59 protein-coding genes (2 of these 59 cut by a window edge) are annotated in these 56,394 nt (G+C 62.7%); 20 read left to right on the top strand and 39 right to left on the bottom strand.

The window, feature by feature from the left end:
* The 23 genes from JMJ54_RS01290 to JMJ54_RS01400 all read right to left on the bottom strand — a co-directional run.
* Positions 1 to 1,066 carry the 5' portion of an HDOD domain-containing protein gene (locus tag JMJ54_RS01290; RefSeq protein ID WP_203536140.1) on the bottom strand. 245 nt of this gene lie to the left of the window's left edge, so only the first 1,066 of its 1,311 coding nucleotides appear in the window; it begins with the start codon at positions 1,064 to 1,066; the stop codon falls past the left edge of the window.
* Positions 1,063 to 1,812: a class I SAM-dependent methyltransferase gene (locus tag JMJ54_RS01295; protein WP_203536141.1), complete on the bottom strand. Its 750-nt coding sequence runs from the start codon at positions 1,810 to 1,812 to the stop codon at positions 1,063 to 1,065. The genes JMJ54_RS01290 and JMJ54_RS01295 overlap by 4 nt, the downstream gene beginning before the upstream one ends.
* Positions 1,809 to 2,696: a flagellar motor protein MotB gene (gene motB / locus JMJ54_RS01300; RefSeq protein WP_203536142.1), complete on the bottom strand. Its 888-nt coding sequence runs from the start codon at positions 2,694 to 2,696 to the stop codon at positions 1,809 to 1,811. The genes JMJ54_RS01295 and motB overlap by 4 nt, the downstream gene beginning before the upstream one ends.
* Before the next feature lie 16 nt (positions 2,697 to 2,712).
* A complete protein-coding gene (motA, locus tag JMJ54_RS01305; RefSeq protein ID WP_203536143.1) occupies positions 2,713 to 3,573 on the bottom strand; it encodes a flagellar motor stator protein MotA in 861 nt (286 codons plus the stop codon).
* Positions 3,574 to 3,681: 108 nt separating this feature from the next.
* Complete coding sequence (rnhB, locus tag JMJ54_RS01310; RefSeq protein WP_203536144.1) at positions 3,682 to 4,263, bottom strand: ribonuclease HII; 582 nt, start codon at positions 4,261 to 4,263, stop codon at positions 3,682 to 3,684.
* Complete coding sequence (lpxB, locus tag JMJ54_RS01315) at positions 4,254 to 5,438, bottom strand: lipid-A-disaccharide synthase (protein WP_203536145.1); 1,185 nt, start codon at positions 5,436 to 5,438, stop codon at positions 4,254 to 4,256. The genes rnhB and lpxB overlap by 10 nt, the downstream gene beginning before the upstream one ends.
* 18 nt (positions 5,439 to 5,456) lie before the next feature.
* Entirely contained in the window at positions 5,457 to 6,233 is a 777-nt protein-coding gene (gene lpxA / locus JMJ54_RS01320) for an acyl-ACP--UDP-N-acetylglucosamine O-acyltransferase (RefSeq protein ID WP_203536146.1), read from the bottom strand.
* 20 nt (positions 6,234 to 6,253) lie between these two features.
* Positions 6,254 to 6,703 carry a 3-hydroxyacyl-ACP dehydratase FabZ gene (fabZ, locus tag JMJ54_RS01325; RefSeq protein ID WP_203536147.1) on the bottom strand — a complete coding sequence of 150 codons (450 nt, stop codon included), beginning with the start codon at positions 6,701 to 6,703 and terminating at the stop codon, positions 6,254 to 6,256.
* Positions 6,700 to 7,806, bottom strand: a complete 1,107-nt coding sequence (gene lpxD, locus JMJ54_RS01330) for a UDP-3-O-(3-hydroxymyristoyl)glucosamine N-acyltransferase (protein WP_238999827.1) — start codon at positions 7,804 to 7,806, stop codon at positions 6,700 to 6,702. Before lpxD ends, fabZ begins: the two co-directional genes overlap by 4 nt.
* Entirely contained in the window at positions 7,746 to 8,234 is a 489-nt protein-coding gene (locus JMJ54_RS01335) for an OmpH/Skp family outer membrane protein (protein ID WP_238999828.1), read from the bottom strand. Before JMJ54_RS01335 ends, lpxD begins: the two co-directional genes overlap by 61 nt.
* 16 nt (positions 8,235 to 8,250) lie before the next feature.
* The gene (gene bamA / locus JMJ54_RS01340; RefSeq protein WP_373310127.1) at positions 8,251 to 10,530 is read right to left on the bottom strand and encodes an outer membrane protein assembly factor BamA; all 2,280 of its coding nucleotides are present in this window, start codon (positions 10,528 to 10,530) and stop codon (positions 8,251 to 8,253) included.
* 28 nt (positions 10,531 to 10,558) lie between these two features.
* Positions 10,559 to 11,902, bottom strand: coding sequence for an RIP metalloprotease RseP (gene rseP / locus JMJ54_RS01345; RefSeq protein ID WP_203536149.1), 1,344 nt, complete (start codon positions 11,900 to 11,902; stop codon positions 10,559 to 10,561).
* Between the two features lie 2 nt (positions 11,903 to 11,904).
* Positions 11,905 to 13,107 (bottom strand): 1-deoxy-D-xylulose-5-phosphate reductoisomerase, encoded by a 1,203-nt coding sequence (ispC, locus tag JMJ54_RS01350; RefSeq protein WP_203536150.1) that lies wholly within the window; start codon positions 13,105 to 13,107, stop codon positions 11,905 to 11,907.
* Between the two features lie 18 nt (positions 13,108 to 13,125).
* Entirely contained in the window at positions 13,126 to 13,971 is an 846-nt protein-coding gene (locus JMJ54_RS01355) for a phosphatidate cytidylyltransferase (protein ID WP_203536151.1), read from the bottom strand.
* Positions 13,965 to 14,729: a polyprenyl diphosphate synthase gene (gene uppS, locus JMJ54_RS01360; protein WP_308437953.1), complete on the bottom strand. Its 765-nt coding sequence runs from the start codon at positions 14,727 to 14,729 to the stop codon at positions 13,965 to 13,967. The genes JMJ54_RS01355 and uppS overlap by 7 nt, the downstream gene beginning before the upstream one ends.
* Before the next feature lie 10 nt (positions 14,730 to 14,739).
* Complete coding sequence (gene frr, locus JMJ54_RS01365; protein WP_203536153.1) at positions 14,740 to 15,297, bottom strand: ribosome recycling factor; 558 nt, start codon at positions 15,295 to 15,297, stop codon at positions 14,740 to 14,742.
* A 95-nt stretch (positions 15,298 to 15,392) separates the two neighbouring features.
* On the bottom strand, positions 15,393 to 16,112 hold the full coding sequence (pyrH, locus tag JMJ54_RS01370; protein WP_203536154.1) for a UMP kinase: 720 nt from the start codon (positions 16,110 to 16,112) through the stop codon (positions 15,393 to 15,395).
* Positions 16,113 to 16,233: 121 nt separating this feature from the next.
* Positions 16,234 to 17,112: a translation elongation factor Ts gene (tsf, locus tag JMJ54_RS01375; RefSeq protein WP_203536155.1), complete on the bottom strand. Its 879-nt coding sequence runs from the start codon at positions 17,110 to 17,112 to the stop codon at positions 16,234 to 16,236.
* A gap of 108 nt (positions 17,113 to 17,220) precedes the next feature.
* A complete protein-coding gene (rpsB, locus tag JMJ54_RS01380) occupies positions 17,221 to 17,940 on the bottom strand; it encodes a 30S ribosomal protein S2 (protein WP_203536156.1) in 720 nt (239 codons plus the stop codon).
* A 172-nt stretch (positions 17,941 to 18,112) separates the two neighbouring features.
* Entirely contained in the window at positions 18,113 to 18,928 is an 816-nt protein-coding gene (locus JMJ54_RS01385) for a tetratricopeptide repeat protein (protein ID WP_203536157.1), read from the bottom strand.
* Positions 18,925 to 19,893, bottom strand: a complete 969-nt coding sequence (locus tag JMJ54_RS01390) for an MlaD family protein (RefSeq protein WP_203536158.1) — start codon at positions 19,891 to 19,893, stop codon at positions 18,925 to 18,927. The genes JMJ54_RS01385 and JMJ54_RS01390 overlap by 4 nt, the downstream gene beginning before the upstream one ends.
* Positions 19,874 to 20,434, bottom strand: a complete 561-nt coding sequence (locus JMJ54_RS01395; RefSeq protein ID WP_203536159.1) for a hypothetical protein — start codon at positions 20,432 to 20,434, stop codon at positions 19,874 to 19,876. Before JMJ54_RS01395 ends, JMJ54_RS01390 begins: the two co-directional genes overlap by 20 nt.
* The gene (locus tag JMJ54_RS01400; RefSeq protein ID WP_203536160.1) at positions 20,431 to 21,123 is read right to left on the bottom strand and encodes an ABC transporter permease; all 693 of its coding nucleotides are present in this window, start codon (positions 21,121 to 21,123) and stop codon (positions 20,431 to 20,433) included. Before JMJ54_RS01400 ends, JMJ54_RS01395 begins: the two co-directional genes overlap by 4 nt.
* Before the next feature lie 74 nt (positions 21,124 to 21,197).
* Here JMJ54_RS01400 and crcB point away from each other — a divergent pair, with 74 nt between their 5' ends.
* The 3 genes from crcB (at position 21,198) to trxB (ending at position 22,941) form a co-directional block, all read left to right on the top strand.
* Positions 21,198 to 21,587, top strand: a complete 390-nt coding sequence (crcB, locus tag JMJ54_RS01405; protein WP_203536161.1) for a fluoride efflux transporter CrcB — start codon at positions 21,198 to 21,200, stop codon at positions 21,585 to 21,587.
* Positions 21,587 to 21,913: a DUF190 domain-containing protein gene (locus tag JMJ54_RS01410; protein WP_203536162.1), complete on the top strand. Its 327-nt coding sequence runs from the start codon at positions 21,587 to 21,589 to the stop codon at positions 21,911 to 21,913. Before crcB ends, JMJ54_RS01410 begins: the two co-directional genes overlap by 1 nt.
* 74 nt (positions 21,914 to 21,987) lie before the next feature.
* Positions 21,988 to 22,941 (top strand): thioredoxin-disulfide reductase, encoded by a 954-nt coding sequence (gene trxB, locus JMJ54_RS01415; protein ID WP_203536163.1) that lies wholly within the window; start codon positions 21,988 to 21,990, stop codon positions 22,939 to 22,941.
* Between the two features lie 56 nt (positions 22,942 to 22,997).
* On the opposite strand, the gene JMJ54_RS01420 is transcribed toward trxB, so the two are convergent.
* The 3 genes from JMJ54_RS01420 to dcd all read right to left on the bottom strand — a co-directional run bounded on the left by JMJ54_RS01420 (position 22,998) and on the right by dcd (position 26,283).
* Positions 22,998 to 23,387 carry a hypothetical protein gene (locus JMJ54_RS01420; RefSeq protein ID WP_203536164.1) on the bottom strand — a complete coding sequence of 130 codons (390 nt, stop codon included), beginning with the start codon at positions 23,385 to 23,387 and terminating at the stop codon, positions 22,998 to 23,000.
* 77 nt (positions 23,388 to 23,464) lie between these two features.
* A complete protein-coding gene (locus tag JMJ54_RS01425; protein WP_203536165.1) occupies positions 23,465 to 25,579 on the bottom strand; it encodes an HDOD domain-containing protein in 2,115 nt (704 codons plus the stop codon).
* Between the two features lie 128 nt (positions 25,580 to 25,707).
* On the bottom strand, positions 25,708 to 26,283 hold the full coding sequence (dcd, locus tag JMJ54_RS01430) for a dCTP deaminase (RefSeq protein WP_189459331.1): 576 nt from the start codon (positions 26,281 to 26,283) through the stop codon (positions 25,708 to 25,710).
* 161 nt (positions 26,284 to 26,444) lie between these two features.
* Between dcd and JMJ54_RS01435 the strand changes: the two genes are divergently transcribed.
* The 4 genes from JMJ54_RS01435 (at position 26,445) to JMJ54_RS01450 (ending at position 29,993) form a co-directional block, all read left to right on the top strand.
* Positions 26,445 to 26,903 carry a peroxiredoxin gene (locus tag JMJ54_RS01435; protein ID WP_203536166.1) on the top strand — a complete coding sequence of 153 codons (459 nt, stop codon included), beginning with the start codon at positions 26,445 to 26,447 and terminating at the stop codon, positions 26,901 to 26,903.
* A 75-nt stretch (positions 26,904 to 26,978) separates the two neighbouring features.
* Complete coding sequence (locus JMJ54_RS01440; protein ID WP_203536167.1) at positions 26,979 to 28,388, top strand: PhoH family protein; 1,410 nt, start codon at positions 26,979 to 26,981, stop codon at positions 28,386 to 28,388.
* A gap of 188 nt (positions 28,389 to 28,576) precedes the next feature.
* The gene (locus JMJ54_RS01445) at positions 28,577 to 29,116 is read left to right on the top strand and encodes a GNAT family N-acetyltransferase (protein ID WP_203536168.1); all 540 of its coding nucleotides are present in this window, start codon (positions 28,577 to 28,579) and stop codon (positions 29,114 to 29,116) included.
* Between the two features lie 115 nt (positions 29,117 to 29,231).
* Positions 29,232 to 29,993, top strand: coding sequence for a ParA family protein (locus tag JMJ54_RS01450; protein WP_203536169.1), 762 nt, complete (start codon positions 29,232 to 29,234; stop codon positions 29,991 to 29,993).
* Positions 29,994 to 30,033: 40 nt separating this feature from the next.
* On the opposite strand, the gene JMJ54_RS01455 is transcribed toward JMJ54_RS01450, so the two are convergent.
* On the bottom strand, positions 30,034 to 30,459 hold the full coding sequence (locus JMJ54_RS01455) for a cupin domain-containing protein (RefSeq protein ID WP_238999829.1): 426 nt from the start codon (positions 30,457 to 30,459) through the stop codon (positions 30,034 to 30,036).
* A 398-nt stretch (positions 30,460 to 30,857) separates the two neighbouring features.
* Here JMJ54_RS01455 and JMJ54_RS01460 point away from each other — a divergent pair, with 398 nt between their 5' ends.
* The 4 genes from JMJ54_RS01460 to JMJ54_RS01475 all read left to right on the top strand — a co-directional run bounded on the left by JMJ54_RS01460 (position 30,858) and on the right by JMJ54_RS01475 (position 35,193).
* The gene (locus JMJ54_RS01460) at positions 30,858 to 31,925 is read left to right on the top strand and encodes a type II asparaginase (protein ID WP_203536170.1); all 1,068 of its coding nucleotides are present in this window, start codon (positions 30,858 to 30,860) and stop codon (positions 31,923 to 31,925) included.
* 251 nt (positions 31,926 to 32,176) lie between these two features.
* Entirely contained in the window at positions 32,177 to 32,839 is a 663-nt protein-coding gene (locus JMJ54_RS01465) for a hypothetical protein (RefSeq protein ID WP_203536171.1), read from the top strand.
* Positions 32,839 to 33,543, top strand: a complete 705-nt coding sequence (locus JMJ54_RS01470; RefSeq protein WP_203536172.1) for a hypothetical protein — start codon at positions 32,839 to 32,841, stop codon at positions 33,541 to 33,543. The genes JMJ54_RS01465 and JMJ54_RS01470 overlap by 1 nt, the downstream gene beginning before the upstream one ends.
* 18 nt (positions 33,544 to 33,561) lie before the next feature.
* Positions 33,562 to 35,193: a Dyp-type peroxidase gene (locus tag JMJ54_RS01475; RefSeq protein WP_203536173.1), complete on the top strand. Its 1,632-nt coding sequence runs from the start codon at positions 33,562 to 33,564 to the stop codon at positions 35,191 to 35,193.
* 108 nt (positions 35,194 to 35,301) lie between these two features.
* On the opposite strand, the gene JMJ54_RS19335 is transcribed toward JMJ54_RS01475, so the two are convergent.
* On the bottom strand, positions 35,302 to 35,688 hold the full coding sequence (locus tag JMJ54_RS19335; protein WP_203536174.1) for a winged helix-turn-helix transcriptional regulator: 387 nt from the start codon (positions 35,686 to 35,688) through the stop codon (positions 35,302 to 35,304).
* Positions 35,689 to 35,873: 185 nt separating this feature from the next.
* Between JMJ54_RS19335 and JMJ54_RS01485 the strand changes: the two genes are divergently transcribed.
* The 3 genes from JMJ54_RS01485 (at position 35,874) to JMJ54_RS01495 (ending at position 37,931) form a co-directional block, all read left to right on the top strand.
* Positions 35,874 to 36,926: a quinone oxidoreductase family protein gene (locus tag JMJ54_RS01485; protein ID WP_203536175.1), complete on the top strand. Its 1,053-nt coding sequence runs from the start codon at positions 35,874 to 35,876 to the stop codon at positions 36,924 to 36,926.
* A complete protein-coding gene (locus JMJ54_RS01490) occupies positions 36,919 to 37,419 on the top strand; it encodes a RidA family protein (RefSeq protein WP_203536176.1) in 501 nt (166 codons plus the stop codon). The genes JMJ54_RS01485 and JMJ54_RS01490 overlap by 8 nt, the downstream gene beginning before the upstream one ends.
* 122 nt (positions 37,420 to 37,541) lie before the next feature.
* Entirely contained in the window at positions 37,542 to 37,931 is a 390-nt protein-coding gene (locus tag JMJ54_RS01495; protein WP_203536177.1) for a YdgH/BhsA/McbA family protein, read from the top strand.
* Here the strand turns inward: JMJ54_RS01495 and cobA are convergent.
* From cobA to JMJ54_RS01530, 7 genes are all read right to left on the bottom strand, one after another.
* Positions 37,928 to 38,662: a uroporphyrinogen-III C-methyltransferase gene (gene cobA / locus JMJ54_RS01500; protein ID WP_238999830.1), complete on the bottom strand. Its 735-nt coding sequence runs from the start codon at positions 38,660 to 38,662 to the stop codon at positions 37,928 to 37,930. The genes JMJ54_RS01495 and cobA overlap by 4 nt on opposite strands.
* Positions 38,663 to 38,684: 22 nt before the next feature.
* A complete protein-coding gene (locus tag JMJ54_RS01505) occupies positions 38,685 to 41,396 on the bottom strand; it encodes a nitrate reductase (protein WP_238999831.1) in 2,712 nt (903 codons plus the stop codon).
* Between the two features lie 17 nt (positions 41,397 to 41,413).
* On the bottom strand, positions 41,414 to 41,743 hold the full coding sequence (gene nirD / locus JMJ54_RS01510) for a nitrite reductase small subunit NirD (protein ID WP_203536179.1): 330 nt from the start codon (positions 41,741 to 41,743) through the stop codon (positions 41,414 to 41,416).
* The gene (gene nirB, locus JMJ54_RS01515) at positions 41,740 to 44,187 is read right to left on the bottom strand and encodes a nitrite reductase large subunit NirB (protein WP_203536180.1); all 2,448 of its coding nucleotides are present in this window, start codon (positions 44,185 to 44,187) and stop codon (positions 41,740 to 41,742) included. Before nirB ends, nirD begins: the two co-directional genes overlap by 4 nt.
* Positions 44,188 to 44,199: 12 nt before the next feature.
* Entirely contained in the window at positions 44,200 to 45,402 is a 1,203-nt protein-coding gene (locus JMJ54_RS01520; RefSeq protein ID WP_203536181.1) for a nitrate/nitrite transporter, read from the bottom strand.
* 299 nt (positions 45,403 to 45,701) lie between these two features.
* The gene (locus tag JMJ54_RS01525) at positions 45,702 to 46,898 is read right to left on the bottom strand and encodes a CmpA/NrtA family ABC transporter substrate-binding protein (RefSeq protein ID WP_203536182.1); all 1,197 of its coding nucleotides are present in this window, start codon (positions 46,896 to 46,898) and stop codon (positions 45,702 to 45,704) included.
* A gap of 11 nt (positions 46,899 to 46,909) precedes the next feature.
* Entirely contained in the window at positions 46,910 to 47,485 is a 576-nt protein-coding gene (locus tag JMJ54_RS01530; protein WP_238999832.1) for an ANTAR domain-containing response regulator, read from the bottom strand.
* A 197-nt stretch (positions 47,486 to 47,682) separates the two neighbouring features.
* Here JMJ54_RS01530 and JMJ54_RS01535 point away from each other — a divergent pair, with 197 nt between their 5' ends.
* From JMJ54_RS01535 to JMJ54_RS01555, 5 genes are read left to right on the top strand one after another with little or no spacing between them, the layout of a single operon-like run.
* A complete protein-coding gene (locus JMJ54_RS01535; protein WP_203536184.1) occupies positions 47,683 to 48,837 on the top strand; it encodes a cytochrome c oxidase subunit II in 1,155 nt (384 codons plus the stop codon).
* A 9-nt stretch (positions 48,838 to 48,846) separates the two neighbouring features.
* The gene (gene ctaD, locus JMJ54_RS01540; RefSeq protein ID WP_203536185.1) at positions 48,847 to 50,589 is read left to right on the top strand and encodes a cytochrome c oxidase subunit I; all 1,743 of its coding nucleotides are present in this window, start codon (positions 48,847 to 48,849) and stop codon (positions 50,587 to 50,589) included.
* On the top strand, positions 50,586 to 51,158 hold the full coding sequence (locus JMJ54_RS01545) for a cytochrome c oxidase subunit 3 (RefSeq protein ID WP_203536186.1): 573 nt from the start codon (positions 50,586 to 50,588) through the stop codon (positions 51,156 to 51,158). Before ctaD ends, JMJ54_RS01545 begins: the two co-directional genes overlap by 4 nt.
* Positions 51,159 to 51,178: 20 nt before the next feature.
* Positions 51,179 to 51,886 carry a heme-copper oxidase subunit III family protein gene (locus JMJ54_RS01550; RefSeq protein WP_238999833.1) on the top strand — a complete coding sequence of 236 codons (708 nt, stop codon included), beginning with the start codon at positions 51,179 to 51,181 and terminating at the stop codon, positions 51,884 to 51,886.
* Positions 51,887 to 51,916: 30 nt separating this feature from the next.
* Complete coding sequence (locus tag JMJ54_RS01555) at positions 51,917 to 52,267, top strand: cytochrome C oxidase subunit IV family protein (protein ID WP_203536188.1); 351 nt, start codon at positions 51,917 to 51,919, stop codon at positions 52,265 to 52,267.
* A 40-nt stretch (positions 52,268 to 52,307) separates the two neighbouring features.
* On the opposite strand, the gene JMJ54_RS19490 is transcribed toward JMJ54_RS01555, so the two are convergent.
* Positions 52,308 to 53,564, bottom strand: a complete 1,257-nt coding sequence (locus JMJ54_RS19490) for a chitinase N-terminal domain-containing protein (protein WP_203536189.1) — start codon at positions 53,562 to 53,564, stop codon at positions 52,308 to 52,310.
* A gap of 16 nt (positions 53,565 to 53,580) precedes the next feature.
* Complete coding sequence (locus JMJ54_RS01565; protein WP_203536190.1) at positions 53,581 to 53,844, bottom strand: hypothetical protein; 264 nt, start codon at positions 53,842 to 53,844, stop codon at positions 53,581 to 53,583.
* Positions 53,845 to 53,948: 104 nt separating this feature from the next.
* On the opposite strand from JMJ54_RS01565, the gene JMJ54_RS01570 reads away from it, so the two are divergent.
* A complete protein-coding gene (locus JMJ54_RS01570) occupies positions 53,949 to 54,182 on the top strand; it encodes a hypothetical protein (protein ID WP_203536191.1) in 234 nt (77 codons plus the stop codon).
* 6 nt (positions 54,183 to 54,188) lie between these two features.
* Here JMJ54_RS01570 and recJ read toward each other — a convergent pair whose 3' ends face one another.
* Both recJ and JMJ54_RS01580 read right to left on the bottom strand, forming a co-directional pair.
* Complete coding sequence (gene recJ / locus JMJ54_RS01575) at positions 54,189 to 55,886, bottom strand: single-stranded-DNA-specific exonuclease RecJ (protein WP_373310131.1); 1,698 nt, start codon at positions 55,884 to 55,886, stop codon at positions 54,189 to 54,191.
* Positions 55,883 to 56,394: the 3' portion of a hypothetical protein gene (locus tag JMJ54_RS01580; RefSeq protein WP_203536193.1), read on the bottom strand. The gene runs 505 nt beyond the window's last position; 512 of the gene's 1,017 nt are visible here — the last part of the coding sequence; the start codon falls outside the window, past its right edge — the gene reads right to left on this strand; it ends in the stop codon at positions 55,883 to 55,885. Before JMJ54_RS01580 ends, recJ begins: the two co-directional genes overlap by 4 nt.

A 56,394-nucleotide genomic window follows, 5' to 3' on the forward strand; every position in this document is an offset into this window, starting at 1 on the left:
GCTTCTTCAGCAGGTGTGCGAACAGGTGCGGCTCATCCAGCAGCAGCGAAAATCCACGGATCGGGTCGAGTTCGGCCGCGCCGATGCAAAAACGTGCCACCAGCCGTCCATCCTGCGGAATCGCGAGCAAAACACGCCGCATCCCCAGCCCGTCACACAAGGCCTGCACCGAGAGCTTCATGATCTGGTTGGCCGGCAAGCCCTGCAATCCGGCCAGATGCAGGGACTGCATCCGTGTCGCCAGCACATCCCGAACCGGCTCGGCGCGCGGCCATTCGCCCGGCAGCATCGGCAGCCAGCGCGCCGGCGGCGCAACGGTTGCTGCCAGCGGCGCCCGGGCATGCGCCAGCAGTGACTCGCACGCCACCTGCCAGACCAGCGACTCCGGACGATCCAGTGCATTGGCTGCCTGCTGAAGCGATACGCTGATGGCGTCGGACCACCACCCCGCCTCGAAAAGCGTCGCCAGCGACACCATTGCGTACTGCAGCTGCTGGCGATGCGATGGCGATTCGTTCGGCGCGACAAGTTGCCGCAACACCTCCGGAAACTGCCAGTCCTCCAGAACCGATTCAAGAGGGAGAATCACCTCCCCGCCGAACAGCTGCGCCAGCAATTCAGTCAATGTGCTCAGCAAGGCTGCGATTTGCAGTTCTTCGGGGCGTGCGTCCATGCGCTCGATACCCGCACGCTTCGCCATCCGCGCAGCAAGCTGCGCTCGCGACACCAGATCGAGGCAACGCGCCAGCCGTGGCGAGTCGCCTGCAAGCACGACTTCGATGGCCGGGCCACGCGCCTGGCGCTCCAGAAACGGCACCACGCCGAACAGCATCACCGCCGCCTCGATCGACGTGACGTCGACACTGACGCTGGTTCGCGGCCGGCGACTGATGTCGCGCAGCACCGCTGCAGTGAGGAGCGGATCATTCAGTACGATTTCGGCCACTTCGACCGGCTTGACCCGCTCTGCCCGACGCAACTGGGCCGTCAGGCGGTCGCGCGTCAGTTGCAGCGCCGGTAGCGGCGCTTCGAAAAGGGCCATCGCGGCCGGTCTCTCGGCACTCATGGCCGGGCTGGTTGCGGAGGGTGTGAATTGGGATGCCATACAAGCAGCTCGCTCTGCTTCCAGTCGCCGACCGGATATTGCTTTTCGGGGGCAACACCTTCGATCCCGAAGCTGTTGCTGATCAAGACGGCACCTTCAGCCATTTCTGCCTGCGCCTTCCGCCACAAAGCCGGCATTGCGGCGGGCGACAGATAGGCATAGACGACATCGTACGCCGACAAATCAACCGTGAACGCATCGGTCCGCGACCACGCAACCCGACGGCGCCGGAGCCGCAGCCAGCCGATGCACCATGGCAACCAGGCCATCTCGACACCGGCAAGCATCACGTCCGGGCGCCGGCGGGCAAGCCACGCCAGCACCGTACCGGTGCCCGCGCCCAGATCGATGACGCGCGCACCCTGAGGAATCAGCGATTCAAGCTGCCGCAATGCCTGACGGTTGGACAGGAAAAGTGGCACTCGGTACTTGAAGGCCCCCGCCCCAACGGACCAGGTCAGCACGGCAGCAATCAGCCAGCACCACGACGGGATATTGCCGCCAAGCGCCAGCGCACACAGGGGCAGAATCGACATGTGCAACAGAACGCCACCCCAGCGGCGAAAGCACATGACAGCCAAGGCGCCTGCCGTGAGCGACGCGATACCGGTCAAACCCGCCTTTGGCACGGGCGCCAGCGACCACACGACCAGCACGACGCCCAAGGCAACGCATTGCAGCAGCACCGCACGAAAAACCGCGATCATGCGCCCGCTTGTTGCGGTGCGCTTGCTTCGCCCGCAGCCATGCCGGCCTGCTGACGGATATCACCCTCGGCTTCCTTGTTCAGGACGACGATGCTGATCCGCCGGTTCACCGGACTCTGGCGATCGCCGGCATCCAGCGGCACTTCGTCGGCAAAACCATTGACGCGCAGGATTTTCTGTTCGGAAAGCGAGCCGTGGATCAGTTCGCGACGCGCTGCGTTGGCACGATCGGCCGACAGCTCCCAGTTGCTGAAGCCGCGCTGGCCGCTGGCGTACTGCTGCGCGTCGGTATGACCGGAAATCGATACCGAGTTCGGTACGTCGTTGAGCAATTGGGCGATCTCATCGAGGATTTCAGCCGCATAGGGCTCCAGATCGCTCGAGCCGGACTTGAACATCGGCCGGTTCTGCTTGTCGACAATCTGGATGCGAAGGCCTTCAGCCACCATATCGAGCCGGAGCTGGTCCTTGAACTGTGCCAGCTTGCTGTTCTTTTTCGCCTTGTCGTTCATCAGCGTCTCGAATTTCTTTTTCAACGCCGAAAGCCGGTTCTTGTCCTTCTGCTGCTCTTCGATTGACGGCGTGCCCTTCTTGAGCTGGCCCGCCTTCTGTGACAAGTCCTTGCCCCCACCCTTGACCAGCGAATCGGCGTCACCCGCCCCCTCGCCACCGCGGCTGGCGACCTTGAGCGGGTTCGAGAAGTAGTCGGCAATCCCCTTGAGGTTGCCTTTGGACACCGAGCCGAGCAGCCACATCAGCAGGAAGAACGCCATCATCGCCGTCACGAAGTCGGCGTAGGCGATCTTCCAGGCGCCGCCATGATGGCCGTGACCGCCTTTCTTGACCCGCTTTACGACGATGGGCCGTTGCGATTCGTCACTCATCGCTCATGTCTCCGGCTTACTTGGCCTTGGCCTGTTTGACGAAGTCCTCGAGTTCCTTGAACGACGGACGCTCGGTCGAGCTCAGTGCCTTGCGGCCGAACTCGACAGCCACCTGCGGTGCATAGCCGTTCAGGCTGGCAAGCAGCGTGACTTTGACGGTGTTGAATGCCTGGCTGGATTCTTCGACCTTGCGTTCGAGGATTTGCGCCAGCGGACCGACAAAACCGTAGGCCAGCAGAATACCGAGGAAGGTCCCCACCAGTGCAGCACCGATCAATCCGCCCAGCTCGGACGGCGGCAGGTGCAACGACCCCATCGTGTGCACGACGCCCATCACTGCGGCAACAATACCGAAGGCCGGCAGACCGTCAGCCAACTTGGTTACCGCAGTAGCCGGAATTGCGGCCTCGTGATGATGGGTGTCGATTTCGACGTCCATCAGGTTCTCGATCTCGAACGCATTGAGGTTGCCGCCGACCATCAGACGCAGGTAGTCGGTAATGAACTCGACCAGATGATGGTCCTTGGCGATCCGCTCGTATTTCGAGAACACCGGGCTGCTGTGCGGATCTTCGACATCGGCTTCGATCGACATCAGGCCCTCCTTGCGCACCTTGCTCAGCAGCTCGAACATCAGCGCGAACAGGTCCATGTAGAAAGCCTTGCTGTAGGCGCTGCCCTTGAAGATCGACGGCAGCGCCTTCATGACGGCCTTGAGCGGCTTGCCGCCGTAGCCGACGATCATTGCGCCCAGCGCGCCGCCAAAAATGATGACGATTTCGGTCGGCTGCCACAGCACCGCAAGATGGCCGCCGTGCGCGGCATAGGCGCCGAAAATGCAGGCGCACATGAAAATGTAGCCGATGACAACAAACATCGTCCTATCCCTGAGCTATTTTTTGTCGGTTCATTGTCGATGATGCGTTTGCTGCGCGGCAACGTCTATTGCGTACCACGACGGGCATCACCCCGGTTTTTGCAACAGTCAGAACAGCGCCGACTGAGCGAGAAGCACTTTCACCGGGCCGAAACTGCGGCGATGTTCCGGCGTCGGGCCCAGGCGCTTTAGCGCTTCGAGATGCGCTGCAGTCGGGTACCCTTTGTGCTTCGCCAGGCCGTACCCCGGGTATCGGGCATCCAGCTCGGCTGCCTCGCGATCTCGCGCCACTTTGGCAAGAATCGACGCTGCGGCAATTTCCTGCACCTTGGCGTCACCCTGCACGATCGCCTCGGCCGGAATCGTCAGGCGCGGCGGAACCCGGTTGCCGTCGATCAAGGCCGAGGCAGCCGCAACGGGCAAGGCTTCAATCGCACGCCGCATCGCAAGAAACGTGGCCTGCAGGATATTGATCTCGTCGATTTCCGCGGCGCTTGCACTGGCGATCGCCCACGCGACGGCACGCTCCTGAATCAGCGGGAACAACTGCTCACGCTTCTTTTCGGAGAGCTTTTTCGAGTCATTGAGTCCGACGATGCCGTGATCGGCGGGCAGAATCACCGCCGCGGCATAGACCGAGCCCGCGAGTGGGCCGCGCCCGGCTTCGTCGACGCCGCAGATCAGGCCCATGCACGCGCCCCGAGCAAGCGGATCACTGCATCGGCGGCACGCTCGGCCGCATTGCAACGCAGCGCCTCGTGATGGGCGGTAAAGCAGTCCGCCAGTTTCCCGGCCAAGCGCTTGTCGACCACCAGATTGGCGAGTGCCTGGCTGATGTTTTCGGCTGTCGCCTCGTGCTGGATCAGTTCGGGCAGCACAAAGCGGCCTTCGAGCACGTTGGGCAGACTGACATACGGCAGCCGGAGCTTTTTCTTGACCATCCGGTAGGTGAAATCGGTAATCCGGTACGTCACGACGGTTGGACGCTTGGCCAGCATCGCCTCAAGAGCAGCCGTTCCGGACGCAACCAGAATCGCGTCGGCGGCCTGCATCGCCTCGTGGGCGTGGCCGAACATCAACCGGAACGGCAAGGTCTGCGCGTTCTGGCGCCACATTTCGTTTTCGAAATACAGTCGCGTCTCGCGGGTAATGAAGGGCACCAGAAAAGTGGCATCCGGAAAGCGCGCGTGCAGCAGTTTGGCGGTTTCGACAAACAGGCCGCCCAGCATTTCCAGCTCGTTCTGCCGGCTTCCCGGCAGCATGGCGAAGACCGGGCCTTTTGCGTCGATATCCAGCTGCTCCCGCAATCCGGCCTGATCCGGCTGCACCGGCATCAGATCGGCCAGCGGGTGCCCGACATACGTCGCCGGGATCCGGGCTTCGCGATAGATTTCTTCTTCGAACGGAAACAGCAGCAGGATGTGCGATACCGACGCACCGATTTTTTTCAGCCGCTCGGGGCGCCAGGCCCAGACCGACGGGCCGACATAGTGGACCGTCGGAATGCCGGCAGCCTTCGCGGCCGCCTCCAGTCCGAGATTGAAATCCGGCGCATCGATGCCGATCAGCAGATCAGGGCGTTCGGCGAGAATCGCCTTCTTGAGCCGACGACGAATGCCGATCAACCGCGGTAGATGCTTGAGCACCTCGACGTAGCCCCGCACCGCCAGACTTTCCATCGGCACCATGCTGTACGCACCGGCGGCCATCATCTTCGGCCCGGCGATGCCGGCAAACTGGGCGTCGGGCAAGCGTGCCTTCAGGGCCAGCATCAATTGAGCACCAAGCAAGTCGCCGGACGCCTCGCCTACCACAATGGCGATACGGGGTCCGCGACTCCCGGCTGCAAAGAGTCGATCGTTCATCGGCTCGTCGTCTAAGGGTTAGCGAATGATGCCGCGTTGACTCACGGCAAAGAAGTCGACAAAGAACTGAAGCTCTGGGTTCCCTGCGGCATCGGCTTCGATTTTGGCCTTCGCCTCGTCGAACGGCAAACCTTGCCGGTACAACTGGCGATACGCCTGCTTGACCCGGGCGATGGCTTCCGGACTGAAGCCGCGCCGCTTGAGACCTTCACTATTGATGCCGCGCGCAATCGCCCGGTTGCCTTCGCAGATCACGAACGGTGGCAAATCCTGAACGATGATCGATCCGCCACCGGCCATCGCATGTGCGCCGATGCTGCAGAACTGATGAATCGCGCTCAGCCCGCCAAGAATCGCCCAGTCGGCGACAGTGACGTGCCCGCCCAGCGTGACCGCGTTGGCGAAAATCGTGTTGTCTCCGATCACGCAATCATGACCGATATGCGCATAGGCCATGAACCAGTTGTTGCTGCCGATCCGGGTAACGCCCTTGTCCTGCACCGTACCGACCGAAACGGTCATCGACTGGAAAAAGGTATTGCCGTCGCCGATATGCAGCTCGGTCGGCTCGCCCTTGTATTTCTTGTCCTGCGGCGCGCAACCGATATGGCTGTGAGGATGGAAGCGATTGCCCTTGCCGATGCGCGTCACCCCTTCTATCTGCACGCCGGCACCGATTGCCGAGCCCGCCCCGATGCGCACATCGGGACCAATCACGGCAAACGGACCGACTTCGACGTCGTCGGCCAGCTCGGCGCGCGCATCGACCAGTGCGGAGGGATGAATTTTCGGCATGTCTACTCCGTTAGCGATACTTAACGACTGATGACGCGATGCGCGCTCATCAGGTCGGCCTCGGCGGCCAGCTCGCTACCGACGAACGCCTTGGCAGCGTACTTCCAGATGCCGCGCTTGTGGGCAACGATCTCGACGCACAAGGTCAGCTGGTCGCCCGGCAGCACTTGGCGCTTGAAGCGCGCGTTGTCGATCCCGGCGAACAGGTACAGCGAGTCTTCCGGCACTTCCTCGACGCTCTTGAACGACAGCACGCCAGCTGCCTGCGCCAGCGCCTCAAGGATCAGCACACCCGGCATGACCGGGTATTGCGGGAAATGCCCCTGAAAGAACGGCTCGTTGACGGTGACATTCTTGATGGCCTTGATGGTTTTGCCCGGCTCAAGCTCTACCACGCGATCCAGCAGCAAAAAGGGGTAGCGGTGCGGCAGGCACTGCATGATCTCTCGTACATCCATTACTTGGCTCATTCTTCGTCTCCGGCGGCGGCCTTCAGGCTCGCCATGTTTTTTTCCAGCTGTCTGACACGTTGTGCCAACTCGCCGAGGTGTCGCAGCTGTGCTGCATTCTTGACCCAGTCCGAGTGGGCCTGCATCGGATACGGCCCGCCGTACGCGCCAGGCTCCCGAATCGACTTGGCAACCAGCGTTCCACCCAGAACCACAGCCCCGTCGCAGATTTCCAGATGCCCGCTGATCATGGCAGCACCGCCAATCTGGCAGCGCGCGCCGATCTTGGTAGACCCCGCGATGCCGACGCAGCCGGCCAACGCCGTATGCGCCCCGATCTCGACGTTGTGCGCGATCTGGATCAGATTGTCGATCCGCGCGCCCTGCCCGATGATCGTGTCTTCGAGTGCACCACGATCAATCGTCGTGCACGAACCGATTTCGACATCATCGCCAATCAGCACCCGGCCGACCTGGGGAATTTTTTCCCAATGATCACCGGCCCAGGCATTGCCAAAGCCATCACTACCCAGCACGGCCCCCGGGTGGATCACCACGCGGTCGCCGATGACGCACCCATCCATCAACGTCACGCCAGGGTGCAGCAGGACATCCCGCCCCAGTTCAACATGGGCACCCACATAGCTGTTGGCCATGACGACACAACCGGCGTCGATCACGGCGCCAGCGCCGACCACGACATTCGGACCGATCTCGGCCGCTTCGCTGACGTTGGCGGCAGGATCGATACACGCGCTCGGGTGAACGCCGGGATTGACCTGCCGTCGCGGGTACAACTGCTGAGCGGCCAGTGCGTAAAACAGGTAGGGATCTTTCGCGACGACATGCGGACGCTGCAATCCAGCGGCATCTGCAGCTCGAACCGCGATCACTCCGGCCTGACTCGTCTCGAGCAACGATTTGAAGCGCGGGTTCGCGAGGAACGACAGCGCGTCGGGGCCGGCCGACTCCAGCGATGCTACGCGCGCAACCAGCACGTCATCGCCGTGCAGTACCGCGCCGAAACGCGTCGCCAGTTCGGAAATCCGGATCGACGTCGACATCACTTCTCCGACAGCAGTCGCAACACCTTGTCGGTGATGTCGATGCGCGGGTTGCGCCAAGCTGCTTCCTGCAGGATCAGGTCGTACTTTTCGTTGTTGGCGATTTGCTGGATTGCGCCGTTGACGCGCTCCTGAATGCCGGCCAGCTCTTCGTTGCGGCGCGCATTGAGGTCTTCATTGAGCTCTCGCTGCATGCGCTGGAAGTCCTGATTCAGCCGAATCAGGTCGCGCTCTTTGGCCTTGCGATCGCTATCGGACACCCCGGGGCGATCCATCTGCGCCTGCAGGTTCTTCCCTTGCGCCGACAATTTCTGCAGTTCCTGACGGCGATTATCGAACTCTTTTTCGAGCTTTTTACCGGCGCGTTGCGCCGGGGCCGATTCGCGCAGAATGCGATCCGTATCGACAAAGCCGATCTTCATCTCGGCGGCCCAAGCCGATGCGCTCAACAGCGCTGCGGCAGCCAACAAGCATGCATGTCGCTTCATACGAACTCCTCGCAACTTAGAACACCTTGCCCAGCTGGAACTGGAAGCGCTCGAGTTCGTCGCTATCCTCGTACTTCAGCGGGAAGGCATAGACCAGCTTCAGCGGGCCGACCGGTGAGATCCAGGTGAACGCGGCGCCAGCCGAGTAACGCAATCCATCGATACTGACGTCGGCGTCTTCACCCCAGGCGGCACCCGCATCGGCGAAGATCGACAGGCGCATCGACTTGTCGTTCTTGACGCCCGGCATCGGGAACAGGAACTCGAGATTGCTGACCAGCTTGCGCGTACCGCCAATCCCGTTGCCGTCCTCGTCCTTCGGGCCGATCGTACCGAACTTGAAGCCGCGCACGGAGTTGACGCCGCCGACATAGAAGTTCTTGTAGAACGGATAGCTGTTCTCGCCGTAGGAATCGCCGTAACCGGCTTCGATATTCCACATCAGCGTGTAGTCGGTCGACAGAGGAATGAACAGCTGGCTCTGGCCGAGAATCTTGAAGTAATCAAGATCGGAGAACGGCAGCGACACCTCACCCGTAACCCGCGTGTACCAGCCCTTGGTCGGATAGCTGCCACTGTCGCGGGTATCGCGCGCCCAAGACACCGTCGCCGGGTAGTTGTTGTACTGGTTGCCGTTCTGGGTAACGAAATCCTTGACGTAACCCGGCGAGCCGTCGTTGGTGATCAGCTCGAGGTGCTCGTAGTTGAGGCCGAAGTTGATCCGGTTGGTTTCGGACACCGGGAAGCCCATCGACATGCCCGCGCCGTACGACGACGTCGCATAGTCACCGATATCGAGATCGGACGCATCGGTTTCACGCTGATAGATGTTCCAGCCCAGCGATACGCCGTCCGGCGTTGCATACGGGTTGCTCAGCGCCAGCGAGTACACCTTGTTCGACTGACTGGTATTGACCTCGGCGGTGAACTGCTTGCCGCTACCAAGGAAGTTGCTCTGCGAAAGCGACAGAATGACGACGATACCTTCGGACTGACCGTAACCGGCGCCGATGTTGAACGACCCCGTCTTCTGCTCGGTTACGTGAACGTTCATGTCCACCTGATCGGTCGCCTCGGGAACGATCGGGGTATCGATGGTCACTTCATTGAAGTAACCGAGCTGATTCAGGCGCTGCTTGGAGCGCTTGACCTTCGCTGCATCGTATTGCGCGGACTCGAGCTGACGCAGTTCGCGGCGAATGACTTCGTCACGCGTCAGGTTGTTGCCGCTAACATTGATCCGGCGCACATACACCTTGCGACCCGGATCGACATACAGCGTAAAGGCAACCGTATGCTTTTCCTTGTCGATTTCCGGTACCGCATTGACGTTGGCGAAGGCATAGCCCTCGTTGCCGAGCAGTTCGGAAATGGCCGCCGTGGTTTTGTTGAGTTTTTCACGCGAGAAGATTTCACCCGCCTTCAACTCGATCAACTTGTCCACTTCCTCGCGGGGAACAATGGTGTCACCCACCAGCTTGACGTCGCTCACCGTGTATTGATCGCCCTCGGTCACGTTGACCGTCAGGAACATGTCTTCACGATTTTCCGAGATGGCGACCTGGGTCGAGTCGATGTTGAATTCGAGGTAGCCACGATCAAGGTAATACGAACGCAGCTTTTCCAAGTCCGCGCTGAGCGTCTGCTTGGAGTACTGATCCGACTTGGTGTACCACGACATCCAGTTCGGCGTGGTCAGTGCAAACAGACCATTGATGTCACTATCGGAGAACGCCTTGTTGCCGACGACGTTGATCTGCTGGATCCGGGCAACCTCGCCTTCGGAGATATCGAACTGCACGCCGACGCGGTTGCGTTCAAGCTTGGTAATCGTCGTCTTGATGATGACCGAGTAACGACCGCGCGAGTAATACTGCTGCTTGAGTTCGTTCACCCCGGCATCAAGTACGGCCTGGTCAAAAATCCGCCCCTCGGCGAAGTTCTGCCCTTTCAGTGCCGTCTTGATCTGGTCTTTTTCAAGCAGCTTGGAGCCGTTGATGTTGATCTGCGCAATCGTCGGCCGCTCTTCGACCGTAACGATCAGCACACTGCCGTCGGATTCAACCCGGACGTCATTGAAGAAGCCGGTCGCAAACAGGGATTTGATCGACTCGGTCGCACGGCTGTCGTCGAAGCGGTCGCCCACCTTGACGGGCAGGTAACTGAACACGGTACCGGGGTCGGTACGCTGCAGGCCTTCGACCCGGATGTCCTTGATCACAAACGGTGCAACGGCGTGCGCGGCAACGCTTGCCGAGCTCAGTGCAGCGGCAAGCAGCAGATGAAGCGGTTTCAATGTCATTGTCGGTCGGATGCTGGCTCGATCAGCCCAGGAAAAGTCGGTGGATGTCGTTGAACAGCGCGAGCGCCATCAAGGCAAGCAACAGAGTCAAACCTACCCGTTGCCCGATTGCCTCGACCTGCGGCGATACGGGCCGGCCGGTCAAAAGTTCGACGACATGATACAACAAATGACCGCCATCCAGCAGCGGCACGGGAAGCAGGTTCAGCACCGCCAGGCTCAGGCTGATCAGCGCAAGGTATTCGATGAAATTACTCAAGCCCAGCCGCGCACTTTCGCCGGCATAGGTCGCGATCGTCAATGGCCCACTCACCTGATCAAGCGATGCCTTGCCGACGATCATGCGGCCAAACATCGCAAGTGTCAGCTTGGTCTGAATGGCGATTTTTTCGGAGGCAGCACTCAGCGCCGCCAGCGGCGGATACTTCAGCTGCACTTGGTACTGCTGCCACAGGCGCTCATCCACCGCCGGCTCCAGACCAAGACGGCCGATTTTGCGCCCCGAGACCTCAACCGACGTGGGTACGACACTGATCTGCCGCACCACCTCGCCACGACGAACCCCCAGCGTCAGCGCCTGCGCTCTCTGCTGCAAAACAGCCTGCAGATCCGCCCACTGCTCCAGCGGCGCGCCATTCAGGGAGGTGATGACATCACCAGCCATCAGGCCTGCGTTCGCAGCCGCACTGCCCGCCTCGACCCGCTCGATCGTCGTCGTCAACGGATAAGGGGTAAATCCAAGACGGATCAGCAGTCGCGGCTCGTAGACCGCCCGACCCAATTGATCCAGCGGGAGCGACCGAACCGTCGTTTGCGCATCAGCACTTCGTACACCCACGCGCACCGGCGCGGCATCTCCTGCCGCATCAAGCAAACCGACAAAGGCCTCGTCCCAGCTCGCCACCGGGCGGCCATTGACCGACACGATCTCGTCACCGGGCCGGAACCCTGCACGGTCGGCAATGGACGCGGGCGTCACTTGCCCCGCAATGGGCCTGATTGCATCGACACCGTGCACATACAGTCCGGCGTAAAGCAGCAGCGCCAGCACCAGATTGGCCAATGGCCCCGCCACAACAATCAGGATTTTCTTGAACGGATGCTGGCGATTGAACGCCTGCGAAACCTCGTGAGGCAATGCCGGCGCTTCGCGCTCATCCAGCATGCGAACAAAGCCGCCCAGCGGAATGGCGGCAAGCTGCCAGCGCTCGTCACCACGCTGCCAGCGCAGCAGCGGCTTGCCGAAGCCGATCGAAAACGTCAGTACTTTAACGCCACAGCGCCGGGCCACCCAGTAGTGCCCCCATTCGTGCACCGTAACGAGTACACCGAGCGTAACCACGAAGGCAAGCACCGTCAGCAGCATGATCAGTGCGACCTCGCAAGCCAGGCCGTAGCGCGCTCCCGCGCCAAGGCATCCGCATCCATCAGCGCCTCGATACTGTCGGCACGAACCTGCCCATCACACTCGGCCAGCACCGACTCGATCAATGCAGGGATGCCGGTATAACCCAGCCCGCGATCGAGGAATGCCGCAACGGCGACCTCATTGGCGGCATTCAGCACGGCAGTCGATGCGCCACCGGCACGCAAGGCATCAAAAGCCAGCCTCAGACAGGGAAAGCGTGCAAAATCCGGCGCCTCGAAATCCAGACGTCCGACACTGAACAGGTCGAGCGAAGCCGCACCCGACTCGATCCGCTCGGGGTACCCCATGCCATAGGCAATGGGAATGCGCATGTCCGGCGCCCCCATCTGGGCCAGCACCGAACCATCCACATATTCGACCATCGAGTGCACGATGCTCTGCGGGTGGACTACGACGGCAATATCATCAACCGCCGCATTGAACAGCCAGCGCGCCTCGATGACTTCGAGCCCCTTGTTCATCATCGATGCAGAGTCGACCGAGATTTTTCGCCCCATCGACCAGTTCGGATGCCGAACCGCCTCGTCCGGCGTGACCGCAGCCAACGTATCAAGCGGACGCGTACGGAAAGGGCCACCCGAAGCAGTCAACAGGATGCGCTTGACACCGGCGCCACCCAAGGTACCCGCATAGGGCGCCTCCCGGTAAGCGCGTGGCAGCACCTGGAAAATGGCATTGTGCTCGCTATCGATCGGAAGCAACGTCGCCCCGCAGCGTGTCACCTCATCCATGAAGAGGCGGCCCGCCAACACCAGGGTCTCCTTGTTGGCAAGCAGAACCCTCTTGCCAACCCTGGCCGCAGCCAGCGTCGGGCGCATGCCCGCTGCGCCGACGATCGCCGCCATCACGGTCGTCACCACCGGCGCACTCGCCACGGTTTCGAGCGCAGCCTCGCCGCACAGCACCTCGGTCTCACTGCCCGAAGCAAGCAGTTTGGCCTGCAGCCGTGAAGCCAGTTGCTCGTCGAGCACTACGGCAAAACGCGGTGAATGGATCAGGCATTGCGCGTGCAACTTGTCGATCTGGCTTGCGCCGGTCAATGCATAGACTTGAAAACGGTCGGGATGCCGCGTAACGACATCCAGGGTGCTCACGCCAATGCTGCCAGTCGAACCAAGAACGGTCAGAATTTGTACAGCCATATTTCAGCCTCGCCGAGCTTACTGCCCTGGCACGAGATGGAACAATAGATAGGAAAGATAGATTGCCGCAGCAACCGGCAAAATCGCGAGCAGGCTGTCGATTCTATCCAGTACGCCTCCGTGTCCCGGCAAAAGCTGACTGCTGTCCTTCAGCCCCACCTGGCGCTTGAACAGTGACTCCAGCAAATCACCGGCGATACTCAACACCGTCAGCACCAGCGCGAGCAGCACCCAGACATAAGAGGAAATCGACTCACCGCCCACCAGGGGGGTCTTGGGCACCAGCAATGCGTACACGACCACGCCCACCATGCCGCCGATAGCACCTTCCCAGCTTTTCCCCGGGCTGATACTGGGCGCCAACTTGTGGCGACCAAATGCTTTGCCGCTGAAATAGGCCGCGGTATCGGCCACCCAGGCAATCGCCATCACCATCAGCAGCAGCCAGCCACCCATGCTGCCCTCGCGAAGCACGATCATGGACAAGCCCGCTGGCAACAACACAGCCCAACCAAGCAGGGCATTGAGGTTGCCACCGTCCGCCAGTCGCCACTTGGCACGAAGCCAGAATGGCACGATAGCACCCCAGAATACACACCCGGCCAGCATGACACCCAGGATGGCATAGGGCGAACCCAAGGCGTGCTCACCGGATAACGTCAGCGCCAGGAACAAAGCCGGAGTCGCAAACGGATAGGCGCGCGCCAAGGCGCCCCGCATTCCTGCAAGCCGCTGCCACTCCCACGCGGCAAAGCCGATGATCACGGCCACCATGCCGATCCAGGCCTGCTGCGGCAATGCAAACAGCCCCAGCAGAATCAACGGAATCAGGACCAGCGCAGTCAGCACACGCTGCTTCAGCATGATGAAGCAGCCTGAACTTGCTCGCTGGTACGGCCAAAGCGACGCTCACGACCTCGATACCAGTCAACAGCGGCAGCAAACGCCGCCACATCGAAGTCGGGCCACAACAGATCGGTGAAGTACAGCTCGGTATACGCCAGCTGCCACAACAGGAAATTGCTGATCCGCTGCTCGCCACCGGTACGGATGAACAGATCCGGCTCCGGCGCGTAGGCCATGGACAGATAAGGTGTCAGATCGGACTCGTCAAACGACGTTGCCTTGGATGGCTCGTCCGACAGCAGGCGATGGGTCGCCTGCAGGATATCCCAGCGCGCACCGTAGTCGGCGGCGATGGTCAGGGTCAGACCGGGATTGTCGGCAGTTTTCGCCTCGGCAGCGACAATCCACTCGCGCAGCTCGGCGGAAAAACGCACCCGATTGCCAATGATCTTCAGTCGGATGCCGTTTTGATGCATGCGCTCGATTTCGCCCTGCAGCACCTTGAGAAACAAGCCCATCAGGAACGACACTTCATCGTCCGGACGGCGCCAGTTCTCATTGCTGAAGGCAAAGACCGTCAGATAGCGAACACCCAGGGAGTCGCAAGCCTTGACGGTTTCGCGCAACGCGTCGACGCCTTTTTTGTGGCCGAACACGCGCGGCATCAGCCGCTTCTTGGCCCAACGACCGTTGCCATCCATGATGATGGCAACGTGCTCGGGGACGCATGTATTTGCTTGCGGCACCGCAAGCGTAGAGCTGCAAAACTTGGTCACGAATCCGGCCTTATACCGTCATCAGCTCTTTTTCTTTCTCGGCGAAGGCCTTGTCGACCTCGACGATGTAGCGATCGGTCAGCTTTTGAATGTCATCCTGACCACGACGCTCGTCATCCTCGGAAACATCCTTGTCCTTGAGCAGCTTTTTCAACTGATCGTTGGCATCGCGGCGCAGGTTGCGGATTGCCACGCGCGCATCCTCGGATTCACCCTTGACGACCTTGATCAGCTCCTTGCGGCGCTCTTCGGTCAGCATCGGCATCGGCACGCGGATCACATCGCCCATCGACATCGGATTGAGCCCGAGGTCGGAGTCACGAATCGCCTTCTCGACCTTGGCGACCATCGGCTTTTCCCATGCCTGCACACCAATGGTGCGTGCATCGAGCAGGGTGACGTTGGCCACCTGATTGATCGGCGTCGGGCTACCCCAGTAATCCACCATGACGTGATCGAGCAGGCCGACGTGCGCACGACCGGTGCGCACTTTGCTCAGACTGATCTTGAGCGACTCGATCGACTTCTGCATCTTGGTTTCGGCGTTTTTTTTGATATCGGCGATCATTCTTTGTCCTCACAGCACAAACGAAACAGGCGGACCGAATCCGCCTGCCGAAGTAATCCTGAATCCGGCACGGGCACACAAGCGCCCCGCCAAAATCAGCAGTGTACCAGCGTGCCCTCGTCTTCCCCAAGCACCACACGCTTCAGCGCGCCTGCCTTGAAGATGCTGAAGACGCTGATATTCATCTTCTGGTCACGACACAAAGCAAAAGCGGTAGCGTCCATCACCTTCAGATTGCGACCAATCGCTTCGTCGAACGTCACCGTCTGGTAGCGCACGGCATCCGGGTTTTTCTTGGGATCATCGGTGTAAACGCCGTCGACCTTGGTCGCCTTGAGGACGATATCCGCCCCCATTTCCATGCCGCGCAGCGCTGCCGCGGTATCGGTCGTAAAGAACGGGTTGCCGGTGCCGGCCCCGAAGATCACCACCTTGTTTTCTTCGAGGTAGCGGATTGCCTTGCCACGAATGTAGGGCTCGGCAACCTGCTGGATCGTCAGTGCGGACTGGACCCGGCTGACGATGCCGGCATGGCGCATGGCATCCTGCAGTGCCAGCGCGTTCATCACCGTCGCCAGCATCCCCATGTAATCTGCGGTCGCACGATCCATGCCGGCCGCAGCAGGCGCTACGCCACGGAAGATGTTGCCACCACCGATCACCACTGCAACCTGCACCCCCAGATCCACCACGGCCTTGATTTCGCCAACAATGCGGTCAATGGTTGCCCGGTTGATCCCGTAGCTGTCCTCGCCCATCAGGGCCTCGCCGGACAGTTTCACTAGAATGCGCTTGTATTTGGGGGCTTGGCTCATGAAGGGTTTCCTTGTGCGGGGCGCTCGACGACGCGGTACTTTGAATTCTGGGTGCCGCCCGAGACAGGCGGACAAACGCCGCGCGTTGCCGCGCGGCGTCAGGCACTTCTACAACAATAGCTTAAAGCTTGGCGGCGGCAGCAACTTCTGCGGCGTAGTCCACAACCTTCTTCTCAATGCCTTCACCGACAACCAGCAGCGCAAATGCGTTGACCTTGGCCGAGTTGGCATTGAGCAGCTGCTCGATGGTCAGCTTGTCATCCTTGACGAAAGGCTGGCTCAGCAGCGTCACTTCCTTCAGGAATTTCTGCACGGTACCTTCGGCGATCTTCTCGATCATGGCTTCCGGCTTGCCTGCTTCCTTGGCACGCTCGATCGCCACGCGACGCTCGGTTTCGATCAGTGCTGCGTCGACACCCGAAGCATCCAGCGACTTCGGCTTGGCGGCAGCAATGTGCATTGCAACATCCTTGCCCAGCGCCTCGTCGCCACCGGCGAGATCAACCAGTACGCCAATCTTGCCGCCGTGCAGGTAGGTAGCCAACTGGCCTGCGGTTTCGTAGCGAACGAAACGACGCAGCGTCATGTTTTCGCCCAGTTTGGCGATGATGGCCTTGCGCAGATCCTCAACCGAAGCACCCGAATCGGTCACGGCTGCTGCAAGTGCTTCAACATCGGCCGGATTAGCAACAGCAACAGCCTTGGCGACAGCCGAGGCGAACTCGATGAAGCCGGCATCCTTGCCGACGAAGTCGGTTTCACAGTTGACTTCAACAATCGCGCCAACCTTCTTGTCGTCCGAGATGAACGCAGCGATCACGCCTTCGGCAGCGGTACGGCCAGCCATCTTCGAAGCCTTGTTGCCCGACTTGATACGCAGGACTTCTTCAGCCTTCTTGACGTCGCCATCAGCCTCAACCAGCGCCTTCTTGCACTCCATCATGCCCAGGCCGGTCAGTTCGCGCAGTTCGGCGACCATCTTTGCAGTGATTGCTGCCATGTTGATTCTCCTGAATACGGTTCAGATACAGTATTGAATTCGGTTTACTAGCTTGTGAAAAAGGGGCTGAACGCCCCTTTTTCATTTCGGACTCGCGACGAAGGCGAATCAGGCCTGGGCTTCAGCAGCCGCAGCGACGATTTCTTGCACAGCCTGGTTACGGCCTTCGAGCACCGCATCAGCAACGCCACGAGCGTACAGACGGATGGCGCGCGACGAGTCGTCGTTACCCGGCACAACGAAATCAACATCCTTCGGGTCGTTGTTGGTATCGACGATGCCGATAACCGGAATGCCCAGCTTCTTGGCCTCGACCAGTGCACCCTTCTGGTAACCGGTGTCGATCACGAAGATCGCGTCCGGCAGACCCTTCATGTCCTTGATGCCACCGAGCGAGCGGTCGAGCTTTTCGACTTCGCGCTGGATGTCGAGCAGTTCTTTCTTGCCGTAGCCGCTGTTTTCGTCAGCGAGGATGGCTTGCAGATCTTCAAGACGCTTGATCGACTGCTTGACGGTCTTGTAGTTGGTCAGCATGCCGCCGAGCCAGCGGTGCGACACGAACGGCATGCCGGCACGTGCAGCTTCTTCAGCAACGATTTCACGTGCCGAACGCTTGGTACCCACGAAAAGCACGGTGCCCTTGTTGGCTGCGAGGCGGCGCACATACTTCAGCGCTTCTTCGAACAGCGGCAGGGTCTTTTCGAGGTTGATGATGTGGATCTTGTTGCGGGCACCGAAGATGTACTGACCCATCTTCGGGTGCCAGTAACGGGTCTGGTGACCGAAGTGAACACCAGCTTCAAGCATTTCACGCATGCTAACGGACATTGGAAATCTCCAAATCGATAGGGTTATGGACTACCGTTCGCGCGACACCCTGACTGAACAGGGCACCCATATCGGGGCGAACCGGGAGAATTGCTACGCACGACCCATGCCGAACGTAGCCCAAGAGTATAGCCCAAGTTTACAGATCCATTCAAGCCCCGGCCACACAGCCCTACCGCCACTCCTGACAAGCCCGCACCGATGCCGCCGCACAGATGCGATCCAGCCGTGCTTGCGCCTGCGCAGCAAGTACGGCATCACCGACCGACTCAGCCAGACGCAACTGCAACGCATAGTCATCCGCCAGATAGGCAGGCTCCGCCAGTTGCCGATCCAGCAGGATGACACCCCGCAACTCAGCCAACGCTTCGGCACTCCGCCCCAAGGCACCCAACGACTCCGCCCTGATACGCCCCGCATGGGCGCGCTCGACCGACCCGGCGTCGATGGACGTGCTTGCGCGCGAAAGCGCGCCAGCCGCATCCCCCTCAAGCAAGAGCAAGCGCGCATCCAGATTCTGCAGTGGCACCGGGATCGGACACATCGCGCCACACAGGGAGACCGCCAGCTTCAGATGCAACCGGGCATCGGAAAGGTGACCGGCACCAGTGTCGATCACGGCGAGCTGATACGCGGCTCTCGCCCGCTGCTGATCCGGAAACAAGGCATCAGTCGGCATGCCGTCAATCGCGCGCACCGCGTCGTCCGACCGATGCAGCCGGACCAGCACCTGCGCCAGACCAAGGCGAGCCTCACCCGCCCCCGACCAGTCATCGATCGCCTGGCGCAAGGTCAGCGCGGACCGCCAGAGATCGGCCGCCTCTTCGTCGTTGCCAACCTGCGCCGCCCGGTTGGCTGCGAGTGCCGCCGCATCCGCACGCTGAAGCAGCACCGGCTTGGCCTGCGGCGGTGCACCACCACACGCAGCCAGCAGCACCGCCAACACCAATATCGACTTGCTCCGCATGAACAGGCTCACTCCGGTCATGGCCGGCTCGGCGGCACCGGGGCCAGCGTATCGGCCGGCGGCAACCACCCTTTTAATGGCCAGGATTGCGAGGCGCCATCGAGCGCATCGCGACTGGTCTGCAGCACCGCATCACCGTTGCGCAGGATCGACGGCAAGCGCGGCGCAGCCGCATCAACGGCCCGTCGCGTCGTTGTCATCATCGCCTCGGCCTCGCTGGCCGCGCGACTGGCGTGCTGCAGCGTGCCGTCCAGGCGCTCGAGCATCGTCGGCATTCGCCCCTGCAATTCGGCGGCGATCGCATCGACACGCGCAAGCGCCTGCTGACCTGTCTGTGCCACAGCCGGCAGATCCCGCTTGCTCAACTGATTCAGATTGACGATCAACTGATCGACCGAAGCACGGGTATCGCGCAACTCGGCCGTCAAACCGCGCACGTTGGCCAGCGTCTGGCGCAAATCGCCATTCGGGTCATTGACCACGTCGAGCGTTGTTTGCACCGAATCGATGACCGGCACGATGCGCTGGCGCAAATCGAGCGCAATCTCCGAGAGGCCGAGCGCCGGTGCAAATGTCAGCTTGCCCCCTTCCTTGATCGGCGCCTGATTCGGCGAGCCGCCGGCAATTTCGATGTAGTGATCGCCGATCAGGCCGTCCTGCTGCAAGATCGCCACCGAATCGGGCTTGATCCATTTGATGTAGCGCGCCTCGACCAGCAGATCGACATCGACCTTGGCCTGATCGTTCAGCGACACCGCATCGACAACACCGATCTTGAAGCCCGACAGGCGCACCTGCATCCCCGGCGTCAACCCGGCGCCGTGTTCGGCGACAAAGTGCAACTGCGTCTTGGGTACGAAATAACCCTGGCGCAAACCCAGCACCACCAGCAGCACCAGGACAATCCCGGCGCCGATCAGCACAAAGGCCCCTACCCGCATTCCCAACCAGCGAAAACGCGGATCGCTATCTCTCAGCAAGGGCATCGCTTTCCTTCGTATCGACAATGGTTGGCAAGGGTTCGGCGTGCAGCATGGCACCAGCACCGAGCAGCAGCATCGGCCGATCCTGCCTCAGCAGACCGAATGCTTCCTTGCAGTGGATATTGGCGGCGCCCTGCAACCACTCCAGCCACTCGACTTCGACCACCAACCAGGCCGGCGCCTGCACCAAGGCGCGCACCAAGGCCAGTACGCGGCATTGTGATCGCGACAGCGAAGCCGGCAGCGAAGCCATCAGGCTGGCACGTTCCTCCTCGGCGACCGCCAGGACATCCAGCACGGCAGCAATACGCACCTCAAGGTCCGCCATGGCGGCGGATTCATGGTACCACGCAGGTAAAATCAGGTTTTCCCACACCCGCAAATTGCTTACCAAACCGCCACCACCTTGCAGGCAAGCCACCGCACCAGTCGCAAAGCGCTGCAATCCGGCCACGGCATGACGACCTTCGTGCGTACGCAGTTCGCTTTCGAGGCCGTAGCAAACACCAGCCTGGCAGGCGGAAAAATCCCAATCGTCACTCACGACAACAACACCCAGACAAGGTCGATAAAGAAAACCGCCAACAGGCTGCGCACCACCGCACTCGACGACGCTTTGGGAATTTCGGTGACATAGGGCGCGACCCGCAAGCCGGTCCAGCACGCAAGCGCCGCGGCAGCCAGACCGAAGAGCAGCGATTTACCCAGGCACTGCAGCACCAGCCCGAATTGCAGCACCTGATCGATCCGCCGCACCTGATAACCGATCTCCCACCCCGACGACACCAGCGCCGCACCAACCAGCGACGCGCTCGCAAGGTAGATGGACAGCAATGCGGACGACAGCCCGATCCCGATGATGCGCGGCAGGACGATATAGGAAGAGACCGGAATGCCGACTGCCGCAAGGCTATCCAGCTCGCCATGAACACGCATGGCGGCCAGCTCGCTCGCCACCGCCGATGACGACCGCGCAATCAGCACCAAGGCCGCCAACAGGGGGCTGATATCCCGAAAGCTCAGTGTCGCCAGCAAGCGCATGGATGCCTCCCTGCTCTGGCCATACTGGCCATGCAGCATCAGCAGCACGATCCCGCCGAGCGCCACCCCGATCAGCAGCATGATCCAGGCGGCCTGGTTGCCGGTGAAGTACAGCTGCTTGAGCACAACCCGCCGCACCGGCGGGCGACGCAGTTGGCCGAGCAAGGGCAATAGCTTGAATAATTGGGACAACACGGATCGAACGACTCGCTCTGGCGAAGGCGGACTCTATAATCGTCGGCAAATCCGACGACCTGATAACGACTATGAACTATACCAGCCTGATTTTCATCGGCATTGGTGCGGCACTCGGCGCGTGGGCACGCTGGGGGCTATCGATCGCATTAAACCCGCTTTTTCCGACCGTACCGGCCGGCACACTCGCGGCCAACTGGATCGGTGGCTACCTGATGGGCCTGTCGCTCGGCGCATTCACGCTCTGGCAAGGGATATCGCCCGAGATCAAGCTATTGATAACGACGGGATTTCTCGGCGGGCTGACGACGTTTTCCACGTTCTCGGCCGAAATGACCACGCTGATCCTGCGACAGCAGTTCGGCTGGGCCGTCGCGGCGATCGGCCTGCACGTCGGCGGCTCGCTGACACTGACCTGGCTGGGACTCAAGACCGTCGCAGCACTCAAGGGAGGCATGTGATGCAGCTGATCCGCTTCTACCTGACGCAAACCCGCCGCCACCATGGCGTTCTGCTGTACGAATGGCTGCTCAAGCAGGCGCACGCGCAGGGCGCCAGTGGTGCAACCGCGTTTCATGCGCTTGCCGGCTTCGGGCGCCACGGCTGGCATGAAGCGACATTCTTTGAACTCGCCGGCGATGTGCCGGTCGCAGTCGAAGTCATTGCGAGCGACGAAGTCGTCGCCCGGCTGATCGCGGCAATCACTGCGGAACAACTGTCGCTCCCCTACCTGCAAGTGCCGGTGGCGCTGCACACCACCGGTGATGCGGACCAATCGAGTCAATAGACATATTCGATTAGATGCCCCGACTACAGCTGATTTAAACTATCCCCCTTTGCGCCCCTCTTCAAGGAATGCCCATGGCCACCAAGCACGCCAGTCTGTTGATTCTCGGTTCCGGCCCGGCCGGCTACACCGCCGCCGTCTATGCCGCTCGTGCCAACCTGAACCCGGTACTGGTGACCGGCCTGGCACAAGGCGGTCAACTGATGACGACCACCGATGTCGACAACTGGCCGGCCGATGCCGACGGCGTTCAGGGTCCGGAGCTGATGATGCGTTTCCAGAAGCATGCGGAACGCTTCGGCACCGAAATGATCTTCGACCATATCCACACGACGCACCTGAACGAAAAACCGATCCGTCTGGTCGGCGACTCGGGCGAATACACCTGCGACGCGCTGATCATCGCGACCGGCGCATCGGCACAGTATCTCGGCATTCCGTCGGAAGAAGCGTTCGCCGGTCGCGGCGTTTCGGCTTGCGCGACGTGTGACGGCTTCTTCTACCGTGGCCAGAAGGTCGCGGTCGTCGGCGGCGGCAACACTGCAGTCGAAGAAGCGCTCTACCTCGCCAACATCGCCGCGCACGTCACGCTGGTGCATCGTCGCGATACCTTCCGCGCCGAGAAGATCCTCGTCGACCACCTGATGGCCAAGGTTGCCGAAGGCAAGATTTCGCTCGAACTGAACCAGACGCTCGATGAAGTGCTCGGCGACGCCAGTGGCGTGACTGGCGCGCGCCTGAAGTCGAGCCAGGACGGCGCCACCAAGAACCTCGAAGTTGCCGGCGTATTCATCGCCATCGGCCACAAGCCGAACACCGACATCTTCCGTGGCCAGATCGAAATGGACAGCACCGGTTACATCATCACCAAGGGCGGTCGTGACGGTGGCGCCACCGCAACGACCGCACCGGGCGTGTTTGCCGCCGGTGACGTGCAGGATCACATCTACCGTCAGGCTGTCACCAGCGCCGCTTCGGGATGCCAGGCCGCACTCGATGCCGACAAGTACCTGGAAACGCTGCGCTGATCGAGCCGTAGCCAGATACGAAAAAGCGCACCCTCGGGTGCGCTTTTTTTCATCCGTCAGGCAAGTTTGAGAATGACACCAACCAGCAGCAGCGCCAGCACAGCGCAAAACCAGAACTGCAGCCGGCCGCGCCGTCGCAACACCTCGATTTCCCCCACCATGCGCGCATTCTGCTCGGCCAGCTCACCCAGAAGCCGGGTTGATGCTTGCAGGCCCTCGTGCAGGCCAATCACCTCGTGCCTGTTTTCCTCGACCAGCCGCTCAAGCCGGGCAATCCGTGCAGCATCGTCCCCGTCGCCAGCGGTTTCGATGACGATCTCGCGCGGCGGCTCGATCGATTTTGCCTTGGTGAACAGCCGTTTGGTCGCATCGATGATCTTGGGGGCATTCTCGATTACTTGCCCCCAGGGGATGGCCTGCAGGGCGACCAGCCAGTTAATTGCCATGATTCACTCCGGTTGTGCGCGCGATTGCGGTGCAAGCGATCGTCCGCACCGCCACCTCTCCGGCTCCACGCTCGCGTTCACGATTGCGCCTGTCGAATCGCCATCAACGCCTGATTGCGTAATGTCTTGAGCAGGTTCAGCTCTTCGTTGCCGATCTTCAGGCTGCCTGCCGTACGCCGATCGCCGTACAGCAAGCCGATCACCTGCTTGTCGAGCACCAGCGGCAGCACGATGAAGGTCTTCGCCGCCAGATGCTGCGAGTGCCATGCCGGAATGCGGTCGCGGATCGTCGCATCGTCGGTATCTTCGATCAGGATGTCGGCATTGCGCTGCAGCGCAACCTGAAAGACATCCATCACCGCGCCCAGTTCAACCCTGAACCCCGGGATGACCGAAGCGATGTCGCTGCCGAACCCGAACCGACCCACAATCACCGATCGTTTCGGTTCGCGCGTGCAGAGCAGGACGCGATCGAAACCGACCCCGCGATACATGGTCTCCAGCACCATGCGGAGCAGGTCGTTAAGCTTGAAGCCGCCAACCAGCGTATTGGCAATGTCCTGCACGCCGGCCGCGATCACGGCGGTGTTCGCGCGCGTGGCATCCTCCAGCGTTGTTTCGAGCCTCGCCCGGTCGATCGTGTCGGGCACGCTGGCGACGCCCTTAAGCTTTGCCGCGTCGAACTCGTCCAGCCGTCGAAGAAATGCGCTACTGCCCGCGCCCATGCCCAGTGCCTGCAGATAATCCCGGAACTGCACCGACACCTCGTGCAAGGTTTCACTCAGGTCATCCAGCGTCAGCCCCGTCGCCGGCAGATAACGCCGCTGAAGCTGCTCGAGCCGGCCGGCGCCGGTCTCGCAGGGCTGCTCCAAGACCGCCAACAGCTCGTGACCGAAATTGGCGTACACGCGCAGGCGATCCTGCTCGGCGTGTGCCGGACGCACGACACCATCGGGCAAGCACTGCATGCTGCGGCAGATGCGCTCGGGAAAGCGCCACTGCTTGGCAACCCCGCTACCGAGCTCTGCAAAATCGAGCCCGAGCACCGATTTGGCCGCCAGCGTCTCGCTACGCCCTTCGCGACACCGCTGGTCGATGCGCAGATTGTCGTCGGGGAAATAGTAGATCGTCAGCAGTCGGCCCAAGTGATGCAGCATCCCGCAAACCAGCGTTTCCTCGGCATCCCTGGCCCCGCTGCGGCGATGCAGCGCCCGGGCGAGCAAGCCGGAAAAGAACGCCCGAAGCGTCGCCTCCTTGATCGTCTGCGCCTGATGCTTGTCGTGAAGGTGCTCGAACAGCAGCACGGTAACGGCAAGGCTGTGGATGGTGTTGAAACCCAGAATGACGATGGCCCGCGATACGGTACTGATCGTGCCGCCGTACTGACCGTAAATCGCCGAATTGGCCAGACGCAGCAGTTTGTTGGTCAGCGCGAAATCGCGCAGCACCACGTCGGACAAGCCCTGCAGATGCTCGGCGTCATCCATCTGGATCTGGTTGAGGTTGCTGATCGCCTGCGACAAAGCGGGAAAATCACCACTACGCTGCATCCGCCAGAGCAGGCGGTCGAGTGTGGTGCCGGCTGCGCCGATCTCACGACCCTGTGCCTCGAGCCAACCGCGCAAAACCTGCATCCAGACATCAAGATTGCCGCTACCGTCACCAGCCAGCAGCGGTTGCAGCTCGGCCAGCTCGGGGCGCGCAGCCATATCGCCCAGCAAGCGCTGCAGCAGACGGATCGCGGCAGGAAGCGGATTGGCACCGGCGGCATCCGGCACGGGCAGCAACCAGGGGCCGTTTCGGGCGTCGATCAGCAACTGCGTTTCACCAAACGCGAGTGACATGCCTTGCTGCTGTGCCGCCTGCCAAGCAGCAAGACTGTCCAGCACCCAGGTCACCGCGAGCACCGGCGTCACCGGTCCCTCCCGCTTGAGACGTTGCACCAGCGGTTCGGCAGCCACTTCGCCAAGCGCCAACCAGCTCGTGTCGTCCAACCGGATGACGTCAAACGGCACCAGCAGCTGCGGGTGCCGCAGCGCAAGCAACTGCCGGCCGATTGTTTCGTCGCAGGCAGGCCGGATCGACAGCAGGAGCACGAGGGCACTGGATTGTTCATCCAGTCCCCGATGCATCGCCCAGCAGGCGTCCTGCAGCAGCATTTCCGTGATTCGATAGCGCGATTGCAGTGTCATACCCCTCTCCTGTCTGCACTTATAGCGTGCAGCCAGAGGGGTGTCATGCCCGATGCAATCCGGTGCAACAAAAAAGCCGCCGGCTGATGGCCGACGGCTTTGGAAGAGGCTGTTCGAACGGGCAGTGCTCAGGTTTTCGGCAGCGTCACGCCGCTCTGGCCCTGATACTTGCCGCCGCGATCGCGGTAGCTGGTTTCGCAGACATCATCTTCATCCGCTTCGAAGAACAGCACCTGTGCCACACCTTCGTTGGCGTAGATCTTTGCCGGCAGCGGCGTGGTATTGGAGAACTCCAGCGTCACATAGCCTTCCCACTCGGGCTCGAACGGCGTGACGTTGACGATGATGCCGCAGCGCGCGTACGTCGACTTGCCGAGACACACCGTCAGCGCATTGCGCGGAATGCGGAAGTACTCGACCGTGCGGGCCAGCGCGAACGAGTTCGGCGGAATGATGCAGTAGCCCTTGCCCGAGACGTCGACGAAGCTGTTTTCGTCGAAATTCTTCGGATCGACGATGGTGCTGTTCAGATTGGTGAACACCTTGAATTCGTCGGCGCAGCGGATGTCGTAGCCATAGCTCGACGTGCCGTAGGACACGATGCGCTCGCCGTTCACTTCCTTCACCTGCCCCGGAATGAAGGGTTCGATCATGCCGTGCTCTTCGGCCATACGGCGGATCCACTTGTCCGACTTGATGCTCATCGCGCTTTACCCATTGAAATTCGGTTGAATGGCCGGCATTTTACCGACAAGCCGCGCATCACGGGTACACCAGTATTTCTGGCCCCGCTCGTCTTGCTCTCGCAGCAACGATTGCCGACAATCAAGGCAAGGGAACAGAACAACAAGGAGCACCCGTACCGATGTCCAAGCAACCCTGCCCGGCCCTGAGCCTGCCCACCACCAGCGGCGGCCTTTTCGACACCGAGGCACTCAAAGGCCAGGCCTTTGTTCTCTACTTCTACCCCAAGGACAACACCCCGGGGTGCACCACCGAAGGCAACGACTTCCGCATTCATCACGAGGCGTTCGAAGCGGCCCACGTCAAGGTGTTCGGCATCAGTCGCGACAGCGTCAAGTCGCACGAAAACTTCAAAACCAAGCAGTGTTTTCCTTTTGAACTCGTTTCCGACCCGGAGGAGATCGCCTGCGAAGCATTTGGTGTCATGAAAATGAAGAATATGTATGGCAAACAGGTACGCGGCGTCGAACGCAGCACCTTTGTCATCGACCGTGCCGGCGACATCGTCAGGGAATGGCGTGGCGTCAAGGTACCCAGACATGTCGAAGAAGTACTCGATTTTGTCCAGACACTGAAATAAGAGAAGCGGCGCGTGCGCCGCTTTTTTCATGGCTGTGGCACTCGCACAGCACAACACGCTCAAAAGGGGAACGACATGGCTGCCCGCAAGCCTCGCCGCAAGGACGACACCAAGCTGTTCGTACTCGACACCAATGTGTTGATGCACGATCCGACCTCGCTGTTCCGTTTCCAGGAGCATGACCTCTTCCTGCCGATGATGACGCTGGAAGAACTCGACAACAACAAGAAGGGCATGTCCGAAGTCGCCCGCAACGCCCGCCAGGCCAGCCGCTTCATGGAGGAACTGGTCGCCGGGCGTGAACACAGCCTGCACGAGGGCGTGCCGCTGGATGGCCCGAGCAAGGGCCAGGCAGTCGGCCGGCTGTTCCTGCAGACCGAAGCCATCACCAGCGTCCTGCCGTCGCAACTGCCGATGGGCAAGGCCGACAACCAGATCCTCGGCGTCGTGCACCACCTGCAGCAGATGCAGCCCAAGCGCCATGTCATCCTCGTGTCGAAAGACATCAACATGCGCATCAAGGCCCGCACGATGGGGCTGGCGGCCGAGGACTACTTCAACGACAAGGTACTCGAGGATACCGACCTCCTCTACACCGGCATGCGCGAGATCGACCAGGCGTTCTGGGAGAAAAACGGCAAGGATCTGCAGAGCTGGCAGGAAGGCGGCCGCAGCTACTGGCGGATCAAGGGCCCGGACGTCATCGACCTCTATCCGAATCAGCTGCTGTACCAGCAGGGCGAGACGCCGTTCATTGCCCGCGTTGCCGAGATCGACGGCAAGAGCGCGCTGATCGTCAGCCTCAAGGATTACTCGCACCAGAAGAACGCCATCTGGGGCATTCTGGCGCGCAACCGCGAACAGAACTTCGCGCTCAACCTGCTGATGGACCCGGAGATCGATTTCATCTCGCTGCTCGGTCAGGCCGGCACCGGCAAGACCTTGCTGACGCTGGCGGCAAGCCTCGCGCAGACGCTGGAAACCAAGATCTACAGCGAGATCATCATGACCCGGGTCACCGTGCCGGTCGGCGAGGACATCGGCTTTTTGCCGGGGACCGAAGAGGAAAAGATGCAGCCGTGGATGGGCGCGCTCGAGGACAACCTCGACGTGCTGAACCAGACCGACGCCGAAGCCGGTGACTGGGGCCGTGCCGCGACGCGCGATCTGATCCGGTCGCGCATCAAGGTCAAGTCGCTCAACTTCATGCGCGGCCGCACCTTCCTCAACAAGTTCCTGATCATCGACGAAGCGCAGAACCTGACGCCCAAGCAGATGAAGACGCTGATCACACGTGCCGGCCCCGGCACCAAGGTCGTGTGTCTGGGCAACGTCAGCCAGATCGACACACCCTACCTGACCGAGGGCTCGTCCGGGCTGACCTACGTCGTCGACCGCTTCAAGGGCTGGAACCACTCGGGCCACATCACGCTGCAGCGCGGCGAGCGCTCGCGGCTGGCCGACTACGCCGCCGAAACGCTCTAGGCCAACGCCGAACGGCACAACGCGGGCAAATCCGCCCGCGTTGTGCGCTTCCCACGAAGCAATCACAATGCAATCCGCAACTGCCGTTGCCACAGTGGCCCCGCCAAGCCGATTCGCTCCCGCCGTATTCAATCGCCTGCGACGCACGCCCGCTGCGCCGATCGCTCCCCGCCGACCTGGATCACCCGATGACGCAGAATCTGCGCAACCTGCACATTGCAACCGAACGCCTGAACCTGCGTGCCTTTACCCTCGATGACGTCGATGCACTGCATGCGCTGACGCTTCAGCCCGAAATCACCGACATTCTCAACGACTGGGCCATGAGCCAAGAGCAATGCACACAATGGCTAACGTGGCACTGCAAGCGTTACGACGACTTCAACCCTGCCCAGCCTGCCCTGCCGCTCGCCATCTGCTTACCCGCGGGAGAGATGATCGGCTGGCTGGGCATCTGGCCCAAACCCAGCGTCAAGGTTGATTGGCCGGAAATGGCTTACGCAATCTCGCGCGACCATCGGGGTCAGGGATACGTCAGTGAAGCAGTGCGCGCCGCCAGCAACTGGCTGTTCGAGTGCGGCCCGCTTCCTGCGTTGATGGCAATCGCCAAGCCAGAGCACGAGCCTTCGCGCCGGGTGCTGCTGCGCAGCGGCTTCACTCAGCAAGGCACGGTCGAATGCGCGGACGACGGCACGTTCGACTACTTCGTACTCGCTCGTCCCGCGTAAAAATCAGCAAATGCTGTTGCACGGGCCGGCGCTGCCGGTCCTTTTTGCGTTCCGGGCTTTGAATCGGAGCGGCTTTTGGTTATGGTCGGCGGTCCAAGCAACGGCAAAGCACATCATGACCACGATTGCGGTCTTCAACCAGAAGGGCGGCGTCGGCAAGACGACCGTCACGGCCAACCTTGCCGCCGCCATGGCGCAGAACGGCACTGCGCCGCTGGTGATCGACCTCGACCCGCAGGCCCACCTGAGTCACTACTGGGGTTTCGGTGCTGCGCCTGGCCCGACGATCCACGACTTCTTCCGCGGTGTGGCAGCACTGTCCGATCTGGTCCGGCCGTTGCCGAACGGCATCGACTTCATTCCGTCCGAACTGGCGCTGTCGAAAGTCGACGCCCAGCTCACCCGTCACCGTGACCACCTGTGGCGGCTCCAGCTCGGGCTGACCGCCGAGATGCTGGCCGATCACGCGCCGGTGCTGATCGATTGTGGCCCGATGCTCGGCGTACTGGGCTTCTCCGCCCTGCTCGCTGCCGACCTCGTACTGGTGCCGGTTTCTCCCGAAACACTGGCGCTGCACGGAGCACGCATGAGCGCCCGCACGCTGGCCGGTCTGGAACGCCTGCTGCCACGCAAGCCGCGCCGCTACCTGCTCAACCGCTACCAGAGCGGCAACATCAGCAGCGAACACGCCTTGCGGCAGCTGCGCCACGACTATCCCGGCGAAGTCCTCGGTGCGACGATTCGCCCTGCCGAACTGTACGAAGCGGCGGTGATCCGCCACGCCGACGTATTCTCGCTCGACCCGGACAGCGATGCCGCGCAGGACATGGCCTTGCTGCTCGACGAACTGATCGAAACCGGCCTGATCGCACTCTGACCCGACCGGGATTCCCGGGGCGCGGCCAAACGGGCGCCGACTAGGCCGTCTGATCGACCACGACAAAGTACTTTCGCACCGTCTCGACCACTTCGAACCGGCCGGCGAAGCCTGCCGGAATCACGCCGGCTTCCCCCGGGCCGAATTCGGCTACGGCCCCTGTCCCGTCGTGCAACCGGACCCGACCTTCGATCACACAGAAAAACTCGTCGCGATTGTCCGCAAAGCGGATGTTCCAGCTTCCGACCTCGCACCCCCAGACACCGCACGACAGCCCTTGTCGCGCGTAATGCTCCCAGGTCGTCCGCAAGGGATTGCCGTCGACGCGGCGATCCGCGCGCGGATGGTCGTGGCTGGGCGACGTTTCGGCCGTCGTGAACTGGCAGATGGCGGAGTGATTCATGTTCGGTGTCGCATAAAAGCCGAAAGCATAGCCGATTAGGGCGTCGGCAATGGCAAAGGCCATCCGGCAAGCCGTTGGCCATCTCCATGTTTGCACCGCGCCAAATCGATGCACGCCGCAGCGCATCCATTCGCCAACACGCCGTATCGCCCCGGACAAGTCCTTGCGACGGCAGTGATTTCAGCATTGGCCAAATCGGTGCCAGCCACGCACCGGCAATGTGCAGCCGCAACAATTTCAACCGCTAAGTGCCTGATTTCATTTCCCAATAGAGCATTAACCGGCCGGCATCGCTAAGGCGTTTCCCCATCAGGAAACATGGCAATAGGATTGCAAAAACACGGCGTGCATGATGATTTTCACCCTGCCAGACGGCAGCGCACATCAACCCCAGAAAAGCGCAGGCGCCGTATCACCGATCCGGGATCAAGCCGCCTGCCAGATACTCGGAGAGCATGCGGATGTTTGCCACCCTTACCAAGCAAGGCCTTTGTGCCGCGGCACTGTTTGCCGCCGTATCCGTGCACGCAGCAGACAAACTGCCGAACGTGGTCATCCTGGCCACCGGCGGCACGATTGCCGGCACCGGTGCCACCAGCACCACCACGGTCGGCTACACCGCGGCCAAGATCGGCGTCGAGAAGCTGATCGAAGCCGTGCCGGAAATGAAGAAAGTGGCCAACGTCAAAGGCGAGCAGGTGTTCCAGATCGCCAGCGAAAGCATGACCAACGATCACTGGCTCAAGCTCGCCAAGCGCGTCAACGAGCTGCTGAAGCAGTCGGACGTGGACGGCATCGTCATCACCCACGGCACCGACACCATCGAGGAAACCGCCTACTTCCTCAATCTCACGGTCAAGAGCAAGAAACCGGTGATCATCGTCGGCTCGATGCGTCCGTCGACCGCGATCAGCGCCGACGGCCCGATCAACCTGTACAACGCCGTTGCGACCGCCGGCAGCAAGGACTCGGTCGGCCGCGGCGTGCTGGTGACGCTGAACGACGAAATCCAGGGCGCGCGTGACGTCACCAAGACCAATACCATGACCGCCAACACCTTCCGCTCGCCGGAACTGGGCAGCCTCGGCTACATCGTCTCGGGCAAGCCGATCTTCTACCGCGCCAGCACCCGCAAGAACACGGCCGATACCGAGTTCGACGTCAGCAAGCTCGACAAGCTGCCCGCTGTCGACATCGCCTACGGCTCGGCCAATGCCAACACCATCGCCATCGACGCCTTCGCCGCAGCCGGCGACGTCGGCATCGTCTATGCCGGCACCGGCGACGGCAGCCTGGCCAATACCGTGCGCCCGCGTCTGACCGAACTGCGCAAGCAAGGCCTGCAGATCGTCCGCTCCTCGCGCGTCGGCAACGGCCCGACCATCCGCAACGGCGAAAACAACGATGACGAAACCGACTTCGTCGTCTCGGACACGCTCAGCCCGCAAAAGGCCCGCATCCTGCTGATGCTGGCACTGACAAAGACGAAGGACACCAAGGAAATCCAGCGGATGTTCTACACCTACTGAAATTACGCGGGACTCCACCGTGCCAGCACGAACAAAGCCACCGCAAGGTGGCTTTGTTGTATGTGCCGGAAGCCACAACCGGATAGCGCCAGACTCGAACGCCAGAGTCCTCTCCTGCAAAGCAACCCACAGTTTGCAAGCAAAAACTTGCATGCCAACAGCATGCAAACTAAGATCGTCAGCGAGAAAATTGAATTATGTAAGACAAACGTAACGTACGTCCGGATCAACGACCACTCCCGAGGGCAGCCATGTCCAACATTGCCGGCAAAGCCTATGCAATGAACGTAGTAACGCCAATACGCTGGTATACGGTATGGCTCAACAAAGTGATTTTCTGGGCCGCACTTAAAAACCCGTCCACGCTCAAAGGCCTGATTACCTTGTCGCTGATCCATTACGCGCGCTGGGTGATCATTGGCCGCAACCAGTTTCCGCATGTCCACCCCAGCCAGCCGAAAGAAGACCTCAAGTACGCATACATGCTGTTCTTCAGCAATTTCAACGGCAGTTGGGATCAGTATGTCGACTCGTTCACCTTTGCCATTCCCAGCGGACTGGACATGTTCTGGAAATGGAACATCCGTTATCCCAAATCGGTCGCGCTGACGCCGTTCCATAAATACATCCGCTACAACCAGCTCGACACGCTGCACTACTACAACGCTTATCCGCTCGCCACGTCCAATGACGTGAAATCGGCCCGCATCGTCAAGGCCAAACTGCTGGATTTCGACAGTACCACCCGCGAAAGCAGTGACGACGAATTCGCCCGGCAATACCGCAAGCTGCTGCGGGACCTGCAGCACGACCTGGGCGATATGTACCCCACACCCATCGTCAGCATGTCGGCCTATCAGGTCGAGCGGCGCCAGCGCTGGCATGACGGCCAACTCGACGGGAGCAAGCACTGATGGGCAATCTCAGTGGCAACGCCTATGCACTGACGGTACTTTCGCCGATCAGGCCCGGTATCGTCGCGGACGAAGAAATCGCCTATGCAGACAGGGTCCGCAGCATTCTGCTGAGCTGGAATGAGCTGAAAAACAGCCCGATGACAGCGGTACCGCAGACCTATCTGTGCCGCTATTTCGTGCTCGACAATCCGTATACCGAATCACTGCCCGGCGGCGGTGCGCTCGACACCATCAGCGACTGGCTGCCAGTGGTGCCCGACTGGCTGCGGCGCGCCGTCATGCCGGCACACGATCAGCTCAAGTCGCGCTATCTGGTGTTCTCCGCCAATGTCCATGTCGGCCCGTCCGGCAATATTGCGCCCTATCTGCGCGGCATGTGGCAGGCCATACGTCCGCAGATCGAATCGATCTGGCAGTACTGCTACGGCTTTGACGAGGTCAAGGATGCCGACGGTTTCGCCACTTATATTCAGCGCTGCGCACTGCCTGCATCGCTGTTTTTTGTCGGCTCCAACGACGAGGCTCTGCCCGAGCAGCTCAAGGCGCTGTACATCAAGCAGGAGTTCGCCAAGTTCGCCGTCGCCAACCAGGGCCTGCCGACCGCAACCTTGCGGCAGCACTTCCGGGACTTCATGACGCGCATCGCCCCGCACGAACTGGCCGCCCCCACCTGGGAACCCGGCAAGTACCGACTGCCCTGATCAACAAGGATTGCAAGCGTGACCCAACAACTGGATTTGCTGGATATTCAGGGCAATGTGCTGCGTGCCTACGGCCGCTTTCGTTATCCGGCCGCCCGCTACGTGTTTTTCAATATCCGTGACGGTGCCCGCGGGCGTGATTTTGTTGCCGCCCTGACCCGTCGCGTGACCACCGCGGTGCAATGGGGCGAAGGGCCGGACAAACTGCCCGCGCCCGAGTGGACACTGAATGTCGCCTTCGCCTACCAGGGACTGAAAGAGCTGGATCTGCCGCGCGAGTCGCTGATCGGCTTCTCGCCCGAATTCGTCGCCGGCATGAAAGACCGCCGGGACATCTTGGGCGATGACGGCCCGAGCGCCCCCGAACACTGGGACCCGATCTGGCAGCGCAACCGCGAAACGCGCGAGCATGACGTACACATCTTCGTCTCCATCAACGGCCTGATGCCCCTCCCCAAGGACGCCGACCCCGCCGTGATACACGCTGCAGTACAGGAAGCACAGGCACGCGTCGAGGCCGGTTACCGGTGGCTGCAGGATCAGTTGGCCGCATGCCAGGGTGGCGTGGTGCAGTTGGGCGGGCATCGCGGCGACGACGGCGATCTGCTTGATTATCAGGACGTGAAGGCCGTGCTGGACAACGGCGTACCGACCAGCAAGGAGCACTTCGGCTACACCGACGGGATTGGCGACCCGGTGTTCGAAGGCGTGCCCTACGATGCGGACCGCATCAACGGCCGGGGCAAGCAACTGGACAACGGCCAGTGGGCGCCGCTGGCGGCCGGCGAGTTCCTGCTCGGCCACACCGACGAAGCGCTGGAATACCCACCCGCCCCCAGCCCGCTGCTGCTGTCACGCAACGGCACGTACATGATCTACCGCAAGCTGCACGAGAACGTCGGCACGTTCGAAAAGTACCTGGACGAACACGGCGAACGCTATCAGGGCGGCAAGGAGCTGCTGGCAGCCAAATTCGTCGGCCGCTGGCGCGACAACGGCGCGCCCATCGTCAAGGCCTGGGATGCCGGCAGCAAGCTGCGCTTCGATGCCGAGTACAAGGCTGCCGACAGCCACGGCAAGGATCAGCTCCTGAGCAACTTCACCTACGACGAGGACATGAGCGGCGGTCGCTGCCCTTTCAGCGCACACATTCGCCGCATCAACCCGCGCGCCTCGCTTGAGCTCACCCGCGACGAACAGCCCCCGGCCAAAGTCTGCGGCGGATTCAGCGTCAGCAAAGGCGCGTTCGACACCCCCGGCGCACTCAGCAACCGCCGCCGCATCCTGCGCCGCGGACTGCCCTACGGCGAGGTCAAGGATCGCAGCCGCGACGACGGCAATCACGGCATCGTCATCATGATGCTCAATGCCGACATCAACCGGCAGTTCGAATTCGTCCAGCAGCAGTGGATCAATTACGGCAACGACTTCAAGGCCGGCAACGACAAGGAAATCCTGCTCGGCAACCATAGCCAGAGCGAACACTTCCCCAGCAAGGCCGTACTGCAGGTCGACCCGAACAGCGACGAAGCCCCCTACATCCTGCCGCGCCTGCCGCGTTTCGTGGAAACACGTGGCGGTGACTACTTCTTCGTACCCAGCCTGACCGCATTGCGCATGATCGCAGCCGGCACGGTGGATCCGACCTGAGATCCGGCTCGCTGCATCACACGCATACAGCGACGTACCGACAACACCCCCTTCGCCAGTGCGACGGGGGTGTTGTGCATTCAATGGCCTCGTACCGAAGTTGGTGCTTCACTCGCCCTGTTTGCTTGCGGCCTCGGCGCTGCGACGCAGGTTGTCTTCGAGTTCGTCCAGTGCCGCAGCATTGTCCTTGGCCCAGTCGTACAACGCGCTCAGCGGCTCGACAAACCGGATGCCCAGCGGCGTCAGCGAATACTCGACTTTCGGCGGCACGACGTGAAACACCTCGCGATGCACCAGACCGCCGTTTTCCACCTCCCGCAACGTCTGCGTCAGCATTTTTTTCGAGATGCCGGGCAGCGCGCGCTCCAGCTGGCCGGTACGCATCGGGCCGTAGCTCAGCACCGACAGGACCATCGACGTCCACTTGCCGTTGAGGATGTAGTGGATCCGCCGTTGCGGGCAGTTTTCTCGCAGGATGAAATCCGGTTCAGCCATCCGGCATGCCTCCAAAAGTTACCAAATGGTAACTACATTACAAAAAAGTACCTACTTTTCAAATAGTTAGTACACCTCTTAGGATTGTAGCACCTGTCCGGAACCCGCTCCGCGTTCACCCGGCCACGTAGTGAGCGCCCCGGGGCATTTCGTCCGGACAAGCCATTTGAACCTGGAGGTACACCATGCAAGCAGCAGTCATCCACGCCTTCGGCGGCCCCGAGCAGATCCGCCTTGAAGAGGTCGCCACACCACGTCCCGGCCCGGGCGAAGCGCTGGTCAAGGTGCTGGCCGTCGGCATCAACCGGCTGGATCATTACGTGCGCCTGGGTCAGATTGCCCCGGCGCTGGCCTTCCCGCACATCCTCGGCTCGGACGCCATCGGCGAAGTCGTCGAACTGGGCGAAGGCGTCAGCCGCGTCAGCGTCGGCGATCGCGTCATCACCATGCCGGGCTACCCGACCGACCCGGCCCACACCGATGTGCGCCCGGTCACCGCTGCCGCCAGTTATGCCATTCCGGGCATCCAGATTCCCGGCACATATGCGCAATACGTCGTCGTGCCCGAGCACTGGCTGCTCCGCGACACGACCGACCTGCCTGCCGAGCAGCTCGCCGCACTGCCGGTAGCGCTGCTGATCGCGATCCGCTCTGTCCAGATTGTCGGCGAGGTCAAGGCTGGCGACCGGGTGCTGATCCACGCCGGCGCATCGAGCACCGGCATCATGGCCATCCAGGTAGCCCGTGCGCTAGGCGCACGGGTCGCCACGACGGTGCAGAGCGCTGCATCGGCCGAGCTGGCAAACCAGCTGGGCGCCGAGCTGGTCATCGACAGCAACGGGCAGGACTTCGTCGAAGCCGTCCGCAACTGGACCGGCGGCGCCGGTGTCGACGTGGCGATCGACAATCTCGGTGGTGACGTACTCGCCCGGACCATTGCCGCCGTCAGGCCGCTCGGCATCATCGTCACGATGGGCTTCATGGCTGGCACGACCGTGAGCTTCGATATCCGCGATTTCTTCTTCTCGCAGAAGCAGCTGCGCGGCACGCTGGTTGGCGACATCGAGGACTTTGCTGCCTGGCTCGAACCGATCAAGGCCGGCCGGATCAAGCCACAGATCGACAGCGTGCTGCCGCTGTCGCAAGCCGCCGAGGCGCACCGGCGCATTGCGGCCAACCAGGCACGGGGCAGCATCATCCTGCGGCCGTGGCCAAGCACCGGGGCCGATCATGACTGACGACGTCGTTGCACGCCTGGCCGGGCTCGGCCTCACCCTGCCCGAGCCGCCCCAGCCACTCGGCGCCTATCAGGCGGTTGTCCGGACCGGATCGTTGCTGTTCGTCTCGATGCAGGGGCCGGCCATTGCCGGCGAACCCGTACTGCTCGGGCGCATCGGCGCGGAGCTGACTGTCGACGAAGGGCGCGAGGCGGCCCGGCGTGCGGTACTCAACGCGCTTGCGCAGCTTCATCGCCACCTCGGTAGCTTCAACACGCTGGTACAGCTTGTCCGGCTGGATGGCTACATCACCTGCAGCGACGACTTCACCGGGCACGCTCAGGTGCTCGATGCCGCATCGGAACTGCTCGTCGCCGTACTGGGTGACCGCGGTGCACACGTGCGGACGGTATGCGGCGTCCGCAACCTGCCCGGCGGACTGCCGGTCGGCCTCGCCCTGACTTGCGCAGTTCAGGACGCCCCAGCGGCAGCATCGTCCGGCGCTTCCGGCTGAATCGGCGTACGTCACCGGCCGCACTGCGGTCGGCGACACATGGCCCGGCGGCAAAGTTTCTTATGGCAACAACTGGCCGCCACGCTACAATCGGGATTGATTCTCATCTCACGAGTTCAATCATGCCGCTTCGCCGCCTTGTTCCTGCCCTGTTTGCACTGGCCCTGAGCGCCTGCGCCAGCATCGACGCCACGTCGACCCAGTACGTCGGCGTGGCCCACCCCGCGCCGACCGACCCGGCATCGGTACAGATCCTGCGTGAAGAGCCGAAGAAGCCGTTCGACCGGATCGGCGAAGTGAAGATCGACGCCAGCACCGATCCTGCACCCGGCGTGACCGAAGTCGAGGACAAGCTGCGCGCCGAGGCAGCGAAGCTCGGCGCCGACGCCGTCGTCATCGTCTACGACCGCATCCAGCCGGTCGGCGCCTATGTGTCGGGTCCCTACTGGGCAGCAACGGTGCAGGACATCGAAGGCCACCGGCTGATCGGCATCGCGATCAAGTACCGCTAGGCCGCCAGCGGCAAGGCGGTCGGCAGCGCTTCGCCAACCGCCTCGCCGACGAGGATGATTGCCGGGCTGCCGAGCCCGGCCGCCTCGGCATCGCCGGCCAGTGCACTGAGTGTCGTCACCAGCCTTTGCTCGCGATCGGTGCTGGCCCATTGCACCACAGCCGCCGGCGTACAAGAAGGCAAGGTCCGCATCAGGCCATCGCTCAGGCTGCCGATCCGTCTCATGCCCATGTAGATCACCAGCGTCGTCCCGGCCGCGGCCAGCGCATCCCAGTCCGGCTCGGAATGGTCCTGCGCATGCGCGGTGACGAAGGTCACGCCACGGCAGTGCTCGCGATGCGTCAACGAAATGCCGAGGCTCGCCGCAGCGGCGAGGCCGGAGCTGATGCCGTTGACGATCTCGACCGCCACGCCAGCCGCCTGCAGGTAGGCAATCTCCTCGCCGGCACGGCCGAACAGCAGCACCTCGCCGCCCTTCACCCGTACAACGGCCTTGCCGGCCAGCGCATAGCGGCGCATCAGCCGCTGGATGAAATCCTGCGGCGTCGATTTGCAGCCGCCGCGCTTGCCGACGCGGATCACTCGCGCCTGTGGCGCCAACTTCACGATGTCGGGATTCGCGAGATCGTCGAGCAGCAGGATCTCGGCCGCCGCCAGCGCCTTGGCCGCCTTCAGCGTCAGCAGATCCAGATCGCCGGGGCCGGCACCGAGCAGGGTTACTTTGCCGTTCATGATGTTCTCCTTGAATCCGCGTTCAGGCGGCCCGTGCGCCAGGCACGCACAGGCGTTTGATTTCGGGCACGCACGAACCGCAGACGGTGCCACAACCGAGTTCGGCCTTCAGTTGTTCAAGACCGGCACCAGCCGCAGCGCGGCCGGCGATTTGCGATTCGCGCACCTGCATGCAGTTGCAGACCACCCGATCACGCGGCACGGTGCTTGCGCCCTTAGGCGCAAACACCGCCAGTCGCGGCCCCTGCCAGACCTCGCCGGCGAGCAAGGTATCGAGCAGTCCCTCGGCGCCGGACACATCGCCAGCAAACACGAAGCCGGCCAGCACGCTGCCGCCTTCATCCCGCGAACGCCAGCCGACCCGCTTGACCAGATTGCGCCGCGCGTCGCGATACTCGAGTACGTCAGCGCCCGGTTGCAGCTCGAGCGCAGCGAACAGATTTTCCAGCCAGCCGGCCGGTGCTTCGGCACACGCGGCGCGTAGTACCAGCGTGTCGCGCCCCTGCAGGCTGATCGCGGCGTAATCGCAGTCGGCCAGCAACGGCTGCACCGCCGCGTGCAGCTGCAATACATCCGGACTGCGCAACGCCGCCATTGCCCGCCATGGCAGCTCGGCCCGCTCGATCCGGACCGCGGCATGTTTGAGCTCGGGCTGGAACGAACGCGCGTCGACCATCGGCACGCTGGTTTCGTTGATGCCAAGCGAGTTGAGGAACTGGCCGTTCCAGTGCATCGCGGCGAAGACGCTACCGCTCGGCACGTCATTGCCGATCGCCAGCGGCAGCACCAGTGCGCCACGCTTGCTGGCCACCCGCACCAGATCGCCGGCCTTCAGGCCACGGCGCTCGGCATCGTGCGGATGCATCGTCAGGCTCGGCTCGGGTGTGTGAGCGAACAGCTGCGGCAGCCGTCCGGTACGGCTCATGCCGTGCCACTGGTCGCGCAAGCGGCCGGTGAGCAGATGAAACGGATAGCGGGCATTGGTCGGCTCGGCGACCGGTTTGTACGGCGTAGCATGAAAGCGCGCGCGGCCATCCGGCGTGGCAAAGCCGCCGTCCACATAACGCCGCGCCAGCCCCTGACGCATGCCGGCCGGCAGCGGCCATTGCTGCGGGCCATGCGATTCGAGCAGCGCGTAGTCGAGGCCGCCGATGTCGAGGTCACGCCCCACCGTCAGCCTGCGGTGCTCGTCGAAAATCGCCGATGTTTCCACATATGCGAAACCCGCTGCTTCATCCGGGTACAGTCGTGCCGCAATCCGTTTCGCGACTTCGCACGCAATCCACCAGTCGGGCCTCGCCTCGCCCGGTGCGGCGACTGCGGCGCGGACGCGCGAGATCCGACGCTCGGAATTGGTCACCGTTCCGGCCTTCTCGCCCCAGGTCGCGGCCGGCAGCAGCACATCGGCGTACGGTACGGTGTCGGTATTGGTGAATGCCTCCTGGACGACGACGAACTCGGCCATTTCGAGCGCCTCGGCTACCTTGCCGGCGTCGGGCAGCGAATGCGCCGGGTTGGTACAGGCGATCCACACCGCCTTGATCCTGCCGTCCCGGATCGCGTCGAACATCGCCACCGCCGGCAAGCCCGGCTGGTTCGACAACCGCCCGGCCGGCACGCCCCAGACCTCGGCAACCTCGGCGCGGTGCGACGGGATCGCGATGTCGCGATGCGCGGCGAGCATCGTCGCCATGCCGCCGACTTCGCGCCCGCCCATCGCGTTCGGCTGGCCGGTCAGCGAGAACGGTCCGGCGCCGGGCTTGCCGATCTGGCCGGTGGCCAGGTGCAGATTGATCAGAGCCAGATTCTTGTCGGTGCCGTGCGCCGACTGGTTCAGCCCCATGCAGTACAACGAGAGCGAGGCACCGCCGCTGGCGCCGAACCATTCAGCCGCCTGGATCAGGTCGGCTTCGAGTATCCCGCACAGCTCCGCCGCCATCTTGGGCGTGTAATCGCGCACCAGTTTTTTCAGCTCGGCAAAGCCGGCGGTGTGCGCGGCGATGTAGGCCGGGTCGACCAGTCCTTCCCAGATCAGGTGGTGCAGCATGCCGTTGAACAGCGCAACGTCGGTGCCGGGCTGGATTTGCAGATGCAGGTCGGCCATCGCCGCCGTATCGGTACGGCGCGGATCGATGACGACCCACTTCGTCGCCGGCCGTGTCGCCTTGGCCGCCTCGAGCCGACGGAACAGCACCGGGTGCGCGTACGCCATATTGCTGCCGGCGAGCAGCACGCAATCGGCAAGTTCGAGGTCCTCATAACACGTCGGCGGACCATCGGCACCGAGCGCCAGTTTGTATGCCGTGACGGCGCTGCTCATGCACAGCCGCGAGTTGGTATCGATGTTGTTGGTACCGACGACGCCCTTGGCGAGCTTGTTGAAGACGTAATAGTCCTCGGTCAGCAGTTGGCCCGACACGTAGAACGCCACCGCATCCGGGCCGTGACGCTCGATGATGTCGGCAAAGCGCTCGGACACCGTGTCGAGCGCGGCATCCCAATCGATGCGCTGACGTTCGGCATCACGCGTCAGCCGCATTTCCGGATACAGCGCACGACCGGTCAGGCTGGCCGCAGTCGCCGGCAGGGTCATACCCTTGGTGCACAGCCGGCCGAAATTGGCCGGGTGCGAGGGATCGCCCTGAATGCCGGTGATCCGGTCGCCGTCCGACTCGATCAGCACGCCACAGCCGACGCCGCAGTAACAACACGTGGACTTCGTGACCGTTTTCATCGCCATGCTCCCCGTCCTTACCCCAACGCCAGATAGACGTCGCCGTTCTCTACCTTCGCCGGAAAGCGCCGCGCACAACCGACATCGGGCGCCCTGGCCTCGCCCGAGCTCAGGTCGATGTTCCAGCTGTGCAGCGGGCACGTCACCGTCTCGCCGTGAACGATGCCCTGGCTCAAGGGCCCGGCCTTGTGCGGGCAGCGGTCGAGCAAAGCGAACACGTTGTCGGTTGCGGTACGGAACACGGCGATATTGCCGGCGTCGCGCTCGACCACCCGGCTGCCGAGCACCGGGATATCGGTGACCGCGCAGACGCGCAGCCATTGTTCGGTGTTCAGCGGGGCATTCATGCCGGTTCTCCTGCGGTCACGAGTTTGATCGGGATGTACTCGTTCTTCTGCGCGCCGGCGATCCGCGCCGCCCATGGGTCGGGCAGGCCTTCGAGCGAGTACAGCAGCCGCTCGTACAGCGCCTTGCGGTTGGCTGCGTCGTCGACAACCCGTTGCTTGATGTAGTCGAGGCCGACGCGGGCGATGTAATGCACGGTGCGGTCGAGGTAGTACGCCTCTTCGCGGTAGAGCTGCAGGAAGGCGCCGCTGTATTCCTTCACCTCGTCGCTGGTTTTTACTTTGCAAAGAAACTGCGCGACCTCGGTCTTGATGCCACCATTGCCGCCGACATACAGCTCCCAGCCGCTGTCGACGGCGATCACGCCGACGTCCTTGATCCCCGATTCGGCGCAGTTGCGCGGGCAGCCGGAGACCGCGAGCTTGACCTTGTGCGGCGACCACATGTTCGCGAGCATGGTTTCGAGGTCGATGCCCATCTGGGTGCTGTTCTGCGTGCCGAAGCGGCAGAACTCGCTGCCGACGCAGGTTTTCACCGTGCGAATCGACTTGCCGTAGGCGTGGCCGGACTGCATGCCGAGGTCCTTCCAGACACTGACAAGGTCTTCCTTCTTCACGCCCAAAAGGTCGATGCGCTGGCCACCGGTGACTTTGACCATCGGCACGTGGTACTTGTCGGCAACGTCGGCAATCCGCCGCAACTCGGATGCATTGGTCACGCCGCCCTTCATTTGCGGAATCACCGAGAACGTGCCGTCCTTCTGGATGTTGGCGTGAACGCGCTCGTTGACGAAGCGGCTTTGCGGATCGTCGACGGCCTCCTTCGGCCAGGTCGAGATCAGGTAGTAGTTGACCGCCGGCCGGCATGTTGCGCAGCCGTTCGGCGTGCGCCATTCGAGGAAGTCGTAGACGGCCTTGTGCGACGTCAGATGGTGTTCGCGGATCGCCTTGCGCACCTCGCCATGGTTGTGGTCGGTACAGCCGCACACCGCCTTGGTCTTCGGCGTTTCCTGGAAACTGCTGCCCAGCGTGTTCATCAGGATCTGCTCGACCAGGCCGGTGCACGAGCCGCACGAGCTGGCCGCCTTGGTGTGCTTCTTGACGTCGTCGACGGTGAACAGGCCCTTGTCCTTGATCGCCTTGACGATGCTGCCCTTGCACACGCCGTTGCAGCCGCAGACCTCGTCGCTGTCCTGCATCGCGCCGGCGCGGCTCTGGCCCTGGACGCCGGCGTCGCCGATCGCCGACTCGCCGAACATGATGTGGTCGCGCAGGTCCGCGATCTTGCGTCCCTCGCGCAACAGCTTGAAGTACCACGCACCGTCCGCGGTATCGCCGTACAGGCAGGCACCGACGAGCTGGTCGTCCTTGATCACCAGCTTCTTGTAAACGCCGCCGGCCGGGTCGGACAGCACGATGTCCTCGGTGCCCTCGCCGCCCATGAAATCGCCGGCGCTGAACAGGTCGATGCCGGTGACCTTGAGCTTGGTCGACAGCAGCGAGCCCTTGTACTGGCCGATGCCGAGCTGCGCCAGATGGTTGGCGCAGACCTTGGCCTGCTCGAACAGCGGCGCGACCAGACCGTAAGCCACGCCACGGTGGCTGACGCATTCGCCGACGGCGTAGATGCGCGGGTCAAAGGTCTGCAGCGCATCGCTGACGACGATGCCGCGGTTGCAATGCAGCCCGGCGCTTTCCGCCAGCGCGGTGTTCGGGCGGATGCCGACGGCCATCACCACCAGATCGGCAGCGACTTCGTCGCCGTCCTTGAAACGCACCGCGGTCACTTCTCCGGCGTCGTTACCGACGAGCTCGGCGGTCTGCTTCTGCAGCAGGAAGGTCAGCCCGCGCTCCTCAAGCGAGGTTTGCAGCAACTGGCCGGCGGTCACGTCGAGCTGCTTGTCGAGTAGCCACTCGCCCAAGTGCACGACGGTGACATCCATGCCGCGGATCTTCAGCCCGTTGGCTGCCTCGAGCCCCAAGAGGCCGCCACCGATGACGACGGCGTGCTTCTTGGCCTTGGCGGTAGCGATCATCGTTTCGGTATCGTAGATGTCGCGGTAGCTGATCACGCCTTTCAGGTCCTTGCCCGGCACCGGCAGGATGAAGGGCATCGAACCGGTCGCCAGCAGCAAGCGGTCGTACGGCTCCTCGGTGCCGTCGTCGGCGACGACGGTACGGCGGTGCCGGTCGATCCGCGCGACGCTCTTGCCCAGATGCAGCCGGATGCCGTTTTCCTCGTACCACGACAGCGGGTTCAGGACGATGTCCTTGAACTCCTGCTCGCCGGCCAGCACCGGCGAGAGCAGGATGCGGTTGTAGTTCGGGTACGGTTCTGCACCGAGCACGGTGATCTCGTACAGATCGGGCGCCAGCGTCAGCAGTTCTTCGACGGTGCGGATGCCGGCCATGCCGTTGCCGACGACGACGAGTTTGGGCTTTTTCATTGTGGTTTCTCCTTAAACACGCGCTGCGGCAACGGTCCAGTCGCTGCGCCACCGCTGCTTCACACCGGCCAGACTCATCCAGCCCAGCGCGGCGATGCAGGCGAACAGCCACAGCCCGGTCGCGTAATCGCCGGTGGCCTGCTTGATCGCACCGAGGCTGGCTGCCAGCGCAAAGCCACCAACACCACCGGCCATGCCGATCAGCCCGGTCATCACGCCGATTTCCTTGCCGAAGCGTTGTGGCACCAGCTGGAACACCGCGCCGTTGCCGGCCCCGAGACAGAGCATCGCGGCAATGAACAGTGTCACCGCACCGGCCGAACCGCCGACGTTGAAACCGGCCAGCGCAATCAGCAAGGCGGTGGCGGTGTAGACGACGAGCAGGGACTTGGTGCCGCCGACCTTGTCGGCCAGCACGCCGCCGATCGGGCGCATCACCGAACCGGCCAGCACGCAGGCGGCGGTATAGAGGCCGGCGGTTCTGGCATCGAAGCCGAACTGGTCATGGAAGTAGCCGGGCAAGGCACTGGCAAAGCCCGAGAAGCCGCCGAAGGTGATCGCATAGAAGAACATGAACCACCACGCGTCCTTCTCGCCGAGCACGGCGAGGTAGTCGGCGAGTTTCTTTTTCGGCGCGGCACCCGGCGCATCCTTGGCGTTGAGGGCATAAACAATCAGCGTGATCACCAGCGGAATGCATGCCAGACCGAAGACGTTTTGCCAGCCGAACGCCACTGCCAGCAGCGGCGCAAACAGTGCGGCCAGCACGGTGCCCGAGTTGCCGGCACCGGCAATGCCCATCGCCGTGCCTTGATGCTCGGGCGGATACCAGCGCGAAGCCAGCGGCAGGGCGACGGCAAACGACGCACCGGCCACCCCGAGGAAGAGCCCCAGCGTCAGCGCACCGGTCAAGGTCGAGAAGCCGACTTGCCACGCCGTCAGCAGCGCAGCGATCACGATCACCTGTCCGATCAGCCCCGCATGTTTGGCGCCGATCCGGTCGACGACAACCCCCATCACCAGCCGCAGGATCGCGCCGGCCAGAATCGGCGTGGCGACCATCAGCCCGCGCTGCTGCGTGGTCAGGTGCAGATCGCCGGCGATCTGTACCTGCAGCGGCCCGAGCAGATACCAGACCATGAAACTGAGGTCGAAATACAGGAAGGCGGAAAACAGCGTCGGCGTATGCCCTGCACGCCAGAAGGAACGGTTCATGACAATCTCCCAAGCAGGAAAACAAAAACGGCATCCGTCCATGTCGCGAAACATGGAGGGACGCCGTTGTCCTTGAAGCTGAAAACCGCCGTTGGCCTTCACTTCCGATTTGGCGAGCGGCACGCCGTTGTGCCACTCACTTCATGTTCAGCAAGGGCCGTGCCAGATCATGGTTTTCGTTCACGCTCGGAATTTGCTGGGTTTCCGGGACAACTCGTCCCGGCATGGCGCACTGCATCGGTGCAAATGGCAGCCCGCGCGCACAGCATTTGCGCACCGCAACATCGCAGGTCGGCGCTTCAGCGCCGCCCGTCGCCGATCCCGCCAACGCCGGCATCGGCACGAATTTCGAATCCGTCCGCATAACCCTGCGGATCGCTGCCGTCCCAGCCCCTGTCGTCGATCAGCGTGCTGCTGCGCATCGGGCTGGCTGGCTGCAATACGCCCAGCGCGGAGGCGGCTTCGTCGTAAAGCGCGGTCTGATTGACCGCACGCACCACAGCCGCCATGTCGACCTGCTGCGACAGCAAGCCCCAACGGCGGTACTGGCTGAGGAACCACAGCCCGTCCGACAGATACGGGTAGTTGACGCTGCCGCCTCCGAAGAAGCGCATCAGCGGCGCAGTGTCGCCGAGACGACCATAGTCGCCAAGCAAGCGCGGCATGATCAACTGGCTGGCCCGGCCGACATAGCCGGGCCCGGACAGCCAGCCCGCGGCCTCGCGCCGGTGTTCGAGGTCGTCGAGCCAGCGGCAGGCTTCGAGCAGCGTCATCGTCAGCGCACGGGCGGCATTCGGATGGCGGGCAACGAAGTCACGCCGGCAGGCCAGCACCTTTTCCGGATGATCGGGCCAGATTTCGCCGCTGCGGATCACCGTGCGGCCGTGCCCTTCCGCTTCGGCAACCGCGTGCCACGGCTCGCCGGCGCAGTAGCCGTCGAGTACGCCTGATGCCAGCGCATCGCTCATCTGCGGCGGCGGGATCACCACCGGTTTCACGTCGGCGAGCGGGTGGATGCCCTGTGCCGCCAGCCAGTAATACAGCCACATCGCGTGCGTGCCGGTCGGGAAGGTCTGCGCGAACACCGGGCGACGCGTCCCGGCCGCAAGCAGCTCGCGCAGCCCGCGGCCGGCCTGCAACGCGTCGGCGAGGCGGTTCGACAGCGTGATCGCCTGACCGTTCTGGTTCAGCGTCATCAGTACGGCCATATCGGCCTGCGGCCCGCCGATGCCGAGTTCGACGCCGTAGACGAGACCGTACAGCGCATGCGCGGCATCGAGCTCACCCGAAATCAGCTTGTCGCGTACCGCCGCCCATGATGGCTGGCGGTAGAGTTCGATCTCGATGCCGTGCGCGCGGCCAAGGTCGAGCACCTTGGCCGCGACCAGCGGTGCACAGTCGGACAGCGGCACGAAACCGAGCTTGAGCACCGTTTTTTCGGGCGCGTCGGACCCGGTGATCCGGTAGCCCGGCAGCGATTCGTAGAGGTGGGACATGTGTTCTTCCTTCAGCCGAGCAGCTCGGCCATCGCGATCAGTTGGCGCGCTACGTCGGCGATCCGGCTCCCCTGCTTCATCGCCTGCTCGCGCAGCGTGGCATAGGCTTCGGCCTCGCTCAGCCCCCGCTTGTCCATCAGCACGCCCTTGGCGCGGTCGATCAGCTTGCGGTCGGCAAGCTGCTGCTCGGCGTTGGCGAGGCGTTTTTTCAGCCGCGCCTCTTCCTCGAACCGAGCCAGCGCCACCTCGATGATCGGTGCGAGCCTGTCGGCACCGACGTGATCGACCACATACGCGGTGACACCGGCACCAACCGCATCGCGGATCGCCTGCGGCTCGCTGCGGTCGGCGAACATCACCACCGGCCGCGGTGCGGCGTGGCCCATCACCGCCAGTTGCTCGAGCGTGTCGCGCGACGGCGATTCGGTATCGATGATCACCACATCGGGGCGCTGCGTTTCCACCGCATGCAGCAAGGCCGCCGCACCGTCGACCTCGGCGATCACCGCGTAACCGGCGTGCTCGAGCGCATCGCGCAATTCACCGATGGGCTTGGCAGTGTCGTTGACGAGCAGAACGCGGAGCATGGAGGCAGGACTTTGCATAGGAACCAGCATAGTCCAAGCAAGTTGCGTGCCGACCCTCGCACCTGATACCGGGTTGCAGGCCGTCGCCCGGTTTGCCGCTGCGGCCGGTGCACCGGTCACGATGTGCTAGCGTGAAACGACGTACGCGGCCCGCAGCAAACTCCGGTTGCACGGGCACGGCAGCAGGCAGACACCCCATGGCGCTCGCAATCGTACTGGTCGCACTGGTCATCTCCGCAGTCCTGTTCCACGCCTTCAGCCCGTGGTGGTATACGCCGCTTGCCTCCAACTGGGCGCTCATCGACACGACGCTGTCCATCACCCTGCTGATTACCGGTGCGGTCTTCATCGCGGTGAACGTCTTCATCGCCTGGTGCATCGTCCGTTTCCGCCATCGCGACGGCCATCGCGCGGCCTTCCAGCCGGACAACCGCAGGCTGGAGCGCTGGCTGATTGCGCTGACCGGGGTAGGCATCGCCGCCATGCTGACACCCGGGCTGTTCGTCTACGCAGACCTGATCCGCCCCCCCCCTTCCGCAGCCGTCATCGAGGCCATTGGCCAGCAGTGGCAATGGCGCTTCCGCCTGCCCGGCCCGGACGGTCAGCTCGGCTCGACCGACGTGCGCTTCATCGGTCCGAGCAACCCGTTCGGTCTCAATCCGGCCGACCCGCGCGGACGCGACGACATCCTGATCAGCGAGCCGGAGGTACACGTTCAGGTCAATCAGCCGGTGAAGATCCTGCTGCGCTCGCAGGATGTGCTGCACGACTTTTTCGTCCAGCCCTTCCGGACCCGGATGAACATGGTGCCGGGCATGGTGACGTCGTTCTGGCTCACGCCGACCAAAACCGGGCGGTACGAGATACTGTGCGCCCAGCTGTGCGGCGTGGGGCACTTCAACATGCGCGGCCATGTGGTCGTCGACGATGAAACGGGCTATCGGGCGTGGCTGGGCAAACAGCGCGTGACGCTTGCGTCATTCACGCCCCCCCCCCGAACGACATCGACAGCAATGGCCGGCGGATCTCCCACCACCGCCTTGGTAAGCCAGGGTCAGGCGCTGGCACAGAGCAAGGGCTGCGTGGCCTGTCACAGCCCGACCACCAGTGCCGGTGTCGGTCCGGGCTGGCAGGGTCTGTACGGCAAGCACGAGCGGCTGGCGGGTGGCACGATGGCCCTGGTCGACGAGGCCTACCTCAGGGAAGCGATCACCGTACCGAACTCGAAACTGGTCGAGGGCTTCCAGCCCGTGATGCCGAAAATCGACCTGAACGATCAGGAAGTGAACGCTCTGATCGCCTACATCAGGTCGCTGTCCACCAAGCCTGCGGCGACCACCGCGCAGCAGTGAGGAAGCGCCATGGCCTATCCGGAACATGAACACGCGCCGCACAGCTTCTGGACCCGCTATGTATGGAGCCAGGATCACAAGGTGATTGCGGTGCAGTACACGATCACGGCGATCGCGGTCGGGCTGGTGGCGCTGGTGCTGTCCAACCTGATGCGCTTGCAGATCGGCTTCCCCGGCCGCTTTGCCTTCATCGACGCCAATCACTATTACCAGTTCGTCACCATGCACGGAATGATCATGGTGATCTACCTGCTGACCGCGCTCTTCCTCGGCGGCTTCGGCAACTACCTGATCCCGCTGATGGTCGGCGCGCGCGACATGGTGTTTCCCTTCCTCAACATGCTCAGCTACTGGATGTATCTGCTGGCAGTCGTCGTGCTGATGGGCAGCTTCTTCGTGCCCGGCGGGCCGACCGGTGCGGGCTGGACGCTGTATCCACCGCAGGCCATCCTGCCCGGCACGCCAGGCAGTGGCGGCGGCATCGTGCTGATGCTGGTGTCACTGGCGATCTTCATCGTTGCGGCGACGATGGGCGGGCTCAATTACGTGACGACGGTGCTGCAGGCCCGCACGCGCGGGATGACGCTGATGCGGCTGCCGCTGACCGTATGGGGGATCCTCGTCGCCACCATCATGGCGCTGCTGGCGTTTCCGGCACTGTTCGTCAGCGCGGTGATGATGCTGTTCGACAAACTGCTGGGCACCAGCTTCTTCATGCCCGCCGTGGTGTCGATGGGCCAGGCACTGGCGTACAAGGGCGGCAGCCCGATCCTGTTCCAGCACCTGTTCTGGTTTTTCGGCCACCCCGAGGTCTACATCGTCGCGCTGCCGGCGTTCGGCATCGTCTCCGACCTGATCAGCACGCACGCACGCAAGAACATCTTCGGCTACCGGATGATGGTGTGGGCCATCGTCATCATCGGCGTACTCAGCTTCGTCGTGTGGGCGCACCACATGTATGTCAGCGGGATGAACCCCTGGTTCGGCTTCTTCTTCGCCACCACCACGCTGGTCATCGCCGTCCCGACTGCGATCAAGGTCTACAACTGGCTGCTCACGCTCTGGCGTGGCGACATCCACCTGACCGTACCGATGCTGTTCGCCATCGGCTTCGTCAGCACCTTCGTGATCGGCGGCCTGACCGGGCTTTTCCTCGGCAACGTCAGCACCGACATGCCGCTGTCGAACACCTACTTCGTCGTCGCCCATTTCCACATGGTGATGGGGGTGTCGCCGATTCTGGCGATCTTCGGCGGCATCTATCACTGGTACCCGAAAGTGACCGGCCGAATGATGGACGACACGCTCGGCAAACTGCATTTCTGGGTGACCTTCGTCGGCAGCTACGCCATCTACTTCCCGATGCATTACCTCGGCATTCTCGGCATGCCGCGCCGCTACTACGCCTACGACAACTACGCCTTCATTCCGCCGTCGGCACAGCAGCTGAACGCCTTCATCACCGTCGCCGCGCTGGTCGTCGGCGCCTTCCAGCTGGTGTTCCTCTACAACCTCGCCCGCAGCGCGTTCAACGGCAAGCCGTCCGGCTCCAATCCCTGGGGCTCGGCCTCTCTGGAATGGCAAACGCCTGAAAACCCGCCCGGTCACGGCAACTGGGGGCCTGCGCTGCCAGAAGTGCACCGCTGGCCGTACGACTACAGCGTGCCGGGTGCGGAAGCGGATTTCCTGCCGCAGACCTCGACCTCCCCACTGGGGGGCGATGATGCGAAGCCTGACAAGGACACGCCATGAACGATGCCACCCTCGCGCGCCCTCCTTCCGATGCCGCAGCCCGGCTCGGGCTATGGGTGCTGATTGCCGTGATCACCGTCCTGTTCCTGCAGGTCATCCAGGCCTACGCGGTGCGTTCGGACAGCATCGACTGGCAACGCCTGCCGGCCCTCCCGCTGCTGGGCTGGAACACGCTGACGCTGCTGCTGGCCAGCATCGCCCTGCAGGCCGCCGCCACGCACCAGCGGCGCAGAATCGCTTTACGGGCCGCAGGCCTGTTCGCGTGCGCCTTTCTGATCGGCCAGTTGGTGGCCTGGCAGCAGATGCGGTCGGCGGGATTCCTCGTGGCGGGCAACCCGGCCAACAGCTTCTTTTACCTGCTCACCGGCATGCACGGCGTGCATGTGCTGGGCGGGCTGATCGCGTGGGGATTACTGATGATCCGTGCAAGGCAAGGTGCTGACATCACGTCGGGAACACGCTTGTGTGCACGCTACTGGCACTTCCTGCTGCTGGTCTGGCTGCTGCTTTACAGCGTGCTGTTCCTGATCCCGCCCGCCACGCTGCAGGTCATTTGCGGTGGTGGCTGATACTGCGGAGGATGCTCATCATGTCGGACTCGACCCACTCCCCGACGACACCACCGTCCGGCCTGTACGGGCTGGCTGCCGACTGGTCCGGTGACGGCAACACGTTCAAGGTGCCGTGGGGCAAGGCCATGATGTGGGTGTTCCTGCTGTCGGACACCTTCATCTTCGGCATTTTCCTCAGCGGCTATATGGCGGTACGCATGACCACCGCCGAGCCATGGCCGAATCCGAGCGAGGTCTTCGCGCTGCAGGTCGGCACGACCAGTCTGCCGTTGCTGCTGATTGCCATCATGACCTTCGTGCTGATCAGCAGCAGCGGCACGATGGCAATGGCGGTGAACTTCGCCTACCGCGGCGAACGACGCCGCGCTGCCGTGCTGATGCTGGCCACCGCCGCACTGGGTGCATCCTTCGTCGGCATGCAAGCGTTCGAATGGACCAAGCTGATCGTCTCCGAGGGCATACGCCCGTGGAGCAATCCACTCGGCGCGGCGCAATTCGGCGCGTGCTTTTTCATGATCACCGGCTTTCACGGCCTGCATGTCAGCGCCGGCGTGATCTACCTGACCACGGTCGCCACGCGCCTGCTCAGGCACCGCCCCTCCGATGGCGAGGCGCCGGATGACGGCCGTTCAGGGGACGAAAGCAGGGTCGAAATCGCCGGTCTGTACTGGCATTTCGTCGATCTCGTCTGGGTCTTCATCTTCGCGTTTTTCTACTTGTGGTGAGCGCCTTGCCAGACTGCACCGGAGGCCATCATGGAACACAGTCAGCAACACCCCGTCAGCCTGTATTTGCAGATATGGGGACTGCTTTTCGTCCTCAGCGCCTGCTCCTATATGGTCGACTACTTCCAGGTCCAGGGCGCACTGCGCTGGACCCTGATCATGACGTTCATGTTCTACAAGGCAGTGCTGATCGTCTGCGTTTTCATGCACATGGCGTGGGAACGGCTTGCCCTCGTTTGCGCGATCCTGATTCCGCCCCTGTGCCTGCTGGTTCTGGTGAGCCTGATGGCACTCGAAGCCGATTACATCCACCGCGCGCGCGGCACCTACTTCGCGCCACCTGCGGCCATCGACACCGGCAAGCACACGCAACAACCCTAGAGTCCGTCCACGACCTTGCCGCCGACGGCTCGCAGGCGAACTACTCCGTCTCCGGCGTTGCCAGCAGCATCACCGCCGGCACGGTATCGCTGTCGACGCAACGCTGGCCGGCGCAGACGCGGATCAGCAGCTGTTTCGGCAGGGCCGCCTGATCGATCCGCGCCTCGCCGCAATAACTCGTTACCGTCTGCTGCGCGTCGCCCGGCACCCTGCAGCTGCGCAGCGTTTTTTCGTGCAACAGCACCGTCTGTGCGTCGGCATCAAGCAGTTGCCACTCGGTGGGTTTGACAACCTGCGTCGATCTCGGCAAGGACCAGCGCAGCAACCAGCGCCCCTGATCCAGCGGTAGCAGCGATAGGATCGGTTTGACGGGGGTTTCCGGCGCCAACAACACCTCGACCGGTGCCGGATCGCTTTCCGCACACTGCAGCGCATTGCACAGGCGCACTTTCAGGCTGTGCTTGCCCGCCGACAGCCCTTTCAGCACGGTCTGCGCCGACTGGCTGCGCTCGCCCGTTTCGGTGAAGTCGTGCGACTCCAGCAGTACTTGCTGACCGTCGAGCAACTGCCAGTAATTGCCGGCCTGCCCCCACCATACGTTCCAGCCCAGCGTGATCGGCTCGCCTGTGGTGATGGGTGGCACCCAGTCGAGCTGCGGTTTTTCCGGTACGCCGGTCTGCTCGCCCTTGGCGCCGACCCAGGTTTCGAACGTCTTGCCGTTGCACAAGGGCTTGCCGTCGATATCCGGATTGCACAGCCGCACCTCGATCAGGTGACGGCCCGGCTTCAACGGCCCGAGCCGGTATACGCCGCTCTGCACCGAAACCGATTGCATCCCCCCCTGCACGATCATGCCTTCGCTGGCGACGATGTTTTCACCCAGCGGCGCCACACCGAGCGGCCGCTGAACGAAGTTGCGTGACTTCAGGCGCAGATCGTCATTGTCCAGCACCTCCCACCAGCTGGCCGGCGTGCCAAAACCGATGTCCCAACCGATGTTGACCGTGTCACCGTCCAGTTGCGCCGGAATCGGGTCAAAACTCGGCAGGATCGGTGCCTCGGCCTGCGGCGCCGGAAAAACCTGCTCCATCGGCGAGAACATCGACTCCAGCGGACGTATCGTGGGGTCCTGGGCTGGCGGGGCCGCAGGTGCGGCGATCTGCTGGCAGTCGAGCAGACCACTCTTCAGCGGCGTGCACGCGGCATCACCGAGCGCGGCCGCTTCGGCGGGCGTCAGCAACTTGCCCGCCATGGCGGGCATGGCACACAACATCAGGGCGAATACGAGAGTGCGCACCAGTTCTCCTTCCCGTTTACGGCGACCGCTTGGCTGTAGCGCTGACGGCACTGGCCTCGCTCGCCACCGGTTTCGACGACATTGCACCGGCGGCCATGCCCCCGGCGGCGACCACACCCTTGCCTGCTGCGACCGTCCCGTCGACCGCCAAGCCAACGGCTGTGGTTGTCACCGAGGCAGCGGCACCGACCACGGCACCGGTCACCGTGACCACGGTACATGCGGACAGCAGCAGTGCGACGCCGGGCAGCCCATAGCGAACGACTGAACGATCGACCACCCGTCACCTCCCGTTTCATTCACTGTGGCTTACGCCACTATTTCAGTTGTAGGTAACAACCACAAATCGTGACAATGCCACATCGCACCGTCATCACGGACACCATGAAAACCTCGTTCATCACCGCAGCACTGCTCGGCACACTTTGGCTCGCCGGCTGTGCCTCGGTCGAAACCGCCGAGTTCGGCCCCAACGGCAAACCCGTCCATCATATCGAAACCGGCAGCGCCACCGATAGTTTCGACAAGGCGCACGATCTTTGCCCCAAGGGCTACTCGCTGATCGGCAACCCGCACGAAACCGACGACGTCTACGCGCTCACGATCGAATGCAAATAGCGCCCGTCAGGCCGAACCTTCAACGTAGTCGAGCATGACCTGCAGGATGCGCTCGCCGCGGAATTCGTTCACCGACAGGCTGTAGGCCGCGTTCACGTCCCGCGGCAACGGGTCCGGATGCTGGAAGCGGATGCCTTCGAGCACCAGACCGTAATCGTTGGCCAGCTTGACCTTGAGGTGCCGCTCGCCGACAACACGCTGTTCAAGCACGCGGAAATGCCCGTGGAACAGCGGTGCCGGAAAACCCTGCCCCCAGACCTGACGCTCGATCCGCTCAGCGGTCTCGAAGCTGAAGTCGTTGGCCGACAGTTCGCCATCGGTCTCGATCACGCGCTCGAGCGCGGTCTCGTCCATCAGCTCGCGGCACACGGCCTCGAAGGCCTGCTGGAAGCGGCCGAAATCGTTCGGGCGCAGGCTCAGGCCCGCTGCCATCGCATGGCCACCGAACTTGACGATCAGATCCGGGTGGCGCTTGGACACCAGATCCAGTGCATCGCGCAGATGCAGCCCCGGAATCGAACGACCGGAGCCCTTGATTTCGGTTTCGCTGGCGTCAGCAAATACGATGGTCGGCCGGTGATAGCGCTCCTTGACCCGGGACGCGACGATACCGATCACCCCCTGATGCCAGTCCGGCCGGTACAGCGCAATGCTGTAGCTGGCGTCGATCGCCAGACCGGCTAGTGCCGTTTCCGCTTCCTCGCGCATCCCCGCCTCGATGGTCCGGCGCTCGCGGTTGAGCTGATCCAGCTCGCGCGCCCGCGTCAAAGCATCGTCCTCGGACGTCGACAACAGGCAGGAAATCCCAAAGCTCATGTCATCCAGCCGGCCAGCCGCGTTGAGCCGGGGACCGAGCGTGAAGCCGAGGTCGAAACAGCTGGCCTTCGCCGGGTTGCGTCCGGCAGCCTGAAACAGCGCCATCACGCCGGCACTGGCCCGGCCGGCCCGCATGCGTCTGAGCCCCTGCTCGACCAGAATCCGGTTGTTGCCATCCAGCCGCACGACGTCGGCGACGGTCCCCAGTGCCACCAGATCGAGCAGCGTCGCCAGATTCGGCTCGGCCACATCGGCAAACGCACCCCGTGCGCGCAGTTCGGCGCGCAGCGCCAGCAGCACGTAGAACATCACGCCGACGCCGGCAAGGTTCTTGCTCGGAAACCCGCAGCCGGGCTGGTTCGGATTGACGATCAGGCAGTCTGGCAAGGTGTCGCCGGGCAGGTGGTGGTCGGTCACCAGCACGTCGATTCCGCGCGCCTTCGCCGCGGCAACGCCGGCAACACTGGCAATGCCGTTGTCGACCGTCACGATCAGGTCCGGCGATTTTTGTGCCGCGAGTTCGACGATCTCGGGCGTCAGGCCGTAGCCGTATTCGAAACGGTTCGGCACGACGAAGTCGACCACCGCACCGAGCATCGCCAGACCCTTCAGGCCGACGCTGCACGCGGTTGCGCCGTCGGCATCGTAATCAGCGACGATCAGCAGGCGTTCGCGCGCGGCGATCGCGGCGGCAAGCCGCACTGCGGCGGCGTCAACGTTCTTCAGCGACGTAAATGGCAACAGCCGTTTGAGTTCGTGCTCGAGTTCGGCGGGCGAAGCGATGCCCCGCCCGGCATACAGGCGAGCCTCAAGCGCACTCATCCCGTCGTTCATCAGTTGCTGCAGGCGGTCGGGCGCAACCGCCCGGGCGCGGACTTGCGGCATCAGCACACCTCCCACGGCAGAACCGGTTTGCGCCAGAGTGCCCACAACGCGCGTTGGGTGACTTTGACGCCGAATCCGGCTTCGGGCATCGAAACTGCCAGTTCGTCGAGCCGACCGGCCTTCAATGCCGCCAGTGCCGGCGCAAACCAGTCGGCCTCGAGTGCCAGCCAGGCCGACAGCCACGCGTGCGCATCGCCATAGAGATTGCCGTCACGCAGCGCGTCGAGCACCACCACGGCATCACCGGAGACCGCGTCGCCCTGAATCGCATCAAAGGCGGCCGGCGCCGGTCTGGCCTGACCGCCGCCGTGCTGGGTCAGTGCAGCCACCAATGGCAGATCGCTCAGCACCGGTTGTGCCGGCGCAACCGGCTTGTCGGCCAGCGGGTACTGGCCACCGCCCCAGAGCCAGACGCTCTGGATCGCCGGCTGGCCGGCGGCAACGCGGGCGTCGTTGACCGGATTGTTGTAAAGGCACATCTGTATTTCGTTCAGCAGCCCGTGCCACTTCA

The organism is Jeongeupia naejangsanensis (assembly GCF_016865585.1).
GTDB lineage: Bacteria > Pseudomonadota > Gammaproteobacteria > Burkholderiales > Chitinibacteraceae > Jeongeupia > Jeongeupia naejangsanensis.

Coding starts and splice junctions, on each gene's coding strand:
- cobA (WP_238999830.1), bottom strand. CDS start 38,662: ATGAACGGCAAAGTAACCCTGCTCGGTGCCGGCCCCGGCGATCTGGAT.
- JMJ54_RS01465 (WP_203536171.1), top strand. CDS start 32,177: ATGTCCAACATTGCCGGCAAAGCCTATGCAATGAACGTAGTAACGCCA.
- JMJ54_RS01445 (WP_203536168.1), top strand. CDS start 28,577: ATGACGCAGAATCTGCGCAACCTGCACATTGCAACCGAACGCCTGAAC.
- JMJ54_RS01390 (WP_203536158.1), bottom strand. CDS start 19,893: ATGCCCTTGCTGAGAGATAGCGATCCGCGTTTTCGCTGGTTGGGAATG.
- JMJ54_RS01385 (WP_203536157.1), bottom strand. CDS start 18,928: ATGACCGGAGTGAGCCTGTTCATGCGGAGCAAGTCGATATTGGTGTTG.
- JMJ54_RS01520 (WP_203536181.1), bottom strand. CDS start 45,402: ATGAACCGTTCCTTCTGGCGTGCAGGGCATACGCCGACGCTGTTTTCC.
- crcB (WP_203536161.1), top strand. CDS start 21,198: ATGAACTATACCAGCCTGATTTTCATCGGCATTGGTGCGGCACTCGGC.
- JMJ54_RS01335 (WP_238999828.1), bottom strand. CDS start 8,234: ATGAAGCGACATGCATGCTTGTTGGCTGCCGCAGCGCTGTTGAGCGCA.
- JMJ54_RS01545 (WP_203536186.1), top strand. CDS start 50,586: ATGAACGATGCCACCCTCGCGCGCCCTCCTTCCGATGCCGCAGCCCGG.
- trxB (WP_203536163.1), top strand. CDS start 21,988: ATGGCCACCAAGCACGCCAGTCTGTTGATTCTCGGTTCCGGCCCGGCC.
- JMJ54_RS01420 (WP_203536164.1), bottom strand. CDS start 23,387: ATGGCAATTAACTGGCTGGTCGCCCTGCAGGCCATCCCCTGGGGGCAA.
- JMJ54_RS01570 (WP_203536191.1), top strand. CDS start 53,949: ATGAAAACCTCGTTCATCACCGCAGCACTGCTCGGCACACTTTGGCTC.
- JMJ54_RS01435 (WP_203536166.1), top strand. CDS start 26,445: ATGTCCAAGCAACCCTGCCCGGCCCTGAGCCTGCCCACCACCAGCGGC.
- JMJ54_RS19335 (WP_203536174.1), bottom strand. CDS start 35,688: ATGGCTGAACCGGATTTCATCCTGCGAGAAAACTGCCCGCAACGGCGG.
- JMJ54_RS01295 (WP_203536141.1), bottom strand. CDS start 1,812: ATGATCGCGGTTTTTCGTGCGGTGCTGCTGCAATGCGTTGCCTTGGGC.
- lpxB (WP_203536145.1), bottom strand. CDS start 5,438: ATGAACGATCGACTCTTTGCAGCCGGGAGTCGCGGACCCCGTATCGCC.
- JMJ54_RS01550 (WP_238999833.1), top strand. CDS start 51,179: ATGTCGGACTCGACCCACTCCCCGACGACACCACCGTCCGGCCTGTAC.
- ispC (WP_203536150.1), bottom strand. CDS start 13,107: ATGGCTGTACAAATTCTGACCGTTCTTGGTTCGACTGGCAGCATTGGC.
- JMJ54_RS01505 (WP_238999831.1), bottom strand. CDS start 41,396: ATGAAAACGGTCACGAAGTCCACGTGTTGTTACTGCGGCGTCGGCTGT.
- JMJ54_RS01440 (WP_203536167.1), top strand. CDS start 26,979: ATGGCTGCCCGCAAGCCTCGCCGCAAGGACGACACCAAGCTGTTCGTA.
- rnhB (WP_203536144.1), bottom strand. CDS start 4,263: ATGGGCCTGATCTGCGGCGTCGACGAAGCCGGGCGCGGCCCACTCGCG.
- rpsB (WP_203536156.1), bottom strand. CDS start 17,940: ATGTCCGTTAGCATGCGTGAAATGCTTGAAGCTGGTGTTCACTTCGGT.
- JMJ54_RS01450 (WP_203536169.1), top strand. CDS start 29,232: ATGACCACGATTGCGGTCTTCAACCAGAAGGGCGGCGTCGGCAAGACG.
- pyrH (WP_203536154.1), bottom strand. CDS start 16,112: ATGAGCCAAGCCCCCAAATACAAGCGCATTCTAGTGAAACTGTCCGGC.
- JMJ54_RS01425 (WP_203536165.1), bottom strand. CDS start 25,579: ATGACACTGCAATCGCGCTATCGAATCACGGAAATGCTGCTGCAGGAC.
- JMJ54_RS01490 (WP_203536176.1), top strand. CDS start 36,919: ATGACTGACGACGTCGTTGCACGCCTGGCCGGGCTCGGCCTCACCCTG.
- rseP (WP_203536149.1), bottom strand. CDS start 11,902: ATGCTGCTGACGGTGCTTGCCTTCGTGGTTACGCTCGGTGTACTCGTT.
- JMJ54_RS01525 (WP_203536182.1), bottom strand. CDS start 46,898: ATGTCCCACCTCTACGAATCGCTGCCGGGCTACCGGATCACCGGGTCC.
- nirD (WP_203536179.1), bottom strand. CDS start 41,743: ATGAATGCCCCGCTGAACACCGAACAATGGCTGCGCGTCTGCGCGGTC.
- JMJ54_RS01535 (WP_203536184.1), top strand. CDS start 47,683: ATGGCGCTCGCAATCGTACTGGTCGCACTGGTCATCTCCGCAGTCCTG.
- JMJ54_RS01355 (WP_203536151.1), bottom strand. CDS start 13,971: ATGCTGAAGCAGCGTGTGCTGACTGCGCTGGTCCTGATTCCGTTGATT.
- nirB (WP_203536180.1), bottom strand. CDS start 44,187: ATGAAAAAGCCCAAACTCGTCGTCGTCGGCAACGGCATGGCCGGCATC.
- JMJ54_RS01455 (WP_238999829.1), bottom strand. CDS start 30,459: ATGGCCTTTGCCATTGCCGACGCCCTAATCGGCTATGCTTTCGGCTTT.
- dcd (WP_189459331.1), bottom strand. CDS start 26,283: ATGAGCATCAAGTCGGACAAGTGGATCCGCCGTATGGCCGAAGAGCAC.
- ctaD (WP_203536185.1), top strand. CDS start 48,847: ATGGCCTATCCGGAACATGAACACGCGCCGCACAGCTTCTGGACCCGC.
- JMJ54_RS01555 (WP_203536188.1), top strand. CDS start 51,917: ATGGAACACAGTCAGCAACACCCCGTCAGCCTGTATTTGCAGATATGG.
- tsf (WP_203536155.1), bottom strand. CDS start 17,112: ATGGCAGCAATCACTGCAAAGATGGTCGCCGAACTGCGCGAACTGACC.
- JMJ54_RS01485 (WP_203536175.1), top strand. CDS start 35,874: ATGCAAGCAGCAGTCATCCACGCCTTCGGCGGCCCCGAGCAGATCCGC.
- fabZ (WP_203536147.1), bottom strand. CDS start 6,703: ATGAGCCAAGTAATGGATGTACGAGAGATCATGCAGTGCCTGCCGCAC.
- frr (WP_203536153.1), bottom strand. CDS start 15,297: ATGATCGCCGATATCAAAAAAAACGCCGAAACCAAGATGCAGAAGTCG.
- lpxA (WP_203536146.1), bottom strand. CDS start 6,233: ATGCCGAAAATTCATCCCTCCGCACTGGTCGATGCGCGCGCCGAGCTG.
- motA (WP_203536143.1), bottom strand. CDS start 3,573: ATGTTTGTTGTCATCGGCTACATTTTCATGTGCGCCTGCATTTTCGGC.
- motB (WP_203536142.1), bottom strand. CDS start 2,696: ATGAGTGACGAATCGCAACGGCCCATCGTCGTAAAGCGGGTCAAGAAA.
- JMJ54_RS01460 (WP_203536170.1), top strand. CDS start 30,858: ATGTTTGCCACCCTTACCAAGCAAGGCCTTTGTGCCGCGGCACTGTTT.
- JMJ54_RS01410 (WP_203536162.1), top strand. CDS start 21,587: ATGCAGCTGATCCGCTTCTACCTGACGCAAACCCGCCGCCACCATGGC.
- JMJ54_RS01495 (WP_203536177.1), top strand. CDS start 37,542: ATGCCGCTTCGCCGCCTTGTTCCTGCCCTGTTTGCACTGGCCCTGAGC.
- JMJ54_RS01470 (WP_203536172.1), top strand. CDS start 32,839: ATGGGCAATCTCAGTGGCAACGCCTATGCACTGACGGTACTTTCGCCG.
- JMJ54_RS01530 (WP_238999832.1), bottom strand. CDS start 47,485: ATGCTCCGCGTTCTGCTCGTCAACGACACTGCCAAGCCCATCGGTGAA.